Raw genomic sequence first — 57245 nt, forward strand, 5'->3', positions numbered from 1 at the left:
AAGATTCGCACCACTTCTTTCGCTTCACCTTAACTCGTTGATTCTCAAGGAGTTTTCGGTGCATTCCGCGTTGGAAGTGGTGCGCATTATAAGGACATCTGAAAGGCCGTCAACTGTTAATTTCAAATCGACCTGAAATTAATCTACTGCGCACTATATTGCGCAAAGACGTGATTGCTGCGCATCATAGCCGTCATTCTTCATATGTACTATCCAGAGCCCCTCATGACTTCACCCCGCCGCCTTGCCCCCGTTCTCTTTCCCCTGGGGTTGCTGTTGATCGCCATGGCCTCCATCCAGACCGGAGCGTCGCTGGCCAAGAGTCTTTTCCCCGCAGTAGGGGCACAAGGCACCACGACCCTGCGCCTGGTATTCGCCAGCCTCATCATGATTCTGGTCCTGCGCCCATGGCGAGCACGCTTCAACCCGCGCGCACTGAGCATGATCGTTTTCTACGGCATGGCACTGGGAGGCATGAACCTGCTCTTCTATATGTCGCTACGCAGCGTGCCCCTGGGGATTGCGGTAGCGCTCGAACTCACCGGGCCACTGACCGTCGCACTGCTGTCTTCGCGCAGGGCCATCGACTTCATCTGGATCGGCCTGGCTGCAGCAGGGCTCTTATTGCTGATCCCGAGCAGCCAGACCGGCACATCCCTCGACCCAGTGGGCGCCGCCTATGCACTGGGTGCCGGCGCCTGCTGGGCCGCCTATATCGTGTTCGGGCAGAAAGCCGGCGAGCACAATGGCGTTCAGACCGCCGCACTCGGCGTCATCGTCGCCACCTGCTTCGCTGCACCTTTTGGCATTGCGCATGCAGGCTCTTCATTACTGGATGTATCACTCATACCCGCTGCGATCGGCGTCGCAGTGCTGTCGACCGCCCTGCCCTACAGCCTGGAAATGGTAGCGCTGACCCGCATGTCGGCACGTACCTTCGGCACACTGGCAAGCCTGGAGCCCGTCTTCGCCGCACTCTCCGGCCTGCTGTTCCTGCAGGAACAGCTGAGCCTGCTGCAATGGATGGCCATCGGGGCAATCATTCTGGCCTCCATGGGCGTGACCTTTTCCAATACCCCGGAGCAACCCAAATGGGTGCCGGCCGACTGACCTGACACTGGCAGGCGCAAAAGGCGCTGGTAATTGTCATGCTTATGGGCGATGGTTGGGCAATGTCTGGGAAATGTCCCGGCCCGAACCATTTCGAGGTTCCGGTCACTGGCACATACCCAGATATTCGAGCCGATTCAAAGACGTGGCCGGTTAAGGAACGGGATGAAATACATCTTCATGCTTCTGGCGCTGATGACTGTAGCGGGGTGCACCGCAACATCCGCGCCGATCAAACAGACCAAACGCGGCATTCACATCAGTTGCTCAGGGCTCTCCTCTTCATGGGAGAAGTGTTACGAACAGGCGGTCAGCGTCTGTGAGTCCAGCCAGTACCGGGTGATCGCCAAGTCTGGCGACGTCGTCGAAGACCCTGGCGACTACCCCTTCGGGATCAACCCGGCAGGCTATACCAGCCGGAGCATGATCATCATCTGCAAGAAACCTCGCCTCTGACCCCGCGCCGCCTCACACGGCGGCGGTTCTTTCCTGCAACCAGGCCAGGGCCGCCCCCTGCAACAGCGGGCTCAGACGCTCGCTGACCTGCGCATGATAGGCATTGAGCCAGGCCTTCTCTTCTCCCGTCAGCATGCCAAGGTCCAGGCAGCGAGTATCGATCGGGCACAGGGTCAGGGTTTCGAAACGCAGGAACTCACCAAACTCGCTCTGCCCGGCTTCCTGATTGATCACCAGGTTCTCGATCCGTACGCCCCAGCGCCCAGGCCGGTAGGTTCCGGGCTCGATGGAAGTGATCATGCCCGCCTGCATTGCCGTCTGCGGTGTGGTCGGCGCCTGATAGGCGATCACCTGCGGTCCTTCATGGACGTTCAGGAAATAGCCGACTCCATGACCGGTGCCATGGCCATAGTTAACCGAATCGGCCCAGATCGGCGCCCGAGCAATGGCATCGAGCAACGGCGAAAGAATGCCCTTGGGAAACTGGGCACGCGACAAGGCAATCACGCCTTTGAGCACTCGGCTGCAATCCTGCTTCTGCTCCAGGCTAGGCTGCCCGACCGGAACCATGCGAGTGATGTCGGTGGTCCCCCCCAGGTATTGACCACCCGAGTCGATCAGCAACAGTCCATCACCTTCGATCTGCGCATGCTCGGCCTCCGTGGCACGGTAATGCGGCATGGCACCATTGGCGTTGAACCCGGCGATGGTCGCGAAGCTGGGGCAGACATAGCCAGGCCGACGCTTGCGCGCCTCGCCCAGTTGCTCATCGATAGTCAACTCGCTGACCGGCTCCCGGCCCAGAGCGCCATCGAGCCAAGCGAAAAACTCGCAAAGTGCCGCACCATCCTGCTCCATCGCACGACGGATATGTCGCGTGTCTTCCTCACTCTTGCGCGACTTGAACAAGGTGCTGGGATTCAACCCTTCCACCAGGCTGACTTCGCTGTCGAGATAATCGAGCAGGCCACAGGTTACCCGCGCCGGGTCGACCAGCATGCGTGCACTACCGGGCACTTCGCGCAGGGCTGCACCGATCTGGGTGTACTCCAGCAGTGAAACGCCATCGCGCTCCAGGCTCTCGCGGACGAAGCGGCTGACCTTGTCACCGCCCACGAACAGCGTGACGCTTTGCGGACCGATCAGCGCGAAGGCGATGAACACCGGGTTATAGGAGACATCCGAACCCCGCAGGTTGAACAGCCAGGCGATGTCGTCGAGGGTGGCGATGAAGTGCCAATCCGCACCGCGCTCGGCCATGGTTTCACGCACTCGGCGGATCTTCTCCACACGCCCGACCGATGCCTGCGGTGGCAGGTGCTCGTAAACCGGGTTGGCCGGCAAGGCAGGCCGGTCTTTCCACAATTCGAGAAGCAGGTCCACATCGGTACGCAGCCGGGCGCCCCGTTCGTAGAGCTTGCTGGCCAAGGTACGCGAGGACGCCACGGCCAGCACTGCACCGTCGACGGCGACCACGGTGTCGGCCACGGCCTGGTCGGCCAGCCATTCCAGTGGCCCCTGCTGGCCAGGCATCAGCTTGACCAGTTCGATACCGCTGCCGGCCAGCTCCTTGAGGGCCTGTTCCCAGTAACGGCTGTCGGCCCACAGGCCTGCAAAGTCCTGGGTGATGACCAGCGTCCCGACCGAACCGTTGAAGCCCGATAGCCATTGGCGTCCCTGCCAGTAGCCAGGCAGGTACTCGGAGAGGTGTGGGTCTGCGGACGGAACCAGCCAGGCATCGATAGCCTCGCGCTGCATGATCGCGCGGGCCCGCGCCAGCCGCTGCGCGACCACGCCGTTGGCATTGGTGTGTGTAGTCATTCCCTCTCCTGCTGATTCGGTTTCATTTCATTGCCCGCAGATAATGGAACACCCGCCAGGACGGGGCAACCGTCGTCGGCCTGCCGTTGCGCGCCGTTGTCAGGGACCTGAAAAAAACCGTCAGGTCCTGACAGGCATAAAGTTGTCGAGGCGGCGACATATGAATGACGCCTTTATATCGACGCTTTTTAATTCAATTACTTAGCGTTACTTCCTGATACTTATCAAAAATTTAACAGGAATTTGACGAAATAGTTTGACAGATGGCCAGACACCCTCAATATATAGGTCTGTCTGAAGATTCCCAGCTTGTATGCCAGCGCCACAGAGCACTGCATCGGAATCCTCGCCTTGACTCCCTACCGAAGTACCTCTGGACGTTAGTTGTTTCCTCCGTGCGGCCTCGCACGGCTGGATGCCTGTCGACTCGCATCGTCTTCTGACCCGGCTGGATGCCTCCGGCCTGGCGGTAGCTTTGCCCAGTTCTTTCCGACCGCCGCGCCTGCCATGGCCTTGGTCGTTCAAGCCTGCTGCCGGAGACCTGGTCTTCTGGCGGTAGCGTGCCCGAACAATCGCCCAATCCGACACGGCCGCCCGACCAGGCGGAGCCTGCCGTCATTGCGCATTGCCACGACCGACATGGAGGTTCAGATGATTAACGTGACCAAGACTTACCTGGGCGACATCGACCAATTCAAGCGCTACGTCGAAGGCATCTACAGCCGCGGCTGGCTGACCAACCACGGCCCGCTGGTCATGGAACTGGAAGCCCGCCTGCGCGACTTCCTGGGTGTCCGTCACGTGATCCTTACCAACAACGGCACACTGGCGTTGCAGATCGCCTACCGAGCCCTGGGGCTGAGCGGCAGCGCAGTGACCACACCGTTCAGCTTCGTCGCCACCAGCAGTTCGTTGCAATGGGAAGGTATCCGTCCGGTGTTCGCCGATATCGATCCGCACACCTGGAACCTCTCGCCACAGAAAATAGAAAGCGCCATCCAGAGCGACACCAGCGCCATTGTCGCCACCCATGTGTTCGGCAACCCCTGCGCGGTGGAAGCCATCGAGGCGATCGCCCGGCAACGCAACCTCAAGGTGGTCTATGACGGCGCACACGCCTTCGCCGTCCGCCATGCCGGGCGCTCCGTATATCGCTGGGGCGATATCAGCACCCTGAGCTTCCATGCCACCAAGCTGTTCCACACCATCGAAGGCGGCGCCATCGTCACCAACGACGACGAACTGGCGCAACGCGTCAAGCTGCTGTGCAACTTCGGCATCGCCGACGTCGACCGCATCGAAAGCATCGGCATCAACGCCAAGCTCAATGAGTTCTGCGCAGCGATGGGCCTGTGCATCCTCGACGACCTCGACCACATTCTCGACGCACGCGCCGAAATCGCCAGGCGCTACCGCTCGCGCCTTGGCCAGTATCTGGACCTGCAACAGCCCGCCGCCGACAGCCTTCTCAACCACAGCTACTTTCCGGTCGCCCTGCGCGATGAGCCGCAGCTGCTCAAGGCCCGGGCCGCCCTCAACGCCCAGGGCATCAACCCGCGCCGCTACTTCTACCCCTGCCTCGACACCCTGGAATACCTGCAACCGCAGCAGGGCCAGCCATTCGCCCGGGCCCTCAGCGACCGGGTGCTGTGCCTGCCGATCTACCCCGGCCTGCACCCCGAAGACCAGGATCAGGTCATCGAAACGCTGCTGCACAGCTGCAGCCCGCACACCGCCAGCTCGGCCATGGCCGAAATCGGGTAATCCGCATGTCGGTGATTCGCAATACGGCGCTCAACTATGTCGGGCAGGCCTACGTGATGCTCGTCGGCATCGCGATCATGCCGTTCTACCTCGCACACCTGGGCGCCGAAGCCTACGGCCTGATCGGCTTTTTCACCGTGCTGCAAGCCTGGTTGCTGCTGCTCGATGCCGGGTTGTCGCCCAGCCTGGTACGTGCCGTGGCGCGGCAGAGCACGGACCCCATGGCGCACCGGGCGACGGGTCGGCTGCTACGTTCGTTCGAGTGGCTGTTTCTGCCCCTGGCCGCAGGTTGTGTCATGGCCGTGGACCTGGCCAGCCCATGGATGGCCAACCAGTGGCTGAATGTACAGCAGCTTTCAGCGCAGACCGTCAGCGAATGCATCGCGCTGATGGGTGTGGTAATCGCTCTGCGCCTATACGCCACCCTCTACCGCAGCGGCCTGCAGGGCCTGGAACAGCACGCCTGGCTCAACGCTGCGAATGTGGCCATTGCCAGCCTGCGCTACTTCGGCGCCTGGTTGCTGGTCAGCGATTTTTCCCAGGATGTGCGCGACTTCTTTCTGTTCCAGGTCGCGGTCAGCCTGGTCGAAACCCTGCTGTTCGCCACCAGGGCCTGGCAGCAGCTGCCCGCACGCCTGGCCTGCTTCGACATGCCCCAGTTGCGCCAGGTCCTGCCCTTTGCCGCCGGCATGTCACTGACCGCCGTGCTCTGGGTGGTGCTTACCCAGCTGGACAAGGTGCTGCTGTCCGAGCGCCTGCCCCTCGCGGAATACGGCTATTTCTCGCTGATTGCCCTGGTCGCCAACGGCCTGCTGACCCTGACCAACCCGCTGGTGCAGACCTTGCTGCCGCGCCTCACCCGGCTGCTTGCCGAAGGTCGGGAGGCTGACATGCACGGCCTTTACCTGGCCGCCCATCGCTTTGTCTGCACCTTGCTGTTCCCGCTCGCGGGGGTGATTGCCCTGCACGGCGAAGCGCTGATCCTGGCTTGGACCGGCGATATCGCTGCAGCACGCTGGAGCCAGCCCGTGCTGGGCTGGTACGCCGTCGGCAGTGCGGTGATGGCCATCAGCGGATTCCAGTTCTATCTGCAGTACGCCCACGGGCAGATGCGCCTGCATGTGGTTTACAGCCTGGTCTCGGCGCTGATCACCGTGCCGGTGATGATCTGGGCGGTCGCTGCGCTGGGCGTGCTCGGCGCCGCCCTGGCCTGGACCGCACTGCGCCTGGTGTCACTGGCCCTGTGGCCGTTGATCGTGCACCGCCATCTGGCGCCGGGCATCCATGGCGTCTGGCTGCGCGACCTGCTGCGCATTACCGCCATGACTGCGCTGGGCCTGGCGTTGAGCGCCCCGCTGTTCGAGCTGATCGCCGGCGGCGGACGCGCCGGTCTGCTGCTGGCCCTGGCGGCCAGCGGCCTGCTCACCCTGGCACTGGTCGCCCTCAGCGACCGACCGCTGGTGCACAAGATCCTCCTGACCCTGAGCAAACCGAGTACCTGAGCCATGGATGCCTTTGCCCGCCCCGCGCGCCCCGAATCGCCGCAGCCTCCGCTGTTGAGCATCGTCTGCCCGGCCTACAACCAGGAAGCCTTCATCGCCCAGACGCTGGATGGTTTCCTGGCACAGCAGACCGATTTCGCCTTCGAGATTCTGGTCAACGACGACGCCTCCACCGACGGCACCGCGCGCATCATCGCGCGCTATGCCGAACGCTACCCGCACATCATCCGGCCCTTCTACCACGAGCAGAACCAGTTTCGGCAGGGCAAACCCTGTGTGCCGGCGCTGTTCCTCGAAGCCCGGGGGCGCTACATCGCCTTCTGCGAAGGCGATGACTACTGGACCGACCCGCGCAAATTGCAGTTGCAGGTGGACTTTCTGGAGCGCAACCCCGACTACGTGATCACCTATCACGACGCGATCGCCTTCGACGACAAGCGCCAGTACGGCGTGCAGTTGCAAGGCGAACTGCGCCGCGATGCCAGCGCCCTGGAACTGCAGAAGGCCCGCCCCATCTCGACCCTGACCACCTGCTTTCGCAACGTGCTGACACGCATGCCGCCGGAACTGCAGATCCAGGTCGCCCCGCTCAACGACCTGTGCTGGTGGTCGCTGCTGGGTGCCTACGGCAAGGGCAAGTTCATGGAGCAGATCAAGCCGGCGGCCTACCGCCTGCACCCCGGCGGGATCTTTTCCATGCGCAGCGACAAGCGCAAGTTGCACATGAGCCTGCAGACCTGCTCCAGCCTGGCCAACTACTACCACCGCCTGGGCAACCAGGCACTCTACGAGCATTTCCTGGTGCAGAACGTCTGCCTGTCACTGGCCGCGCTGTCACCTCGACACAAGTTCCAGGCGCTGCTGCAGACCGCCGTCAACGTGCTGGTCAATCTGGGGCGGCGTTTGCGCCTGCCTGGCAGGAGCGCCCATGTTCAGTGACGTACTGGTGGTCTGCGTGGGCAATATCTGCCGCAGCCCGATGGCCGAGGCCATCCTGCGCCAGCGCCTGGCGGGCAGCCGTATCAGTATTCGCTCGGCAGGCCTGCGCGCCTTGGCCGGCGCCCCCATGCACGAGCTGGCCCAGGCGGTGCTGCACGACCACGGCGTGCCGTCGCCCGGTCACCAGTCGCGACAGCTCGACCGGCCCATGCTGCGCCGGGCGCAACTGGTCCTGGCGATGGAACGTACCCACCTGGACAGGCTGCTGCACCTGGCCCCGGAAATACGCGGCAAGGCCTTCCTGATCAGCCAATGGCAACACCCCAGCGAAGTTGCCGACCCCTACCGCCAGCCCAGAGCGGCTTTCGAGCAGGCCTACCAGCTGCTGTGGCGCAGTGTCGGCGACTGGCTTCCTTACATTGAGTCGGGAGATCCGAAATAGATGAACGCCATGAATCGTCCTTCGCTGGACGCCCCTCACGACAGCCGGATCGACCTGGCCACCCTGCTGCACCTGTTGCTCGACCACAAGCGCCTGATCCTCTGGCTCACCGGCCTGAGTTTCGTGATTGGCGTGCTCTACAGCATTCTTGCCACGCCCATTTACCAGGCCTCAGCGATGATCCAGATCGAGCCGCGCAAGATCGGCATCGAAGGCATCCCCGAAGTCAACAACAAGCCGATGTCGGCCTCGCCGGCGGCCACCGAGATCGAGCTGATCAAGTCCCGCGCACTGCTGGTCAAGGTGGTCGATGACCTGCGCCTGAACATCGAAGCCAGCCCTGATCGCCTGCCGGTCATCGGCGCCTGGCTGTTCCGGCGCTTCCAGCCTGAATACCCCGGGCAACTGGCCGAGCCCTGGTTCGGCCTGGACGGCTATGCCTGGGGCGGCGAAAAGCTCGACGTGTTCCAGCTCAGCGTGCCCGAGGCGCTGCTCGGCGAACCGCTGAAGCTGGTGGCCGGCAAGACCGGCCAGTACCAGTTGCTGGACGCTGACGGCAACCTGCTGCTCAACGGCGTGGTGCGGCGTAGCAGCCAGGGGCATGGCGTGACCATCCAGGTGGCCGAACTCAACGCCCGCCCCGGCACCGAGTTCACCTTGTCACGCCAGCGCACCCTGAGCAGCGCTTTGCTCTGGCAGGACCGCCTGAAAATCACCGAAGCCGGCAAGGACTCGGGAATCATCTACCTCTCGCTGCAAGACCCCGAGCCGGAAAAGGCCAACCGCATCCTCAACGAAGTCAGCCGCCTGTACGTGCGCCAGAACGTCGAACGCAGCTCGGCAGAAGCCGCGCAGCGCCTGGAGTTCCTGCGCTCGCAACTGCCCATGGTGCGCAAGCAGCTGGAAGAGGCGGAAATGGCCCTGCAGAAATTCCAGACCAGCGCGCGCTCGGTCGACCTGTCCATCGAGACCAAGGGGGTACTCGACCAGGTGGTCGACCTGGACAACCGGCTGTCCGAACTCAAGCTCAAGCGCGTCGAGCTCGAACGCCTGTACACCCACGAACACCCGACCTACCGCAGCCTGATGAGCCAGATCGGCCAACTGGACAGCCAGAAGCAGCTGCTACTGAAGAAGATCGACAGCCTGCCGCAGTCGCAGCAGGAGCTGTTGCGCCTGACCCGCGACATGCAGGTCATCAGCCAGACCTACACGCTGATGCTCAACAAGAGCCAGGAACAGGACATCCTGCGCGCCGGCAGCATCGGCAACGTGCGGATCATCGACAACGCCGACACCAACGTCGAGAGGCCGGTCAAGCCGATGAAGAAACTGGTGGTGCTGATCGCCACCCTGGCTGGCGCGCTGCTGGCGGTGATCATCATTTTCATCCGCCAGGCCTTCTACCGCGGCATCGAGAACCCGGAGGTGATCGAGCACCTGGGCATGCCGGTGTACGCCTCGCTGCCGTTCTCGCGCCAGCAGGAACGCCTGGACAAACTCACCGCCGCGCCGGGTCTGCCCCGTGAATCACGGCTGCTCAGCACCCGGGCGCCGGAGGAACTGGCCCTGGAATCGCTGCGCAGCCTGCGTACCAGCCTGCACTTCGCGATGCTCGAAGCGCGCAACAACGTGCTGATGATCACCAGCCCGCTGCCCGGTGCCGGCAAGTCGTTCGTCTCGGCCAACCTGGCGGTGATCATCGCCCAGACCGGCAAGCGCGTGCTGCTGATCGACGCCGACATGCGCCGTGGCTATCTGCACAAGGTGCTGGGCCTGCAACCGCGCCACGGGCTGTCCGACACCCTCGCTGCGCGACTGCCCTGTACCGAGGTGATCAACCGCACCGAAGTGCGCAACCTGGACTTCATCTCCTGTGGCTTCGCTGCGCCCAACCCGTCGGAACTGCTGATGCATGACAACTTCGGCAAGGCGCTGGGCGAGCTGTCGGCGCTGTACGACCTGATCATCATCGACACCCCGCCGATCCTCGCTGTCACCGACGGCACCCTGGTCGGGCGGCAGGCCGCCACCTGTCTGCTGGTGGCGCGCTTCGGCCTGACCACCAGCCGCGAGCTGGAGGCCTGCAAGCGCCGCCTCAACCAGAACGGCATCGTCATCAAGGGCGCGATCTTCAACGCCGTGGTGCGCAAGGCGTCGACCGCCGAGTACGACTGCACCACCTATGGCTACAGCTACCACCCCGTTCGCCAGTGAACCGGAATCAGATACCCCGCGACTCGCAAAAGGAGCTTCACCATGGCCAGGACCATCGCAATGATGCAGCCGTATCTGTTCCCCTACCTGGGCTACTTCCAACTCATCGCCGCCGCCGATGTGTTCGTGCTCGGTGACGACCTGCAGTACATCCGTGCCGGCTGGGTCAACCGCAATCGCATCCTGTGCGATGGCGCGCCCCGCCTGCTGACCTTCCCGGTCAAGAAGGACCGCTTCGAACTGCCGATCCGCCAACGGCGCCTGGCAGACACCTTCTTCGAGGCCGAAGCCGACCGGCTGCTCAACCTCATCACCCAGAGCTACCGCAAGGCGCCCTGCTTCGCCCAGGTAATGCCACTGCTGGAGCGCCTGGTGCGTTTCCCGCAGCACAACCTGGCGCTGTATGCGGAAAACGCGCTGCGCGAAGTGTGTGCCTACCTGGGCATCAGCACGCCGATCCTGCGCGGCTCGGACCTGCGCCTGGAGTCCTGCACAGACAAACAGGACCGCGTCATCAACATCGCCCAGCTGTTCTCGGCCCGCACCTTCCTCAACCCCATCGGAGGCTTCGAGCTGTACGACCGAGACCGCTTCGCACGCCATGGCCTGCTGCTGCGTTTCTTCAGCATGAACCCGGTCAGCTACCAGCAGTTCGGCGCGGAGTTCGTCTCCAGCCTGTCGATCATCGATGTGCTGATGTTCAACAGCGTCGCCCAGGTCCAGGCGCTGCTCGGCAGTTTCACGGTCAGCGAAGGCGGCGCCGCCAACGACCCCTGCATGGACGTCGAGCGCGCCTCGGTTCCGAACCACCTGGCGGTGGAGTGAAGCCATGACTGCGAGCAACGCACCAGCACGCTGGTACCTGATCCAGACACGCCCCCGCCAGGACGCCCGCGCCCTGGAACACCTGCAGCGCCAGCACTTCGAATGCTACCAGCCGATCACCACCCGGGCCGGCGTGCGCGAAGCGCTGTTTCCCGGCTACCTGTTCATTCGCATGGACCAGTTGCAGGACAACTGGTACCCGATCCGCTCGACCCGTGGCGTGGCGCGGATCGTGACCTTCGGTGGTACACCCGCGCCCGTGCAGGACCTGTTGATCGAACAGATCCGCCAGCGCCTGGCCACGCCGGCCGCGCGTGAGGTATTCGCCCAGGGCGAGCCGGTGCTGGTACGCAACGGCGGGCTGCCGGAGGTGGAGGCCATCTTCCTGGCCCTGGACGGCACCGAACGCGCAGTGATCCTGCTCAACCTGCTGCAACGCCAGCACCGGGTGGTCCTGCCCCTCGCCCACCTGAGCCGGGCGTCGGCGCGGGCCTGAGCCATTCTCGACCTACGACGGAACCTTCCATGTCCAAGCAGACGACGCTGGTAACCCTCACCTACGGTAACCGCTACGACTACCTGCACACGCTGATCAGCCGCTCGCTGCAAAGCCCGCTGATCGGCCAGGTGCTGGTGGTCAGCAACGCCTCGACCGCCCCGTTGGGCAAGCTGACCGAGCAATGGCCCGAACAGGTCAGGGTCATCAGGCTCGATCGCAATACCGGCTCTGCCAACGGCTACGCGGTGGGCATCCAGGCCGCACTGGAAAGCGGTGCGCAATTCCTGTGGCTGATGGACGACGACAACGCCCCGACCGTGCATGCCGTGGCCACGCTGCACGAGCGCCTGCAACGCCTGGCCCAGGTCCATGGCCTGGACAAGACCGCCGTGCTGGGCTTTCGTCCAACTCACCAGGCCGACATTGCCGCCGGTGTGCCGCAGCGCTATGCCGTGCAACGCCGTTCGAGCTTTCTCGGCTTTCATGTCGCGCACCTGCCCTACAAGCTGTGGCGCCGCCTGCCCTGGGGCCGCCCGCAGGTGAACGGCAGCCTGCCGGCACTGGTGCAGCTGCCCTTCGCCACCTACGGTGGCCTGCTCGCCCATCACAGCCTGTACCGCAAGATCGGCCTGCCGCTGGAAGCCCTGAAGCTGTATGCCGACGACAACGAATACACCTGGCGCATCACCGCCACCGGCGGGCGCCTGTTCCTGGTGCCCGACGCCCTGCTCGACGACCTGGAGCACTCCTGGAACATCAAGGCACGCAGCGGCAACGTCTACGAGAACTACCTGCTCGGCGACTCGGACCTGCGCGCCTACTACGGGGCGCGCAACCAGGCCTGGTTCGACAAGCACATCTGGGCCGAGTCACCGCTGGTGTACCAGTTCAACCGCTGGCTGTTCCTGCGCCTGCTGCGCGTGTTCGCCCGGCGCTCCAAGGCTACCGCGCGCCTGAAACTGCTTGAGCAGGCCATCGCCGACGGCGAGTCGGGCCAGCTGGGCCTGCACAGGTCCTACCCGCTATGAAGCTTCTGTTCCTGAGCAGCCTGTACGCACCGGACATCGGTGGCGGTGCGGAAATCATCCTGCAGCGTACCGTCGAAGGCCTGCGCGCCCGCGGCCATCAGGTGGTGGTGCTAGCCACCGGCGCCAGGGCCGGCCTGCACCGTGAAGAGGTCAATCAGGTGCGCGTCTACCGCGCCGGACTGCACAACTTCTACTGGCATTTCAGCCCACGGCGACGCAGCCGCCTGGCGCGCCTGGCCTGGCACCTGCGCGACCGCGACAACCCCGGCATGCGCCGCCCGCTGCGTCGGGTCATCGAACTGGAACAACCCGACCTGGTGGTGTGCCACAACCTGACCGGCTGGTCGGTGTCGGCCTGGGACGAAATCAGCCGTTGCGACTTGCCCATCGTCCAGGTGCTGCACGACCTTTACCTGCTGTGCCCGAGCAGCACCATGTTCAAGAAAGGCCGCGACTGCCGGCAGCCTTGCGGGTTGTGCAGTCGCTTTCGCCAGGGCCATGCCGAACGTTCCATGCAGGTCGATGCGGTGGTGGGGGTCAGCCGCTTCATGCTCGAACGCCTGCTCGGCCAAGGCTACTTTCAAGGTGCGCACAGCCAGGTGATCTATAACGCCAGCCCCTATGCGCCAATGCCGGAGCCGGTCGGCCCGGCAGGCCCGCCAGCGCCGTTGCGCTTCGGCTACCTGGGCACGCTGTCCGAGCCCAAGGGGGTCGGCTGGATGATCGAGCAGTTCAAGCGCCTACCATTCGATGCCAGCCTGGCCATCGCCGGGCGCGGCCAGGAAGACGACGAGCGAGGCTTTCGCGCAATGGCCGCCGACGATCCGCGCATTCGCTTCGTTGGCTACCAGCAGCCCCGGGACTTTTATGCCGGCATCGATGTGGCGCTGGTGCCCTCGATGTGGAACGAGCCCTTCGGCATGGTCGCCGTGGAAGCCTGTGCGCATTCGCGTCCGGTGATCGCCAGCCGCATGGGCGGCCTTACCGAGATCATTCAGGACTCGCTCAACGGTCTGCTGTGCAGCCCCGACGACCCGGACTCCCTGGGCCTGGCCATGCTACGGCTGCACCAGCAACCCGACCTGCTGGCGCGCCTCGCCGCCCAGGCGCGGCGCAGCGTGGCGGGCCTGCTGGACCTGGAACTGATGCTCGACAGCTACGAACGGGTGTTCACCCACACCCTGCAGACACGCCCGGCAGCGCCCCGGCCCAACCCGGCGTGAACCCCTTCATCGCGTGCCTCGGACGGCACGCTCACTCCGACCTATGGACACCGTCATGATCGTGATCAATGCCCGCTTCCTGACCCAGGACACCAGCGGCGTGCAACGCTATGCCGAACAGCTCTGCCTGGCCTTGCGCCCGTTGCGCGACGACCTGCTGTTCGTCGCTCCTCACGGCATCCGCAACCAGGCTGCCGCCCGCGCCCTGCAGGTACAGTGCATCGGTCGCAGCAAGGGCCACCTGTGGGAACAGCTGGACCTGCCGTTGTTCCTGCGCCGCCAGGGCAGCCCGCTGCTGCTCTCGGTGGGCAGTACCGGGCCGATGTTCTACGCCAACCAGATCGCCACCCACCACGACATCACCTACGTGCACTACCCGCAAAGCTACACCTGGCGCTTTCGCGCCGCCTACCGCAGCATCATGCCGGTGCTGCTGGCGCGGGTCAGGACGCTGATCACCAGCAGCGAGTTCTCCCGGGCCGAGATCGCCGGCTTCTACGGCCTGCCCCGCGAGCGCATCCTGGTGCTGCCGGCAGCGGTCAACGAGAGCTTTCGTCCGGCCGCCGTGAACAGTGCGACACCCTACCTGCTGGCGGTGTCGTCGCCGAACCTGCACAAGAACTTCCAGCGCATGATCCAGGCCTTTCTGGCCCTGCGCGGGCATCCGCAGCTGCAATTGCACATCGTCGGCGCCGCCAGCAGCCTGTTCGCCGATCCCGACCTGCAGCGCCTGGCCTGCCGCGACCCGCGCATCCGCTTTCTCGGGCGCCTCGACGACAGCGAACTGATTGCCCAGTACCAGGGCGCCACGGCCTTCGTGTTTCCGTCGCTGTACGAAGGCTTCGGCATTCCACCACTGGAAGCCCAGGCCTGCGGCTGCCCAGTTATCGCCTCGGGCAGCGCATCGATTCCCGAGGTGCTGCAAGACAGCGCGCTGTACTTCGACCCCTTGGACGTCGCGCAGATGACTGCCGCCATGCAGCGCATGCTGGCCGAACCCGAACTGCGGCACTACCTGCGGCAGAAAGGCCTGGCCAACGTGGCGCGCTTCGACTGGCGCCATTCGGCCCAGCGCCTGGCCCGTCACCTGCAGCACCTGCCCGCCGTTGGCGCCGGGCAGGCCACTGTGCAGAACCCCTGAAACCCACTGCCACGCGCCTGGCCACCTGCCGTCCGTGCCTGATGTAGCGCACCTTTTACATCAAGGAAACCCCATGAAAATCGCCATCGTCCACGACTGGCTGGTGACCTATGCCGGCGCCGAACGCGTGCTCGCCTCGCTGCTCAAGGTCTGGCCACAGGCCGATCTGTTCGCCGTCATCGACTTTCTCACCGACCACGACCGCGCTCACCTCGGCGGCAAGGTCGCCACCACCAGCTTCATCCAGAAGTTGCCCGGCGCGCGTCGGCATTACCAGCGCTACCTGCCGTTGATGCCCCTGGCGATCGAACAACTGGACCTGTCCGACTACGACCTGGTGATCAGTAGCAGCCACGCGGTGGCCAAGGGTGTGCTGACCGGCCCGGGCCAACTCCACGTGAGCTACGTGCACTCGCCGATCCGCTATGCCTGGGACATGCAGCACCAGTACCTGCGCGAATCGGGGCTGCAAAAGGGCCTCAAGAGCCATCTGGCGCGTCTGCTGCTGCACTACATGCGCCTGTGGGACCAGCGCACCGCCGCCGGGGTCGACGAGTTCGTCGCCAACTCGGCGTTCATCGGCGCGCGTATCGAAAAGGCCTATCGCCGCAGCGCCACGGTGATCCATCCACCGGTGGACACCCGGCATTTCACGCCCCTGGGGCTGCGCCAGGACTATTACCTCACCGCCTCGCGCATGGTGCCCTACAAGCGTCTGCCGCTGATCGTCGAAGCCTTCGCGAAAATGCCCGACAAACGCCTGGTAGTGATCGGCGACGGCCCGGAGATGCCCAGGGTCAAGGCGCTCGCCACGCCCAACGTGAGCCTGCTCGGCTACCAACCGCCCGAGGTGCTGCTCGAACACCTGCGCGCGGCCAGGGCCTTTGTGTTCGCCGCCGAGGAAGACTTCGGCATCAGCCCGGTGGAAGCCCAGGCCTGCGGCACCCCGGTGATTGCCTACGGCAAGGGCGGCGCGCTGGAGACCGTGCTGGGCCTGGAACACCCGACGCCCACCGGTGTGCATTACCCGCGTCAGGACGTCGCCGCGCTGATCGCCGGCGTACAAGACTTCGAAGCCGCACGCTCGCGCATCAGCGCCTGCGCCTGTCGCTTGAATGCCGAACGGTTCTCTGCCGAGCGCTTCGAGCAGCAGATCAGCGCCTTCGTCGAAGCGCGGCTGGCCGCTGCTCGCCAGGCTCGACGCAGCGCCCTGCAATGGCAGACTGCGCTGCCTGGCGATGAGCCTGTGCCACGCGCCGTGTCCACCGAGTCGCTTTAGGAGGGCCTGCCATGGACATTCCGGTTCGCGGCATCCTCCAGGCCCATCAATCGGCCCTGTCGGTCGCCCATCGCCTGCTCGACCTGCTGGTCATCGTGCTGGTCGGCTACTGGCAGCATCAGCAGCAGGGCCTGCTCAGCACCACGGAAATCTGGCTGCAGATTCTCTTCGCGGTGCTGGTCTTTCACTGGCTGAGCGAGTTTCATCAGCTGTATGGTTCCTGGCGCGGTCAGCGCATTCGCGGTGAGCTGGTCAAGGTCTTCACCTGGTGGGCCCTGACCTTCGTCCTCCTGCTCTCGGCCGACTACCTGCTGCTGGGCCGCCGCGATCTGCCGACACCGTGCCAGATGGGCTGGTTCGCCCTGGTGCTGGCGTTGCTGTGCGGCTACCGGGTGCTGATCCGCCTGGCCCTGCATGCCTTGCGGCGGCGTGGCTTCAACACCCGCCGGGTGGCCATCGTCGGCACCGGCCCGGTCGGCGCCAGCCTGGCGCGCTCGATCAGCGCCGCACCGTGGATGGGCCTGAAACTGCTGGGCTTCTACGATGCCACGCCGCAGCAAATGGACCTCGGCGCCCGCAGCTTGCGCCCGCAGGTGCTCGGCGGCCTGGAGCAGCTTATCGAGGATGCTCGTCAGGGACGCATCGACAAGGTCTACATCACCCAGGCCGAGCCGCACCTGCGGGAACTGATCACCGGGCTGTCGGACACCACTGCCTCGGTGTACCTGATTCCCGACGTGTTCACCTTCGAGCTGCTGCACGCACGCAGCGAAAGCATCAACGGGCTGCCGACCATCAGCATCTTCGACTCGCCCATGGACGGTGCCTGGAGCCTGGTCAAGCGCGTCGAGGACGTGCTGCTGGCAAGCCTGATCCTGCTACTGATCGCCGCGCCGATGCTGCTCATCGGCCTGGCCATCAAGCTGACTTCGCCCGGTCCGGTGCTGTTTCGCCAGCGCCGCTACGGCCTGGACGGCCGGCCGATCATGGTGTGGAAATTCCGCAGCATGACCGTGCAGGAAAACGGTGCGCAGGTGCGCCAGGCCACGCGCCAGGATCCGCGCGTCACGCCGCTGGGGCGTTTCCTGCGGCGCACCTCGCTGGACGAGCTGCCGCAGTTCTTCAACGTGCTGCGCGGCGACATGTCCATCGTCGGCCCACGCCCGCACGCCGTCGCCCACAACGAGCAATACCGCCGCCAGGTGAGCGGCTACATGCTGCGCCACAAGGTCAAGCCGGGCATCACCGGCTGGGCCCAGGTCAACGGCTGGCGCGGCGAGACCGACACTCTGGACAAGATGCGCAAGCGGGTCGAGTTCGACCTGCAATACATCCAGCACTGGTCGCTGTGGCTGGACCTGAAAATCATCCTGCTGACCCTGTTCAAGGGCTTTCTCAACAAGAACGCCTTCTGACCCCGCACCGCCTCATCCCTGCGTACTCTCAGAAAGGAAACCACCCCATGTATCGAAATCCCGTCGCCTTACTGCTGTTCGTGCTGTTCCTGCAAGGCTGTGCCTTCGCCCCTGGCCAACACATGGACCTCGAAGACGTCGAGGCCAATGACCCTGACGGCCCCAAGGCCAGGCTGGTGAACATCACCCCCCAGACCCTGCAGCAACAGCAGCAGGTCGCCCAGGCCAATGGCAAGGCGCTGCCGCCCGAGCTGTTGAACTACCAGACCCCGGAGTACCGGGTCGGGCCTGGCGACACGCTGCTGGTGACGGTGTTCGAACACCCCGAGCTGACCGCGCCGGGCTCCCAGGACCAGCTCGACGCCAACACCCGCGAAGTACAGAGCGACGGCACGCTGTATTTTCCCTACGTCGGCCGTATCCAGGCCGGCGGCCGCACCGTGCGGCAGATTCGTGAACAACTGCGCATGGGCCTGGCGCCGCAGTACACCGAGGTCAAGGTGGACGTGAAGGTGCTGCGCTACAACAGTCAGCGTGTGCTGCTTTCCGGCTCGTTCCGCACCCCCGGCCAACAGGCCATCAGCAACATTCCCCTGAGCCTGGTGCAGGCGGTGAGTACCGCCGGCGTCGACCTCACCGATGCCGACCTGGCCAGCCTGACCCTGCGCCGCGATGGCCGGGATTACCTGATCGACATCGACGGGCTGAACCGCAAGGACTCGCAGCTGGGGCGGATCTTCCTCAAGGATGGCGATCACCTGCACCTGAACAGCAATTCGAAGAACCGCATCTACGTGCTCGGCGAGGTGCGCAACCCGCAGGTACTGTCGTTCGGCACCACCCAGGTCACGCTGCTTGAGGCCTTGGGCAATTCCGGGGGCCTGAGCCCCGACAGCGCCGATGGCGATGCGGTGTATGTGATCCGTGGCGCGGACAACCAGGCCAACGCACCGTCCACGGTCTACCACCTCAATGCCAAGAAGCCCACTGCCTACCTGCTGGCCCGACAGTTCGAACTCAAGGCCCAGGATGTGGTGTTCGTCGGTCCCGCCAACATCACCCGCTGGAGCCGCTTCATCAGTCAGCTGCTGGGCTCGGCCAGCGTGGTACAGACCGGCGCGGCGTTCCGCAACTGATCGGCTGACGGGCGTGGACACTCATGCCGTTTTCAGCGCATGACGATGCAGCCAGGCATGCCGCGCGCTTGAGCACGAAGTCCGCCAGGAACGCGGTCAACACGTCGAAGATAGTGGCGATGCCGAACACCGGGTACCCGCTGTCGGTGTACGGGTGCAGCCACGCCGCCGCAGGGCCGTCGAATAGCGAACCGATACCCTGCGCCACGTACAGCAAACCGTAATTCGTCGTGGCATGTTGTGTGCCGGTCGCTGAGTTTGCTGTGAACATGACGCCGCCTTCGCGAGCAAGCTTGCTCCAACGGAATCAGTGCTGGACCACCAGTGGATACAGCGACAGCACCAGCAGCAGCGCCATCACGGCATTGAATAGCCTCACCCGCTGCGGGTCGCGCAACACGTTGCGCAGCAGGCTGCCAAACCCCGCCCAGATCCCCACACCCGGCAGGTTGATCAGGGCGAATACCGCCGCGATCACCAGCACGTTGGTGAAGTAATCCTGCATCGGGGTATAGGTGGTGATCGCGCCGATGGCCATCACCCAGGCCTTGGGGTTGACCCACTGAAACAGCGCGGCGGCAAAGAACCCCAAGGGTTCTCCGCGCGACTCGCCGCTGTCGCCGGCAGGCCCCGAGGTCGCGATCTTCCAGGCCAGGTACAGCAAATACGCGCCGCCTGCGTAACGCAGCAGGGTGTAGAGCAACGGCCAGCTCTGGAACAGTTGACCCAGTCCGAAGCCCACCGCTAGCACCAGCACCATGAAGCCGCTACTGATGCCCAGCATGTGCGGCAGCGTACGACGAAAACCGAAGTTCACGCCCGAAGCCAGCAGCATCATGTTATTGGGACCCGGCGTGATGGAAGTGACCAGGGCGAACAAGGCGAAAGCCAGGAGCAGATCGAGCGACAAAGACATGCGACGGTCCAGACAGGCAGTGAGATAAGCCACTCACGTTACCGAGCCGGCGGGCGCAAACACACGGACAGTTACAGGAAAGTTCGAGCAGTACAGTTTCTAATGAAGGGCCAGATCAGAAAACTGTCAGGGCGTTTCAGCCCTGACGATCATCGGCAACGGCGTTGGCATCGACACGCACTTCGGCATTCCGGTCGAAGGCACGCACCTGCTGGAGCTGCGGATCGGCGAGCAGCTGCGCCTTGCGGGCCTGGTACTCATCGAACGACAGACCACGACGGTTGAGGTCTTCCAGGGCCAACTGGCGGCTTTCCTCGGCGGAGTAAGGGCGTTGCTCGACGGCGTGATGAGTGGAGCAGCCGCTGAGCACGGCGACGCTGAACAACAGGGCAAGCGCGGTAAAACGGTTCATGGCGACCTCCTTGGAAGGTTCGATTCGGGAATGAACAAAGGTTAATCCCGCCCCCCGGTCGCCAAAAAATCACCCCAGTCGATAGTGACTATCGGGCCATCGATGCATGGGCGATGAGCACCTCGCGCAGCGCCTGTGCGGCCACCGAGAGTTGCTGCCCGGCCAGGGTCATCAGGCCGATGCGCCGCTCGATGCGCGGCCCTTCCAGGGCGATGCAGCACGCGCCCAGCTCTTGCATCTGCTGAATGCACAGCGCCGGCACCGCACTGACGCCCAGGCCGCTGGCGACCATGCGCCCCACCGTCGCCAGCTGATGGCTCTCGAACGCTACCGCCAGGCGGCCGTGCTGCGCGGCGATCGACTGCTCCAGCAGCAGGCGCACCGCCGATGGACGCTGCAGGGCAATGAAGTCCTCGCCCAGCAGTTCGCTCCACTGCAGCACCTGGCGCCCGGCCAGTGGTGAATCGGCGGGCACCACGGCGACGAAGCGGTCGACACAGAACGGCGTGAAGTGCAGCGAGTGGCCCGGCTCAGGTTCGAAACCGATTCCCAGCTCGACGCGGCGCTGGCGAACCATCTCCAGCACCTCTTCGTTGATCACGTCGTGCACCGCCACGTTGACCCGTGGATGCAGTCGGCGAAACACCTGGAGCGCCGCCGGCAGGCGGCTGCTGGCGAACGATGGCATGGCGGCCAGCGACACCTTGCCCAGTTGCAAGGTGAAATGCTGGTGCAGCAATTCCTCGGTGTTGTCCCAGTCGGCCAGCAGTTGCCGGGCCTTGGGCAACAGCACCTCGCCTTCAGGGGTCAGGCTGACGCTGCGAGTGCTGCGCATCAGCAACTGCCCGCCCAGCGACTCCTCCAGCGACTTGATGGTCAGGCTCAGCGCCGGCTGGGACAGGTGCAGACGTTCACCGGCCTGGGCGAAGCTCAGGCACTCGGCCACGGCGACGAAAGCACGAAGCTGCTTGACGTTCATTGATTTGGATTTCTTATGAAAAGATCAGAAAAACAAAATTAACAAATCAGCTGCCGACACTGAAGATGTCTCGCATGGCAACAGACGGCTAGGCTGTCTGTAACACAAGAACAACAAGAGGCATTGACCATGGCTGGACTCGACAAGCGAGTAGCGAGCTACGAGGAGGCCCTCGCCGGGCTGAACGACGACATGACCGTGCTGTGCGGCGGCTTCGGCCTGTGCGGCATTCCCGAGAACCTCATCGCACAGATCCGCCGCATGGGCACCCGTGGCCTGACCGTGGTTTCCAACAACTGCGGAGTCGACGGTTTCGGCCTGGGGATCCTTCTGGAAGACCGGCAGATCCGCAAGATGATCTCCTCCTACGTGGGCGAGAATGCGCTGTTCGAGCAGCAACTGCTCAGTGGCGAGCTGAAAGTCGACCTCACCCCACAAGGCACCCTGGCGGAAAAACTTCGCGCAGGCGGTGCCGGCATTCCAGCCTTCTACACCGCCACCGGCTTCGGTACGCCAGTGGCCGAGGGCAAGGAAAGCCGACAATTCAATGGCCGCGACTACATCCTCGAAGAGGCCATCAGCGGCGACTTCGCCCTGGTCAAGGGCTGGAAGGCGGACTATTACGGCAACGTCATCTACCGCCATACCGCGCAGAACTTCAACCCGCTGGTCGCCATGGCCGGACGCATCACGGTGGTCGAAGTCGAGGAAATCGTCGCCCCTGGCGAGCTGGACCCGGCACACATCCACACCCCCGGCATCTACGTCGACCGACTGATCCAGGGCCGTTTCGAGAAGCGCATCGAAAAGCGCACCCTCAAAGGAGCCTGAGCATGGCACTTTCCCGCGAACAAATGGCTCAACGGGTCGCCCGCGAACTCAAGGACGGCTACTACGTGAACCTGGGCATCGGCATTCCGACCCTGGTCGCCAACTATGTCCCTGCCGGCATGCAGGTGATGCTGCAATCGGAAAACGGCTTGCTGGGCATGGGTGAATTCCCCACCGAAGCGACCCTCGATGCCGACATGATCAATGCCGGCAAGCAGACCGTCACGGCCGTGAAAGGCGCGTCGATCTTCCACTCCGCCGACTCCTTCGCGATGATCCGCGGCGGGCACGTCGACCTCACCGTGCTGGGTGCCTTCGAGGTGGACGCGCAGGGCAACATTGCCTCCTGGATGATTCCGGGCAAGTTGGTCAAGGGCATGGGCGGCGCCATGGACCTGGTGGCCGGTGCGGAAAACATCATCGTCACCATGACCCACGCTTCCAAGGACGGCGAATCCAAGCTGCTGGAGCGCTGTGAGCTACCGCTGACCGGTGCCGGTTGCATCCGCCGCGTGCTGACCGACCTGGCCTATCTGGAGATCGCCGACGGCGCGTTCATCCTGCGCGAACGCGCCCCCGGTATCAGCATCGAGGAAATCGTCGCCAAGACTGCCGGGCGCCTGGTGGTGCCCGACGACGTCATCGAGATGACCTTCTGAAACCCGAAGGCCCCTCACCAGGGGCCTTTTCACACCTATAAAAACAATAACGAGGTTCCCTCATGTCCGCTTCCCTTCAGGAAAGCCGTTCCGCCCGTTTCGCCCTGCGCTGCTCGGCCTGGGCCGAGCGCTGGTTCCCCGACGCCTGGGTGTTCGCCGCCTTGGCGGTACTGATCGTCACCCTCGCCGTGCTGGGCATGGGTGCCAGGCCGGCCGATACCGCCAAAGCCTTCGGCGATGGCTTCTGGAGCCTGATTCCCTTCACCCTGCAGATGGCCTTCGTGGTCATCAGCGGCTACGTGGTGGCCAGTTCACCGCCTGCCGTGCGCCTGATCGACCGCCTGGCACGCATCCCCGCCAATGGCCGCTCGGCGGTGGCCTGGGTAGCGATCATCTCGATGCTCGCCTCGCTGCTCAACTGGGGCCTGTCGCTGGTGTTCGGGGGCCTGCTGGTACGCGCCCTGGCGCGGCGCAGTGACCTGAAGATGGATTACCGCGCCGCCGGTGCGGCAGCCTACCTGGGGCTGGGGGCGGTATGGGCACTGGGCATTTCTTCCTCGGCGGCGCAGCTGCAGGCCAACCCGGCCAGCCTGCCGCCGTCGATCCTGGCCATCACCGGGGTGATTCCGTTCACCGAAACCATTTTCCTCTGGCAGTCCGGCGCCATTCTGCTGGTGCTGCTGGTGGTGTCGGTGATCGTCGCCTACGCCACGGCTCCGGGCCCGTCCAGTGCCCGCAGCGCCGAGGACTGCGGCGTCGACCCGGCCTTCAACCTGCCGCCACTGGCGCCACGCACCCGCCCCGGCGAATGGCTGGAATACAGCCCGTTGCTGATCATCGTGCTGGTGGTGCTGGGCGCCGGCTGGCTGCTCAACGAGTTCAGCAGCAAGCCGGCGATCACCGCGATCTCCGGGCTGAACACCTACAACTTCCTGTTCATCATGCTCGGCGCGCTGCTGCACTGGCGGCCGCGCAGCTTCCTCGACGCCGTGGCGCGGGCCGTGCCGACCACCACCGGGGTGCTGATCCAGTTCCCGCTGTACGGTTCGATCGCCGCACTGCTGACCACGGTCAAGGGGAGTGATGCACAGACCCTGGCGCATCACATCTCACTGTTCTTCACCAGCATCGCCACCCACGATACCTATGCCGTGCTGATGGGCATCTATTCCGCCGTCCTGGGCTTCTTCATCCCCTCCGGCGGCGGCAAGTGGATCATCGAGGCACCCTATGTGATGCAAGTGGCCAACGAGCTGCAGTACCACCTGGGCTGGGCGGTACAGATCTACAACGCCGCCGAGGCGCTGCCGAACCTGATCAACCCCTTCTACATGCTGCCGTTGCTTGGCGTGCTGGGCCTCAAGGCTCGCGACCTGATCGGGTTTTCCTTCGTGCAGCTGCTGGTGCATGCGCCCATCGTGCTGTTGCTGCTCTGGGCCCTGGGCACCACCCTCAGCTATACGCCGCCGGTGATGCCGTAGCCCCGGGGCGGCTTGTCATTCGGCCGCCACGGGGGTCAGCAGCGGTCGGCCAGCGAAAAACGCCAGCAGGTTGTCGCGTACCAGGCGTACGGAGTCTCCGGACGCCTCGGGCGAAAGCCCGGCTACATGGGGTGTCAGCACCACATTGGCGAGGGCCTTGAAGGCGTCAGGCACCTGGGGTTCGTCATCGAAGACGTCCAGCGCCGCACCGGCGATCTGCCCGGCCTGCAAGGCGGCCAGCAGCGCTTGGGTGTCGACCACCGAAGCACGGGCGACGTTGACCAGGTAGCCCTGCGTACCGAGCGCCTGCAACACCTCGGCATCCACCAGATGATGGGTAGCCGCGCCGCCGGGCGTGGCGAGCACCAGAAAGTCCGCCGCCTCGGCCAGTTCACGCACCGACGGCTGCCAACGATACGCCAGGTCCTGGCGCGGGCGACGATTGTGGTAGTCGATATGCATGCCGAAGGCTTCGGCGCGCCGGGCAATCTCCAGGCCCACGGCGCCCAGCCCGAGGATGCCCAGGCGCTTGCCGGCAAACGATGGGCACATGACCTTGCGCCACTCGCTACGGCGCACCGAAGCATCGGCCTGCGGAATGTCGCGCACCATCGCCAGCAACAGGGCCATGGCATGGTCGGCGACTGTCGGCGCGTTGACTCCGGCGCCATTGCTGACCAGGATGCCGCGCGCCTGGGCGGCGGCGACATCGACCTTTTCATAACCGGCGCCGCTGACGCAGATGAGCCGCAGGTTCGGCATGGCATCCATTTCCTCGGCGAACAGCCCCAGCGGGCCACGGGTGACCACCGCGTCGATCTGCCCACCCTGTTCGGCGATGACCTGCGCACGGCGCTCGGGGGTCTGCGCACGGATCAGGCTGAACCCGCCATCCTCGAGGATCGGCAGGTAGTCATTGAGGTTTTCGACCAGCACCAGCAGGGTTGTCATGATTGTCAGCTCTTGCCCGGAAAAACCCCGACCTTAACCCGAGTGACCGCCTCGCTGCATGCCTTGTCGAGTTCATGAATGCGTATGACGCTGCCTTTTGACCTGGTACATGGCCTGGTCAGCGTGCCGGAACAGCTGCGCCAGATCGCCAGCGTCGTCCGGATAGCAGGCAATACCGATACTGGCCGAGATAGTCCAGTCGTGCTCGCCAAGGCGCACCGGTGCCTGCAACGCGCGAGCGATGGCCCGCGCCGTGCGGCTGGCATCCGCCTCGCCCTGTACCCGCTCCAGCAGCACCACGAACTCATCGCCGCCGATGCGCGCTACGGTATCGCTGTCGCGCACGCAGCCACTCAGGCGCCGTGCGACTTCCTGCAGCAAGGCATCGCCCGCCGCATGTCCCAGGGTGTCGTTGACCTGCTTGAAGTGATCCAGATCCAGATACAAGGCTGCCAGCTTGTCGCCATAGCGCTCGGCCTGGCGAACCGCCAGGTTCAGACGCTCCTGCAGCAGCACCCGATTGGCCAGCCCGGTGAGCTGGTCGTAGCGGGCCATGACCTGCAGGCGCTCATAAAGTTGCTTGCGGTCGATGGCCGCCGCCACATGGCTGGAGACAATTTGCAGCAGCTCCAGGTCCTGGGCGACTTGGGCAGGCTCGTCACGGCCGCTGGAAATCAACAGCGCGCCAATGATGCCGCTGGAGGTCTGCAAGGGTACGGCCAGGCAGTCACTGCCCGCCCGCGGCTGGGCGCTGCTCAGCACCTCATCGACCAGCGACTGGGTCGCAGCACACTGCAATTCATCGCTGCGGTAGGCGAACGACAGGGTGCCACGTTCGGCGTCCTGCAAGGCGATGGACAGCCAGCGGACACTCAGCAGCTGGCTCAGCAGTTGGTGAATGCGCGTGAACAGCCCGTGCAGGTCATCGCCCATACTGGCCGCTGCCGAGATCTCCAGCAGCGTCGCGCGCACCGCGTTGGCGCGCTTGAGGGCTGTGACGTCACGGGCCACGGCGATGCGCAGGCGATCCTCTTCGGACCAGCGCGCCGACCACATGACATCCACGACATTGCCCTGCTTGTGCAGGTAACGATTCTCGAAATGCAGCTTGGGCTCACCGCCCATGATTTGCGCCGCGGCCTCCAGGGTTCTGGCGCGGTCATCGGGGTGGACCAGCTGCAGCATGGGGATACCGATCAGTTCCTGGGGGCTATAGCCGAAGATTCTCTCGAATGCAGCGTTGACGTAGACAAAGCGTCCCTCTGAGTCCACCACGCAGATCGCATCCATGAGCATATCGACGAAGCCCTCCAGATTCGTGCAGGCGATTTTTTCCATCAGCCAGTACCTGGAAAAGGGGGACGTTCACACGCTCGACGCAGTTGCCGGCCAGACTGGCGGCACATATCGTTCAGCAACGGGTCCAATAGTGCCCAAACGGATTGCTTTTCGCCATTACCCGCTGCATGCCCATCCGGCAAACCATGCGGCGACTTTCGCACAAGGAATTACGAGCATGCCCGCATTCGCCCCCCGCCTCACTCCACTCTTCGGTCGTCTGGCCCTGGCCGCCATCGCCGCGACGCTGGCCGCCGCTCCGGCACTGGCCAGTGAAGCGCCCGGCCAGGCCCTCGCTGCCAAGGCTGGCATTCCCTGGCCGGCGGTCATCGCCCACCGGGGTGCCTCATTCGATGCCCCGGAGGAGACACTGCCGGCGTTCATCCTTGCTCGGGAACTGGGTGCCGACTATCTGGAGCTGGACCTGCAACGCACCCAGGACGGCGTACTGATCGCCCTGCACGATGACAACCTGCAGCGTACCACCAACATCGACGAGGTCTTTCCGGCCCGCGCCCACGACCCGGTGAGCAGCTTCAGCCTCGCCGAACTCAAGCAGCTGGACGCCGGCTCGTGGTTCAACAAGGCTTACCCGGGCCGTGCCCGTGACCGTTACGCCGGGTTGAAGATCCTGACCCTCGAAGAAGTGATGGACATCGCCGAGGGCGGCGCCAACAAGCCCGGCCTGTATATCGAGACCAAGGTTCCTGAGCAGTTTCCCGGCATCGAGGCAGACCTGAAAGAGGTTCTGCAGCGTCGCGGCTGGCTGCGTGAACGCCCGGCGGCGGCGCCTGGACAGGTCAACGTCGCGCACATGCCAGGCCGCGTGGTGCTGCAGACCTTCGACAAGTCCAGCCTGCAACTGCTGCACAAGGAGATGCCGCAGGTGCCCAAGGTGCTGTTGCTGTGGGTCGGTGAAGGTTCGATCAAGCCAAAGTCGGCGGTGCCGTTCAAAGACTCGGGCTTCAAGGACAAGGCCAGCTACTACGCGGCCCAGGAGGTCAGTTCCAAGGCCGAGTTCGAGGCCTGGATCGACTGGGCCAAGGCCAACGGTGCCATCGGCACCGGACCTTCATCGCGATTGGCCAATGGCGGTGACCAAAGCTACATGGATCTGGTCAAGCCCTGGATGAACGAGCTGACCCATGCCAAGGGGCTGATCGTCCACCCCTACACTGTCGATGAAGCCGTGGACTTCAAGAGCATCAGTGCCGCCGGGGCCGACGGCTTCTTCACCAACCGTACCGCCGAACTGCTGAAGTTCTATCAGCGCCCTGCCCGCCAGGACATCGATAGCCTGCTCAAGAGCAACGGTTACTGACCGCGCCCGGACACGTCGGCCTACCGGCGTGTCCGATCTGGTGTAAGCTCGCCAGTCATCGCTCAACGATCGAGAGGCTTATGCAGTCCCCCTTCCGACGCTCGACCCTTGCCACGCTGCGCGGTTTCAACCTGCCCGACACCGCGATCAACCTGCTCCCTTCGGCAGCCGACTATCGGCGCTGCCTGCTGGAGCAGATCGCCCAGGCGACCCGGCGCATCTACATCATCGCCCTCTACCTGCAGGAAGACGAAGCCGGACAGGAAATCCTCGACGCCCTGTACGCCGCAAAGGCCGCGCGTCCGGAACTCGACGTGCAGGTACTGGTGGACTGGTTCCGCGCCCAGCGCGGGCTGATCGGCGCCGGGCGGCAACCAGGCAACAGCGCGTGGTATCAGAGCCAGCACCTGGAGCATGACGTCGAAGTGCCGATCCACGGTGTACCGGTACAGACTCGCGAACTGTTCGGCGTGCTGCACCTCAAGGGCAGCGTGATCGACGACAAGGTGCTGTACACCGGCGCCAGTCTCAACAACGTGTACCTGCACAAGCTCGACAAATACCGGCTCGACCGCTATCACCTGATCCACAGCGCGGAGCTGGCCGACAGCTTCGTCGGGTTGGTGCAGCGCGACATCATCGGCTCGCCAGCCGTGCATCGTCTCGACCTGCCGCAACCGCCCAGCTCACGCAACCTACGGGGTGAAATTCGTGCCTTTCGCAGCCAACTGAAACGCGCCACCTACGACACCGCCCAGGGGGTTGCCGAGAATGGCGAGCTGCGCATCATTCCCCTGCTGGGCGTCGGCCCGCGCAATGCACTGAACCGCACCATCTGTGAGCTGATCGCCAGCAGTCAGAGCCACCTGAGCATCTGTACGCCGTACTTCAACCTGCCGATGGCGGTGACCCGGGAAATCAATCGTGCGATCAAGCGCGGCGTGGTGGTCGACATCATCGTCGGAGACAAGACCGCCAACGACTTCTTCATTCCCCCCCAGGAACCGTTCAAGGTCATTTCTGCGCTGCCATACCTGTACGAAATCAGCCTGCGCCGCTTCGCCCGCAAGCATCAGGCGGCCATCGACCGCCAACGACTGAACCTGCACTTGTGGAAGCACGGCGACAATACCTACCACCTAAAGGGCATGTGGATCGATCAGCGCCATACCCTGCTGACCGGTAACAACCTCAACCCGCGAGCCTTCAACCTGGACCTGGAGAACGGCCTGCTGATCGATGACCCCAAGGGAGAGTGGCTGGAGCCCAGAGCCCGAGAGCTGGCCAGCCTGATGCAGCACACCCGGCGCGTGGGGCACTACGAAGAGCTGCAGACGCTGGCGGACTACCCGGAAGGGGTGCACAAGTTTCTGCGTCGGGTCAGCCGGGTGAAGATCGAGCGCCTGCTGTACCGGATTCTCTGAGCCACGCGGCGGTTCCACACAACGGGCAGCGCAGGCTGCCCGTAGCGAACGGCTGACTCAGTCGATCAGTTGTGCGGCGCGCAATGCCTGAACGGCCGCCAGCCAGCGCGGCTGGCTGCGGTATTCGGTGCTGGCATGCGCCTGGCCACGCATGCGCGCCAGCCGTGGCGAAGGGCTGACGTTCAGGCGCTGCGCAGCACTCAAGGCCAGTTCGGCGCTGGCGCGGTCGTTGCAAACCAGGCCCATGTCACAACCGGCTCCCAGGGCCGCCTCGATGCGGCTGGCCGCGTCGCCTGCCACGTGCGCACCCGCCATCGACAGGTCGTCACTGAAAATCACCCCGTCAAAACCCAGCTCGCCGCGCAGGATTTCCTGCAGCCAGCGCCGTGAGAAACCGGCAGGCTGGGCATCGACCTGCGGGTAGATGACATGCGCCGGCATCACCGCCGCCAGCTGACGACTCAGGCGCGCGAAAGGCACCAGGTCATGGGCACGGATGCTCTCCAGGCTGCGCTCGTCGGTGGGAATGGCCACGTGCGAATCGGCTTCGGCCCAGCCGTGCCCCGGGAAGTGCTTGCCGGTGGCGGCCATGCCCGCTTCGTTCATGCCGCAGATGAACGCGCCAGCCAGGCGTGCGGCATATTCGGGATCACCTTCGAAGGCACGGGTACCGACCACGGCACTGCGCCCGTGGTCCAGGTCCAGCACCGGCGCGAAACTCAAGTCGAGACCCACGGCCAGTACCTCGGTCGCCATCAGCCAGCCGCAGTGACGAGCCAGGGCTTCGGCATCAGGGCGTTCAGCGATCGAGCGCATGGCAGGCAGACGCACGAAGCCTTGGCGCAGGCGCTGCACCCGCCCACCTTCCTGGTCCACCGCCAGCAGCAGGTCCGGGCGAATGGCGCGGATCGATGCGCTCAGCTCGCGGACCTGACGCGGGTGCTCGATATTGCGGGCAAAGATAATCAGACCGCCCACTTCGGGCTGGCACAGTAGATGACGGTCTTCAGCGGTCAGCCAGGTACCGGCGACATCGACCATCAGGGAGCCTTGCAGGCCAGAACTCATAGAAAACACCTTGCCTTGGATCGAGCCGGCATGGTGCTTGATCCTGCGGCCCGGTGCAATGCGGCTTCAGGCCTTGGCGGCGAGCGCGGCGGGTGTCTTGTTGCGGGGTCTGAGTTGCGCGGACACCATGGAAGGCTCGGTCACACCACTCTCGGCACGCATGCCGGCGGCCAGGAACGGCACCATCAGGCGCATGACCTGCTCGATGGAGGTGTTGACCCCGAAGTCATTCTCGGAAATCGCCCGCAGGGCCTTGATACCGGACATGCTGAACGCCGCGGCGCCCAGCATGAAGTGCACGCGCCAGAACAGCTCGATGGGGGGGATTTGCGGCGCGGCCTCGTTGACCAATTGCATGTAGCGGCGGAACACCTTGCCGTACATGTCTTCCAGGTAACGACGCAAGTGCCCCTGGCTCTGGCTGAACGCCAGGCCCAACAGGCGCATGAAGATGGACAGGTCGTTGCCGCTGCGCGGCTGCACGGCCATGGCCTGCTCGACCAGGATACCCAGCAGTTCCTCAAGGCTCGGCTTGTGCTCGGGAAGACCCTGGCGACGCTCCAGCTCGCGCTCAAGGCTGGCGCAGAACGGCCCCAGGAAGCGGGAAAAGACCGCCTGGATGAGGGCTTTCTTGGAACCGAAATGGTAGTTGACCGCTGCGAGGTTCACCGACGCCTTGCTGGTGATCAGCCGCAGGGAAGTCTCGGCGAAGCCTTTTTCGGCGAACAGCTGCTCGGCAGCATCAAGGATACGTTCTACGGTTTCCGACTGGGCCATGGCTCTCTGCCTGACAAAACAATCGTTTGAAACATACGTTTCAGCCCTGTCATTTGTCAAGCGGGCGGTTCATTTTGTGGCTGAACAGTCACGCGTTCAAGTTGTCCCGACCAGCGCCCGTTCGGCACCTGCATCAAATCGGCGATTGCCAAGACGCAGCCACTGTATATAATCCCAGTCACTGTATAAAAAGACAGAGCGCACGAAATGATCAAACTGACGCCACGCCAGGCCGAAATCCTTGGCTTCATCAAACGCTGCCTCGAAGACAATGGCTATCCTCCTACCCGTGCGGAAATCGCCCAGGAACTGGGCTTCAAGTCTCCGAACGCCGCCGAGGAACACCTCAAGGCCCTGGCCCGCAAGGGCGCCATCGAGATGACCCCCGGCGCCTCGCGCGGCATTCGCATCCCTGGCTTCGAAGCCAAGCCCGACGACAGCAGCCTGCCAATCATCGGTCGGGTTGCCGCCGGAGCCCCCATCCTCGCCCAGCAGCATATCGAGGAGTCCTGCAACATCAATCCCACCTTCTTCCATCCCAGCGCCGACTACCTGCTGCGCGTGCATGGCATGAGCATGAAGGATGTCGGCATTCTTGACGGCGACCTGCTGGCCGTACACACCACGCGTGAAGCACGCAATGGCCAGATCGTCGTAGCCCGAATCGGTGACGAAGTCACGGTTAAGCGCTTCAAACGTGAAGGCAGCAAGGTCTGGCTGATTGCTGAAAACCCTGAGTTCGCCCCCATCGAGGTCGACCTCAAGGAACAGGAACTGGTCATCGAAGGCTTGAGCGTCGGCGTCATCCGCCGTTAAGGAGACAGTCATGCAGTTCCATCCGGCCCCCAATACCCAATTACCGTTGTTCGAGGCGTTCTTGGCCCAACCCATGGTCACGCCCCTTCAGGAGCTGCCGCCGGCCATGCGCGAGCCGTTGCCGGAAGTGTTCAGCGAGCTGTCGTTGCGTGGTGCGGCCGGAAACTGCCTTGGTCTGCTGGCGCCCATCCTCCGGGAACTGAGCCAGGAGCAGGACGCGCGCTGGCTGACACTCATTGCACCACCGGCCAACGTGACACAGACCTGGCTGCGTGATGCCGGGCTTAACCGGGAACGCATCCTGATCCTGCGGCCACGCAGCAACCAGACCGCGCTGGACCTGACTCGGGAAGCCTTGCGCCTGGGGCGCAGCCATACGGTCGTCAGCTGGCTCAGCCCACTCAGCGCATCGGCACGCCAGCAGCTGACTGCGGCCGCACGAGACGGCGAAGCACAAAGCCTTAACGTCAGGCTGGGTTGAGCACCATCGAACCCTGCGCGCGGGGGTACGTGGACAGCGAAAGGTGAAAGCGAAACCATCAGCGGTAACCAGCAGGCGTTACCGTTCTGATTGCAAGACACAGGCAACTCACCCGAATTGACGGGACAAGCCCCTGTCGAGAAACTGCCTGAACCAGCGCGCTGGGTTCAGTGCAGGACGCGTGGACCTTCCTCTTCCTTTTCCAGCACGCCTTCGGCAAGGCGACCCGCCATCTGCACGCCGACGCTCAGCATGGCCTTGGCCACTTCCACGTGCTGACCTTGCAGGAACACCTTGGCATCTTCAGAAAAGTTGAGCGTGACCAACGAGCCTTCATCCTCGGCGCGACGCAGTTCGATGCGCCCGTCAGGAAGCTCGACAATTTCAAGAAAAGAAGTAGACATCAGTACAAATTCTCCGCGAAAGGCGGACATTGTAACAGTCTGGCCCTCCGCATACACCCACGCTTTTCAGAACTCGTTCATGCCCTGACGAAAACGCACCGCCAGTGACTTGATCGACTGCCGCCAGCTTTCCAGCTCCGCATGACTCAAGCCCTGCTCAGGCTCCTCGTCATCCAGATTCACCGCCTGGATCATCGGCTGGGTCACATCGCCCTTGGGCTTGCTGGGTGCACGTGGCGGTCGGAACAGGTCGGCATGGGCATCGAGCAGTTGGCCCAGCCAGGTATGGCGGTTCTGCGCCAGCTCGATCAGTTCGGCCAGTTCCGGAATCGCTACGCTGTCCAGTACCTCGGGCGCCAGCAGCGTCTCGGCACGAGGCGCCCCGGCCTGAGGCAGGCGGTAGTAACCGGCGATTTCATGACACAAGCCCAGCAGCGCACCGTAGAGGTGGAACAGGACGGTTTCGCGACTGGCCTGCACCTGGGCCTGGGCATTCAGTGCCTGACCCTGCTCTGCCTTGCTCAAGGCCTCGAGGGCCAAACCGGCGAAGAAAATCTTCTGGTTGGTTCGGGTATACAACTCGTGGGCCATGCTGGCGCCTCCCTGAAACGATGAAACCGATTACCGGCCTTGGCCCCTGCCGACGCAGGGGCGTCGCCCTCAGCGCTTGTCTTCGACCTTCCAGGTTCCACCATCGTAGAACGCGCGCCAGCCGGTCGGCTTGCCGTCGACCTCGGTCTGCACATACTGCTCCTTGGTCTTGCGGCTGTAGCGCACCACCGACGGACGGCCATCCGGATCCTGGGCAGGCGCATCGCACAGGAAGTGATACTTGGGATCGATTTCCTGCTTGTGCGGCAGCAGCTCAAGCACCAGCGGCGCTCGGGTCTCGCGGTTCTTGGGGAACTGGCTGGCAGCCAGGAACAGCCCTGAAGCACCGTCACGCAACACGTAGGTGTCGTCGACCTTCTCGCACTTGAGCTCCGGCATCTTCACCGGGTCCATCTTCGGCGGCGCCGCATCGCCGTTCTTCAGCAGCTTGCGGGTGTTCTTGCATTCAGGGTTGGTGCAACCGAAGAACTTGCCGAATCGACCGGTCTTGAGCTGCATCTCGCTGCCGCACTTGTCACACTCCAGGCTCGGGCCTTCATAGCCCTTGATGCGGTAGCTGCCCTCTTCGATCTCATACCCCGAGCAGTCGGGGTTGTTGCCGCAGATGTGCAGCTTGTGTTTCTCGTCCAGCAGGTAGGCATCCATCGCAGTGCTGCAGATCGGGCAGCGATGCTTGCCGCGCAGCACCCGGGATTCGGACTCGCCCTCGTCGTCTTCGGCGATCTCGTCACCCGGCGTGAGGTTGACGGTGGCCTTGCAACGCTCCTTGGGTGGCAGGCTGTAGCCCGAGCAGCCGAGGAACACGCCGGTGGAGGCGGTACGGATCTGCATCGGGCGACCGCAGACCTTGCATGGGATGTCGGTCATCACCGGCTGGTTGGCGCGCATGCCGCCTTCCGGCGCCTCGGCGATCTGCAGCTTGGTGCGGAAATCGTCATAGAACTCGTCCAGCACGTTCTTCCAGTCACGCTCGCCCTGGGCCACGTCGTCGAGATTTTCTTCCATGCCGGCAGTGAAGCCGTAGTCCATCAGGTTGGAGAAGCTTTCAGCCAGGCGCTCGGTGACGATGTCACCCATCTTCTCGGAGTAGAAACGACGGTTGTGCAATGTCACGTAACCGCGATCCTGAATCGTCGAGATGATCGCCGCGTAGGTGGAAGGTCGGCCGATACCACGCTTTTCCATCTCCTTGACCAGGCTGGCTTCGGAATAGCGCGCCGGGGGCTTGGTGAAATGCTGGCTCGGGTCGAGGGCGAGCAGATCGAGCTTTTCGCCTTCGGCCATGTCTGGCAGCACACCATCATCACCGGGCTTGGCGATCTGCGGCAGCACCTTGGTGTAACCATCGAACTTCAGAATACGGCCCTTGGCACGCAGCTCGAAATCGCCAGCGGCCACCGCGACGGTGGTCGACAGGTACTGGGCCGGCGGCATCTGGCAAGCCACGAACTGGCGCCAGATCAACTCGTAAAGACGCTCGGCGTCCCGCTCCATGCCGGAGAGCTTGCTTGGATGGGTGTTGACATCCGACGGGCGAATCGCTTCGTGGGCCTCCTGGGCGCCTTCCTTGCTGCTGTAGAGGTTCGGGCTGTCCGGCAGGTACTTCTTGCCGAACTCGCTCTCGATGTAGCTGCGTGCCATCGCCAGGGCGTCGGCAGAGAGGTTGGTCGAATCGGTACGCATGTAGGTGATGTAACCCGCCTCATACAGACGCTGGGCCATCATCATGGTCTTCTTCACCCCGAAGCCCAGACGGTTGCTGGCAGCCTGCTGCAGGGTCGAGGTAATGAAGGGTGCCGAGGGCTTGCTGCTGGTCGGCTTGTCTTCACGACGCACGATGCTGAAGCTGGAAGCCTTCAGCTTGTTCAGCGCGGCCATGGCCTGGGCTTCGTTGAGCGGCTTGAAGGCCTCGCCCTTCTCCCGCGCCACCTCGAAACGTACCTGTGCGCCCTTGGCGGTGCCCAGGTCGGCGTGGACCTCCCAGTACTCCTCGGGGATGAACGCGCGGATCTCGCGCTCACGCTCGACCACCAGTTTCACCGCCACCGATTGCACACGGCCGGCAGACAGGCCTCGTGCGACCTTCTGCCACAGCAATGGGGACACCATGTAGCCCACCACGCGATCGAGGAAGCGGCGCGCCTGCTGGGCATTGACCCGGGCAATATCCAGCTCGCCGGGTTTGGAGAAGGCGTCCTGGATGGCCTTCTTGGTGATTTCGTTGAACACCACACGCTTGAAGCGCTCGTCTTCACCACCAATGGCCTCGCGCAGGTGCCAGGCGATCGCCTCCCCCTCGCGGTCCAAGTCCGTTGCCAGGTAGATGGTGTCGGCATCCTTGGCCAGCTTGCGCAGCTCTTCGATGACCTTTTCCTTGCCCGGCAGGATCTCGTACTTGGCTTTCCAGCCGTGCTCCGGGTCCACGCCCATGCGCGCTACCAGCTGGCGACGGGCCTTTTCCTTGGGGCTCAGGGCCGGTGCCTCGCTGGCGGTAGCCTTGCCGCGCTTGGCCGCGGGCTCCTTGCTGGCGCTGGCCGAACCGCTGGTGGGCAGGTCACGGATATGGCCGATACTCGACTTCACCACGTACTGGTTGCCCAAATACTTGTTGATGGTCTTGGCCTTAGCCGGGGATTCCACGATGACCAGCGATTTGCCCATGGATCAGAAAATTCCTGAAAACGATAAATGAAAGACAGACGCGAACCTGTAAAGGCACCGCTATATATAGTGGCTAAAAGGTGAGGTCAAGCAGTGCCAACGGCAGCGACCCGCCTCATGGCCGAGAAAAAAGACTTTCTTCGGCACGGACCAAAGCAAAGCGCGGCACACGCTCGCCGTCAACCTCGACAGTTTCCTGGAACATTGTCAGAGGCCTTACCCACATGCCGTAATCGCCATACAACGCCTGGTAGAAGACCACCCACTCCTCGGTTTCCGAGTGACGAGCGACACTGAAAACCCGGTACTCCGGCCCCTTGTAATGGCGATAAAGCCCTGGCTGCAAATCCACAGTGCAATCCTCGAAAAAAGTCAGGTCTGGTGAACCCTAACCGAAAAAACCGTAGCCGAAAAACGCAAAAGCCGGGGCATCAGGCCCCGGCCGTTGTCTGCGCAGCCGATCAGACGCGTTCGAAGACGGTGGCGATACCTTGGCCCAGACCAATGCACATGGTCGCCACACCCAGCCGCCCGCCACGCTGCTTCATGACGTTGAGCAGGGTACCCGAGATACGTGCTCCCGAGCAGCCAAAGGGGTGACCCAGGGCGATGGCGCCGCCGTGCAGGTTAACCTTCTCGTCCATCTTGTCGAGCACTTTCAGATCCTTGAGCACGGGCAGCGCCTGTGCAGCAAAGGCTTCGTTGAGTTCGAAGTAATCGATGTCGGCGATCGACAGGCCGGCACGCTTGAGTGCCTTCTGAGTGGCCGGGACCGGTCCATAGCCCATGATGGCCGGGTCTACACCTGCCACCGCCATCGAACGGATCACCGCCAGCGGCTCGAGCCCGAGGTCCTTGGCGCGTTGTGCCGACATGACGATCATGCACGACGCACCGTCAGTGATCTGCGAGCTGGTACCGGCGGTCACGGTACCCCCCTTCGGATTGAACGCCGGCTTCAGGGCAGCCAAGCCCTCCAGCGTGGTTTCCGGACGGATGGTCTCGTCATGGGCGAAAACCTTGAGGAAGCCGTCCTCGTCATAGCCCTGCATCGGGATGATCTCGTCCTTGAAGCGTCCTTCCTCGGTGGCCTTGTGGGCCAACTGGTGGGAACGCAGGCCGAAAGCATCCTGCTGCTCGCGGGTGATGCCGTGCATCTTGCCCAGCAATTCGGCGGTCAGGCCCATCATGCCCGAGGCCTTGGCCGCATACAGCGACATGTGCGGGTTGGGATCGACGCCGTGCATCATACCCACGTGCCCCATGTGCTCGACGCCACCGACCACGAACACATCGCCGTTGCCGGTCATGATCGCCTGGGCGGCGATATGCAGGGCACTCATCGACGAGCCGCACAGGCGGCTGACGGTCTGCCCGGCCGAGGTATGCGGGATCTGGGTCATCAGCGAGGCCATGCGGGCGATGTTCCAGCCCTGCTCCAGGGTCTGGTTGACGCAGCCCCAGATGACGTCCTCGACTTCGGCCGGATCGACCTTGGCATTGCGTTCCAGCAGTTTGCTGATCAGGTGCGCCGAGAGATCCTCGGCACGAGTGTTGCGATGCATGCCACCCTTGGAACGCCCCATGGGTGTGCGAGCGAAGTCGACGATGACGACATCTCTTGGATTCAGACTCATGGATGCTTACTCCTTGACTGGCGCTTGACCGAAGAAACTCTGGCCATTGCGGGCCATTTCACGCAGTTTCGCGGTCGGTTCATACAGGGCACCCAGTTCGGCATAACGATCGGCCAGGGCGACGAATTCGGCTACACCAATGGAGTCGATGTAGCGCAGCGCACCACCCCGGAACGGAGGGAAACCGATGCCGTAGATCAGACCCATGTCGGCTTCGGCCGCCGTCTCGACGATGCCATCTTCCAGGCAGCGCACGGTCTCCAGGCACAGCGGGACCATCATCCAGTTGATGATGTCTTCGTCGCTCAGCTCGCGCTGTTCGAAGATGATCGGCTTGAGCACATCGAGAACCTGCGGGTCGAAAACCTTCTTCGGCTTGCCCTTCTTGTCGGTCTCGTAGGCGTAGAAACCCTTGCCGTTCTTCTGGCCCAGACGCTTGGCCTCATACAGGGCATCGATGGCCGAGCGGCGCTCGTCCTTCATGCGATCGGGAAAGCCTTCGGCCATGACGTCGCGACCATGATGACCGGTGTCGATACCGACCACGTCCATAAGATAAGCCGGGCCCATGGGCCAACCGAACTTCTCCATGACCTTGTCGATGCGCACGAAGTCCACACCGGCGCTGACCAGCTTGGCGAAGCCGCCGAAGTAAGGGAACAGTACGCGGTTGACCAGAAAGCCCGGGCAATCGTTGACCACGATCGGGTTCTTGCCCATTTTCTTGGCGTAGGCGACGGTCGTGGCCACGGCCTCTTCACTGGACTTCTCGCCACGGATCACTTCCACCAGCGGCATCATGTGCACCGGGTTGAAGAAGTGCATGCCGACGAAGTTTTCCGGGCGCTTGAGGGCCTTGGCCAGCAGGCTGATGGAGATTGTCGAGGTGTTGGACGCCAGGATGGTGTTCTCGCCCACCTGCTCCTCGACTTCGGCAAGCACCGCCTGCTTGACCTTGGGATTTTCGACTACGGCCTCGACCACCAAGTCGACATGGCCGAAATCACCATAGGACAGGGTCGGACGGATGGCATTCAGCGCCTCGGCCATCTTCGCCGGGGTCAGGCGCCCCTTCTCGACACGATTGCCCAGCAGTTTGGACGCCTCGTTCAGGCCCAGTTGCACGGCCTCCTCGCGGATGTCCTTCATCAGGATCGGCGTACCCTTGACGGCGGACTGGTAGGCGATGCCGCCGCCCATGATGCCGGCACCCAGCACTGCGGCCTGGTGCACATCACGAGCCTGTGCGTCGTAGGCCTTGGCCTTGCGCTTGAGTTCCTGGTCGTTGAGGAACAGGCCAATGAGGCTCTGCGCCGCAGAGGTCTTGGCCATCTTGACGAAGCCGGCGGCCTCGATCTCCAGCGCCTTGTCGCGACCGAAACTGGCGGCTTTCTGGATGGTCTTGATGGCCTCGACAGGCGCCGGATAATTGGGGCCGGCCTGACCGGCGACGAAGCCCTTGGCGGTCTCGAAGGCCATCATCTGTTCGATGGCGTTGAGCTTGAGCTTCTCCAGCTTTGGCTGGCGCTTTGCCTTGAAGTCGAATTCTCCAGAGATAGCCCGCTTCACCAGGTCCAGTGCAGCGGCCTGCAGCTTGTCGGGGGCGACCACGGCATCCACAGCACCGACCTTCAACGCGTCCTCGGCCGCATTCTCCTTGCCGGAGGCGATCCACTCGATGGCGTTGTCGGCGCCGATCAGGCGCGGCAGGCGGACGGTACCGCCGAAGCCGGGGTAGATGCCCAGCTTGACTTCGGGCAGGCCGATCTTCGCGCCTGCGGCCATGACGCGGTAATCTGCCGCCAGGCACATCTCCAGGCCACCGCCAAGCGCGATGCCGTTGATCGCCGCCACGGTGGGCACGCCGAGGTCTTCGAAATCACTGAAAATGCGGTTGGCCTGCAGGTTGCCCGCTACCAGTTCGGCATCGGGCAGTTTGAAATTGTCGACGAACTCGGTGATATCGGCGCCGACGATGAAGACGTCCTTGCCACTGGTGACGATCACGCCCTTGACCGAGCTGTCGGCCTTGAGGGTGTCGACCACCTGACGCAGTTCCTCGAGGGTGAGGCGGTTGAACTTGTTGACGGACTCACCCTTGAGATCGAAATTCAATTCGACGATGCCACCTTCAAGAGCCTTAACCGTGATGGCTTTACCTTCGTAAATCATCAACTGATCTCCACGATATGGAAGCTGAACAATACACATCGGACATTACCAACATCCGACGAGACCACGACGTCGCCGTCATTGAATACGCCAAATCACAGGCCCGCCGCCGACGTGGCAGTCAGAATTCTGTCAGACTGATCTGACACCAAACGCTCAATTCATACAACCGTTTGACTTGGGTACGCACACATTCATGGAAAAGCAGGCAATTGTCAATTGACCACCCCCTCCGTTGAATAGGGTGCTTCGGCCATAGGTCAGCCTGGACCGCCTGAACCCGTTGCAGAGCGTCTGATTGGCGTACGCCCACGCACAACAGGGCGAAGTATGGGCGAAACTTCACACCCTGCCTGCGCACCATCGTGGTTCACCAGAACAATCAGTCGGAAAAAAAGCGACAAAACAGAGCAAAGCAGCTAGAGTCCTGCTCATCGTCTTCGAGCACTTCGCTCGACAGCCAGGCGGCGTTGCGCCGCCCGCCCTGCATTACCGGCCTGCCTGGCCACCCCCGGCCCGATATCGCTATCGGGCTTTTTTATGGGCACCGTTCAGCGGGCCGCCAGCGCCTGAAGCGCTTCATTAATATGCTGCAACACTTGCGCGTCACCGCGCTCCCCCCAATACAGCGAAACCATCCGCCCGTCAGCCTCGATCTTGTACACATCGGCAGGCAGGTTGCGCAGCACGGCCAGCATCGACTCGTCGTTACAAGGCTCGCGCCAGCGATTGACCCAGTTGCCCGCACCGTTCTGCCAGTATTCCCAGCCCGCCGTAAGGCCGGAGCTGCGCTGCCGGTGGTACTGCGCACAACTGGCCGGGGGCTGCGGGTCCAGCCAGTGCGGCCACTGCGCCCGCGCCAGCTGCATGCCCATTCCCAGGCGCCGCGCCTCAAGGCGCAAGGCCATCCTTCCGCTCTGCTTGCGCGATGGCAGCATCCACACCAGCGGGCTGAGCATCACACAAATGATTGACAGAATGATCCAGCCCGTCATATTCCTTGCCCCGCCCTACAACAATCATTAATGAACGGCCGTCAACAGGACCTGCCCAGACGGGCACGAAAGGGCCATACTGGCTACGACGCATTGTTCCGGAGGATACTCTCATGCCGTATCAACACATTCTGGTCGCCATAGACCTGACCGATGAATGCGATCCGGTCATCAAGCGTGCCCGCCTGCTGGCCGAGAGCAGCGGCGCGACCTTGTCGATGGTGCACATCGTCGAACCCATGGCCATGGCCTTTGGCGGCGATGTCCCCATGGACCTGTCACAACTGCAACAGCAACAGATCGACCAGGCCAAGGAAAAGCTCCAGCGCCTCAAGGAGAAGTACCCGGACATCAAGGCCGGCGAAAGCCACCTGGTCTACGGTCAGCCGCGCCAGGAGATTCACCAGCTGGCCAAGGACAAGCAATGCGACCTGATCGTGGTCGGCAGCCATGGCCGCCATGGCCTGGCGCTGCTGCTCGGCTCCACCGCCAACGACGTCCTGCACGGCGCCCCCTGCGACGTGCTGGCGGTACGCCTGAAGAAACCTGAGTAACTCACAAGCCCGCAGCGACGCTTGCCGCTGCGGGCTTGCCCATCAGTCGTCCAGTTCCGCCCAGCGCTCCAGCAGCACGTCCAGCTCGGCCTGCATTTTCTCGACCTGCGCCAACACCGCCGTGACCTCCGTGGAGGGTCGCTGGTAGAAGGCTGGCTGGGCAATTTCCTCGCTCAGCGCCGCCAGGCGGGTCTCTGCCTCTTCGATCTGCCCAGGCAAGGCTTCCAGCTCACGCTGCTCCTTGTAACTGAGCTTTTTCTTCGCCGATGCTGCGGCAGGCGCCGGCGCAGGTGCCTGCGCCGGTTTTTCCACCACCGCGCTATTGAGCTCGGCCTTACCCGATTTACTGTCGGTAACACCAAGCAGGCGCGGCGAGCCGCCCTGACGCAGCCAGTCCTGGTAGCCACCGACGTATTCGCGAACCCGGCCCTCGCCCTCGAACACCAGGGTGCTGGTCACCACGTTGTCCAGGAAGGCCCGGTCGTGGCTGACCATCAGCACCGTACCCTTGTAGTTCGACAGCACCTCTTCGAGCAGCTCGAGGGTTTCCACGTCCAGATCGTTGGTTGGCTCGTCGAGCACCAGCAGGTTGGCCGGCTTGCTGAACAGCTTGGCCAGCAACAGACGTGCCCGCTCGCCGCCAGACAGCGCCTTGACCGGCGTCCGGGCACGCTGCGGGCTGAACAGGAAATCGCCCAGGTAGCTCAACACGTGGCGGTTCTGACCATCGATCTCGATGAAATCCCGGCCCTCGGAAATGTTGTCGATGACGGTCTTTTCTACATCCAGCTGATGACGCAACTGGTCGAAATAGGCCACTTCCAGGCGCGTACCGGTCTGCACCTTGCCCTCGGTGGGCTCCAGGTCGCCCAGCATCAGCTTGAGCAGGGTGGTCTTGCCGGTGCCGTTGGCGCCCAGCAGGCCAATGCGGTCCTCGCGCTGCAGGACCATGGAGAAATCCTTGACCAGCTGCGGGCCACCAGGGTGGGCGAAACTCACGTTTTCCAGGACGATGACCTGCTTGCCGGACTTGTCGGCCGCTTCGATCTGGATGTTCGCCTTGCCGGTGCGCTCGCGGCGCTCGCTGCGCTCCACGCGCAACGCCTTGAGCGCCCGCACCCGGCCTTCGTTACGGGTCCGCCGGGCCTTGATGCCCTGGCGAATCCACACCTCTTCCTGGGCCAGGCGCTTGTCGAACAACGCGTTGGCGGTTTCTTCGGCGGCCAGCATGGCTTCCTTGTGCACCAGGAAGCTGGCGTAGTCGCCGTTCCAGTCGATCAGGCCGCCGCGATCCAGTTCCAGAATGCGCGTCGCCAGGCTCTGCAGGAATGCCCGGTCGTGGGTGATGAACAGCACCGCGCCCTGGAAATCCTTGAGCGCTTCTTCGAGCCAGGCGATGGCGCCGATGTCCAGGTGGTTGGTCGGCTCGTCGAGCAGCAGCAGGTCAGGCTCGCAGACCAGCGCCTGGGCCAGCAGCACGCGGCGGCGCCAGCCACCGGACAGCTCGGCCAGGGTCTTGTCGGCCGGCAGCTGCAGGCGGCTCAGGGTGCTCTCCACCACCTGCTGCAGGCGCCAGCCATCACGGGCTTCCAGCGCTTGCTGGACATTCATCAGTTGGGTGAGGTCGTCCTCGGTGACGCAGTTCTGCGCCAGGTGGTGATATTCGGCGAGCAGCGATCCGACACCGTCCAGCCCCTCAGCCACGACATCGAACACCGTACGTTCGTCGGCCAGCGGCAACTCTTGCGGCAGTTCGCCGATCTTCAGCCCCGGCGCACGCCAGATGCTGCCGTCGTCGGGCTTCTGCACGCCCCTGACGAGCTTCAACATGCTGGACTTGCCTGTGCCGTTACGGCCGATGATGCAGACGCGTTCGCCGCGGGCGATCTGCCAGGACACCTTGTCCAGCAACGGCATGGCGCCGAAGGCGAGGGACACATCGCTGAATTTGAGCAGGGTCATGAGCTTCTCCAAAAACCGGGCGCGCATTCTACCCGAGATGAGGCGGCGCTGTCCGGCATGGCGGTGAAACGGTCTGGCAGGCGGGGATCAATTATTTCCAGGTGAGTCGCAGAGCGCCGCAACGCTTTCAACCCAAGGTGGCAAAAGGCTAAGCTAACGGCATTTTCACGACTCAACAGCCCGGAAGTCTCATGCGCGGTCGTTTGCTCAGCCTTGTATCCTGCCTGCTCCTCTCCGTCACCGCCGCCACGCAGGTCCAGGCGGTGGACATCACCCAACAGCGCAAACTCTACGACGAAGCCAAGAGCGCCCTGGCCAAGGGCGATACCGGTCCGTACCTGCGCAACAGCGCGGCACTGGCCGACTATCCCCTGCAGCCCTACCTCGAATACGACGAACTGACCGCCCGCCTCAAGAGCGCCAGCAACGTCGAGATCGAGAAATTTCTCGCCGAGCACGGCGACCTGCCCCAGGCCAACTGGATGAAACTGCGCTGGCTGCGCTGGCTGGCCGAACGCGGCGACTGGGCGACCTTCGTCCGCTACTACGATCCGAAGATGAACTTCACCGAACTGGACTGCCTGTACGGCCAGTACCAGATCAACAACGGCCAGCGTGCCGAAGCCTACGCCAGCGCCGAAAAACTGTGGATGACCAGCAAGAGCCTGCCCGACTCCTGCGACGCCTTTTTCGCCCAGTGGGCCGCCGCCGGGCAGCTCACCGAGCAGAAGCGCTGGCAGCGCGCCAAGCTGGCCGCCCAGGCGCGCAACTACAGCCTGGCCACCAGCCTGGTCAACAGCCTCAACTCCATGGCGCCCCAAGGCAAACTGCTGCTACAGGTGGCTCAGAAGCCGGAAATGCTCAACAACCCGGCGCAATTCCGCCCGGTCGACGAAGCGATGTCCGATGTGGTCGGCCTGGGCCTGCGGCGTCTGGCCCGCCAGGATCCGCAAAAGGCGCTGTCGATGCTCGACGGCTACGCGACGACCCTGCACTTTTCCAATGAAGAAAAGGTCGAGATCGCCAAGGAAATCGGCCTGACCCTCGCACGTCGCTACGACGACCGCGCGCTGGAAATCATGACCCGCTATGACCCGCAGCTGCGCGACGACACGGTCAGTGAATGGCGCATGCGCCTGCTGCTGCGCCTGGGCCGCTGGCAGGAGGCCTACGACCTGGCGCGCCGCCTGCCACCGGACCTGGCCAAGACCAACCGCTGGCGCTACTGGGAAGCACGCGCCCTGGAACTGGCGCAGCCGGGCAACCCGCTGATCCCCAGCCTGTACAAGGACGTGGCCAAGGAGCGCGACTTCTACGGCTTCCTGGCCGCCGACCGTACCCAGAGCGCCTACCAGCTCAACAACAAGCCGCTGGTGCTGAGCCAGGCGGTCATCAACAAGGTACGCAACACGCCGGGCATTCGCCGCGCCCTGGAATTCCACGCCCGTGGCGAAATCGTCGACGGCCGCCGCGAGTGGTATCACGTCAGCCGTCACTTCAACCGCGACGAGATGGTCGCCCAGGCCAAGCTGGCCTACGACATGAAATGGTACTTTCCGGCAATCCGTACCATCAGCCAGGCGCAGTACTGGGACGACCTGGACATCCGGTTCCCCATGGCCTATCGCGACACCCTGGTCCGTGAAGCCAAGGTCCGCGGCCTGCATTCGAGTTGGGTATTCGCCATTACCCGGCAGGAAAGCGCCTTCATGGATGACGCCCGCTCTGGCGTGGGCGCCAGTGGCCTGATGCAGCTGATGCCGGCGACCGCCAAGGAAACCGCGCGCAAGTTCAGCATTCCACTGGCCTCGCCACAGCAGGTATTCAACCCGGAAACCAACATCCAGCTCGGTGCGGCCTACCTCAGCCAGGTCCACGGCCAGTTCAACGGCAACCGCGTCCTGGCCTCGGCGGCCTACAACGCTGGCGCCGGCCGCGTGCGCCAATGGCTCAAGGGCGCCAACCACCTGGGCTTCGATGTCTGGGTCGAGAGCATTCCGTTCGACGAAACCCGCCAATACGTGCAGAACGTGCTGTCCTACGCGGTGATCTACGGCCAGAAGCTCAACAATCCCCAGCCACTGGTGGATTGGCACGAGCGCTTCTTCGACGACCTCTGAGTTTCATCCGGGCGGGCGCATTGCGCACCCGCCCGGCTGGCCCGGACCTGCTACTCGAGCACTTCGACCGGCATCCCGACTTCCAGTCGCCCTTCCCCATCATTGACCAGGTTCTGGCCAAACAGGATTTCGTTGTCTTTCAGGCGGTAGCCCTTGAGCGTATTGAGCGGCTCGCGGTCGGCACTGCGCTGGCCGGTGGCTGGATCGATGGTGGTGAGGATGCAGCGCGAACAGGCCTTGAGCACGCGCAACTCCACACCGCCGATGCGGATGCGCTTCCAGCCGTCTTCGGCATAGGGTTCGGCGCCGCTGACCACCAGGTTGGGGCGAAAACGCAGCATCTCCTGGGGGCGACCGATGCGCGCCGACAGGTCATCCAGCGAGCCTTGGCCGATCAGCAACAGCGGAAAGCCATCAGCGAAGCCGACCTTGTCCTGCACCGTGCCGTAACCGTCGGGCAACCAGCGCGCCCGTGCCTCGGGCACATGCACCATGCGGGTGGGCTTGCCGATGAAGGCACTGGCCCACTCGGCGGCCGCGTCACCGGCATCCGGCACCATCAGGGTGTCGCGCCATACGGTCACGCCGCGCAGGTTGGCAGCATGGTCTTCGGGCACGGCGACGTCGAGCGGTTGGAAACCCGGAGCGGCCAGCGTGATGCCGCCACTGGCGTTCCACAGCACGGAGAGCTGCGACATGTGCGGCAGGGCACGCTGAGTGAGGAAGCGCCCTGTGACCGCATCCACCAGCATCCAGCGGCGGTCGCCGGAAAGCCCCAGCGCATCGAGCATGGCGCTTTGCAGAATTTCCGGCTTGCAGGATTTGAGCGGGTAACGGTAAAGCGCGCTGAGCTGCAACATGGCCTGTTTTCCTCGAGTGCCACAGAAAGTCAGGCCACAGCTTACACAGACGTCAGCCGAACACCATCTGCAAACGCTCGCGAACGACATCCACCAGCTTGTCTGGCTGGAACTTGGAAAGGAAATTGTCGCAACCGACCTTCTTCACCATCGACTCGTTGAAGCTGCCCGACAGCGACGTATGCAGCACCACGTAGAGCCCCTTCAGGCGCGGGTCGTTGCGGATCTCGGTGGTCAGTCGGTAGCCGTCCATTTCGGGCATTTCCGCATCGGTGAAGACCATCAGCAGTTTCTCGTTCATGTCCACGCCGGTGTCGGCCCAGGCCTTGAGCATGTTCAGGCCCTTGAGGCCATCGCTGGCGGTGTGCAGCTTGATGCCAAGCTGCGACAGGGTATCGCGCAGCTGACTGAGCGCCACCTTGGAGTCGTCGACCAGCAGGATTTCCAACCCCTTGGCGTGCTCCAGTATCGGATCCTTGAGCTTTTCCGTAGAAACCCGCGCGTTGTAAGGCACGATCTCGGCAAGCACCTTCTCGACGTCGATGATTTCCACCAACTGGTCATCGACCTTGCTGATCGCGGTCAGATAATGCTGGCGACCGGCGCTGGTCGGCGGTGGCATGATGGCGTCCCAGTTCATGTTGATGATGCGGTCCACACCGCCCACCAGGAACGCCTGCACCGAACGGTTGTACTCGGTGACGATGATGGTGCTGTTCGGCCCCGGCACCAGCGGGCGCATGCCGATGGCCTGGGACAGGTCGATCACCGGCAGGGTCTGGCCCCGCAGGTTGACCACACCACACACGAACGAGTGCCGCTGCGGCATGAGCGTCAGCTTGGGCAGTTGCAGGACTTCCTGGACCTTGAACACGTTGATCGCGAACAACTGACGACCGGCCAGGCGGAACATGAGGATTTCCAGGCGGTTCTCGCCCACCAACTGGGTACGCTGATCAACTGTGTCGAGAATGCCGGCCATTTAAGTAGAACTCCTGAAGCGTGATGACGAGATGTCTGCCTTTTGTTATATCGGCCGCCGGCGTCAAGACCTTAATCTGCGTCACGCCGGCCGCCATTGATATCACAGTAACATCATGCTTTACTGGCGACATCTTTCCAACTGTCCAGGCGAGATATAACGCTCGCCCGCAGCGCATCTCATCAGGTATCGGCAAACCGGTATTAGGGGTAGCCCTGAGCCCGTATCAGGGCCAACCTGATATTCGCACTATTCAATAGCTATTATTGTGACACCATTCGCGTTTCATGAATGGAGTCAGGCGGTTGAATCTCTCACAGGCCACGCGGCCTTCTTTCACGCTCCGGCGGCAATGCATCGCCGGAGCGGACCGTCTATCTCCGACCTTCTGTCAACTTTCCAAGCTTCGTGGGCCACTAAACAGCCTTGCCGTCAGAGCATTCAGGTCGTACCGAAAATATTCGGAAGCGACCTACAGACTTCCCCATGAAATCGACATTAACTGTCTGGCATTCGCCGAGAGCACTCTGCCTGAGCAAACCATGAGGCACGGAGATCAAGGATGCTGAACAGCCAAGACTGGCCACTGCAATACGACTCGTTCATGTTCGAGTCCCAGACCCTGCTGAACCGTTGCGAGGAATGCCTCGCCCACCTGGAAATGATCGGCGACGACGAAGACGCCGTTTTGGGCCTGCAGAACAGCCTGCAGCGTCTGGGAAACCACGCTCGACAAGCGTCGGCCCCGGCCATGGCAGCGCTTGCCGAACAACTGCATGGCTGCCTCGACGCCGCACACGGCGGCTGCCTGGGTGGCGAGGCGCGCTCGATCATCAGGTCCTGTCTCGCCCTGCTGGCCTGGCAACTGGAGCTGATCGACCCGGGCACCGGCGAGCTGCCGATGGATGACGGCGAACAGCAGGAGCTGCTCGAGCGCCTGGCTCCAGCGATCAGCCAGCACGCCACCGACCCCTGATTCCCTCGCCGGTCGGAATGCGCTGGGCGGCACCGGCCATACCCGGTCTGTGGCCCGGTCTGCCGGGCCAACGCCCAGGGTGACCTTCCTTTAGGCAAGGCGTCAGGTAAGATTGGCGACCGTAGAAATTCATGAGCAGCGCATTGAACCGACGAGCGTGCCGGCCATAGACGACCGACCCGTCGAAGTCACCTGATGATCAGCCATGGCACGTCGATGAACTCATCCACCGCATCACTGCGCAGCCTTGCACTCCAACCGTCGAACGACAACACAGGCCGTCTTTTCGGTGCAGTCTGTCTTGTCTCGATCCTTTGCAACCTGGCGTTGTTCATCAGTGCCCAGGCAGCGGCATGGGCCTTCGTGGCCGTCAACCTGCTGAGCATCGGCAGCGTCTGGCTGATTCACGAACGGAGCCGACGCGTGATCCGCTTGGCACCTCGGGAACTGGCCGAATGCATGCTGCAGGTTCAGGAAAGCGAACGCCAACGCCTGAGCCGCGAGCTGCATGACGACATCGGCCAGATGCTCACCGCCGCGCGCCTGCAGTTCGACCACCTGCAACGCCGCCTGCCGGCCGATTGCCAAGAGCCCTGTCGGCAATTGGGGGAAACCCTCGAGGAAACCTTGGACAAGGTCCGCGACCTGTCGGCCATTCTCAATCCGCGGCAACTGCACAGCCTGGGCCTGGAAGCCAGCCTGCGCATGCATCTGGTACGTCATCTCGCCGACAACAGGGTCTGCTGGACCCTGGAGTGCAACCAGTCGCTCAATGGCCTGCCCAACGACATGGCCGTGGCCGCCTTCCGCATCACCCAGGAGGCGGTGACCAACATGTTGCGCCACGCCCAGGCCAGCAACCTGCTGGTGCGCATCAAGCGCCTGGCCGCGGGGCTGAGCCTGGAAATCCACGATGACGGCAAAGGCTTCGAGCTGCAGGGCAACCCGGCGGAGCTGGGCCTGCGAGGCCTGGCCGGCATGCACGAACGCGCCACCCTGCAAGGCGGCACCTGGCAACTGGACACGGCGCCAGGCCATGGCACGCGAATCAGCGTACTGCTGCCCTGGCCACCGCGCAGCCAGCAACGTGCCTGCCCTGACAAGACCTGAACATGACCTGCACATTACTTCTGATCGACGACCACTCACTGATCCGCGCCGGCATTCGCGCCCTGGTCGCCGAGATACCAGGCTTCAGCGTGATCGGCGAGGCTGACGATGGCAAAGCCCTGAGCGACCTGGCGTTGCGGCTGCAGCCAGACATCATCCTGCTGGACATCTCCATGAAGCAGACCAACGGCCTGGACGCCCTGCGCCAACTGCTGCTGGTGCGCCCGCAGAGCAAGGTGCTGATCCTGTCGATGCACACCGACCCGGAGCTGATCATGCGCGCCCTCAAGGGCGGCGCGCACGGCTACCTGCTCAAGGACACTTCGCTCATCGAGCTGGAACAGGCACTGCGTGCCCTGGTCAATGGTGAGCGTTACATCAGCCCGGCCATCGCCCACACGGTGATCAACCAGGCCCTGGGCAGCACTCAAGCCGCCACCGCTGCAACGCAACGACCGCACAACCTGACCGCCCGCCAGCTGGAAATCCTGCGCCTGATCGTGCGCGGCAAGTCCACCCGGGAAATCGCCAATGGCCTGGACCTGTCGGTCAAGACCGTGGAAACCCATCGTGCGCAGATCATGAAACGTCTGCAGATCTACGATATCGCCGGGCTGGTGCTGTACTGCGTGCGCGAGCGGATCATCAGTCTGGACGACTGAGCCAGGGCGTTTCACTGCCACCCAGCAAGGGTGAACTGGCCGGCAGATGCAGACGCAGCGCCGCCGGCCTGGCCTCGAAACGCAGCTGCTGGCACGACAGCGGCTCACCATCGAGGTTGATATCCAGCCCCTGCGCAGACTTCAGCTCGACCCACGGCAGGCGGGCACGCACGAACATGTTCTCGATGCCCAGCCCGCCGGCCAGCAGCCCCTTCAGGGTTCCCACCAGCTCCTGTGGTGCAGGCAGGATACTGATGTCCAGCAAGCCGTCATCGGCCAGCGCACCGGGGCACAAGACATGCCCGCCGCCGGCCTGCCGGCCGTTGCCGATGCCCAACGCCAGCAGTTCGCCGCTCCAGTGAAAATCCGGTCCGCTCAACTCGCCATACGCCGAATGCAGCTCGCTGAAACGCGACAGGCCGGTAAACAGGTACGCCGCGCCACCCAGGACTTTCTTGAGGTCTTCCGACGTATTGGCGGTCACCTGGCTGCCAAACCCGCCCGTGGCCATGTTCAGGAACAAACGGCCATCGGCGGCGCCGAGATCCACGGCACGCGGGGGCACATCGAGCAGGTCAAGCGCTTCGTCGACCTCCAGGGGAACCCCGGCGGCCCGGGCGAAATCGTTGGCCGTGCCCAGCGGCAGAATGGCCAGGCTCGGCGGCTCGCCACCGACCTCGCTCATCGCCAGGGCCTCGGCGATATCCCGCAAGCTGCCGTCGCCGCCGCCGGCGACGATCTGCCGATGCCCGGCGGCCAGCGCCTCACTCACCAAGCGCTGCGCATCACCGGCTTCCCAGGTCAGGCGCACCTCCAGCTCCCAGCCCTGTTCGCGTTTGCGCAGCACCGCTTCGCGTACCTGCTCGTTGAGCGACTGCTTGCCATGAAGAATCAGAATCGCCCTGCGTTTTGCCATGACACTCCCCTATCGTCATTCGCTCGCCATCCCTTGTCGCAGGCGGCCCGGTTCAGGCTATGACCCCGCCAGAAGGAAAATCGCTCGTCGCTTGCAAACTTTTTTCGTCAAGGGTGATGCTGCGTGACGCCCGCAGACACTAGGCAAACAGCCATTACGGCGCGCCGAAGCGATCCGCGCGGTGAAAAAACCTCGCCGCCGTACTCCCGCTTTTCTGTTGCATGGGCTTTACTGACAAAAAATCCTGACATGATTGTTTCTGAATAGAATCAAGGACTCATCTGACATGCCGATAAGGCAACGATGCAGGAGGCTTCGGCAAGCCTGTGTCAAAAACCCCACGCGACGTCAATAAAACGACACCTTAGCGATAGAAAAACACAACGGTATTTTTCTGACACTTCAAGGCAGAGTCCCAGGCGAGCATGGAGCAACCCGTAAACATGGATTTGAAGCAGTGAGCGAACAGCATGCGGTTGCAGCCCGTTGACAGCCTTTCTCTGACCCGCACCAGCCTGGTGGAGTATTTTCTGCTGGGCATTCGTCTGGCTCATGGCCTGGCCTGCATCCTTCCCGGGCTGGTATTGCTGGCGTTGGACCCGGTGACCGGCATCGACGCGGTCGACCGGAGCCAGGTCGGCGTTCTCCTGCTCTATGGCGGGCTCAGCGTGCTGATTTTCCAGGCCCTGGGGGTGTACTCCGAGGCGCTGTTCAGCAATTCGCTGCGCCTGCGCATGATCCTCTTCGCCTGGATCGCCGCCTTCGGCCTGCTGATGATGCTGCAGTACTTCATGGGCGTCCTGAGATTCTTCACACCGGAACAGCTGCTGATCTGGTTCTTCGCCACCCTGGGTCTGCTGTGTGTGCTGCGCCTTGCGATGCTGCTGATGTTCAAGCGCCAGATGAAAAAGGGCGTGTTCCTGCAGACGGCGGTGATTCTCGGTGCCACCGAGAACGGTCTGCGCCTGGCCGAGTATCTGGTCGAGCACCAGGATATCCGCTCCGGGGTGATCGGTTTCATCGACGACCGGATTGGCCGCATGCCCAAGACGGTCGCCAACCTGCCGCTGCTGGGCAACACCGGCGACCTGGAGCGACTGATCCGCGAGGACAAGATCACCCAAGTGCTGGTCGCCCTGCCCTGGACGGCGGAAAACCGCATGGATTACATCATCCGCGAATTGCGCCGCCTGCCAGTCACGGTGCTGCTGGTGCCAGACATGATCGCCTTCCGGCACACCCATAACCGCATCACCGAAGTCGCCAAACTGCCGATGTTCAACGCCTCGGACGTGCCGCTCAACGGCTGGTCGCCGTTCATCAAGCGCGCCGAAGACATTGTACTGTCCTCCCTGGCGATCCTGGCCCTGTCGCCCCTGATGCTGCTGATCGCCCTGGCCATCAAGCTGGATTCGAAGGGACCTGTGCTGTTCCGGCAGAAGCGCTACGGCTACAACAATCGCCTCATCGAAGTGTTCAAGTTCCGCTCCATGCACCAGCACCAAGCCGATGCCACGGCGGAAAAACAGACCACCCGCCACGACGCCAGGGTCACGCGGGTCGGGCGCTTCATCCGCAAGACCAGCCTGGACGAGCTGCCACAGCTGTTCAACGTGGCGGTCGGCACCATGTCGATGGTTGGCCCGCGTCCGCATGCCACGGCGACCAAAGCGGCCGGCATTCTCTTCGAGCAAGCGGTGAAGGAGTACACCTCACGCCATCGCGTCAAGCCGGGTATCACGGGGCTGGCGCAGATCAAGGGCTACCGGGGTGAGACAGACACCGTGGAAAAAATCGAGAAGCGCGTCGAACTCGATCTTGAGTACATAGAAAACTGGTCCGTCTGGTTCGATCTCTACATCCTCCTGCGCACTGTTCCGGCAGTGCTACTCAACCGAGAGGTCTATTGATGAGCACCCTCATCCCCTGCATCGTCGCCGGCGGTTCCGGCACCCGACTCTGGCCAGTCTCTCGCGAAGCCATGCCCAAGCCGTTCATGCGCCTTCCCGACGGTGAAAGCCTGCTCCAGAAGACCTTCAACCGCGCCAACGGCCTGCCTGGCGTAGGCCGCCTGCTCACGGTCACCAACCGCGAAGTGTACTTCCGCACGGTGGATGACTACCGCACCCTGAACAAGAATCGTACGAAGCTGGACTTCATCCTCGAACCGATGGGGCGCAACACGGCGCCGGCGATTGCCGCTGCGGCCCTGCATGTAGCGCGGCTGTACGGCGCCGATACCCAGCTGCTGATCCTTCCGGCCGATCACCTGATCGCCGACACGGACGCGTTCCAGAACGCAGTCGCCAGCGCCCGCCAGCTCGCCGAACAGGGCTGGCTGGTGACCTTCGGCATCCTGCCGCACAAGGCTGAAACCGGTTTCGGCTACATCGAGAAGGGCCAGGCGCTGAACGGCGACGGTTACCAGGTGGCGCGCTTCGTCGAAAAACCCGATGCGGCCACCGCCCAGACCTATGTGGATGGCGGCCTGCATCTGTGGAATGCCGGCATGTTCTGCCTGCGCGCCGATGTGGTACTGGCCGAGCTGCAGGCACACGCTCCCGATGTGTTGGAAGCGGTCAGTGCTTGCCTGGACAGGAGCACCAGCAAGGAAGGCAACAACGAACTGCAGGTGGAACTGGACAACGAACTGTTCGCCCAGGTGCCGGACATCTCCATCGACTATGCCCTGATGGAACGTTCGGCCAAGGTCGCCGTCGTGCCCTGCCAGCTGGGCTGGAGCGATATCGGCTCGTGGCAGGCCCTGCGCGAACTGACCCCCGCCGACAGCAACGGCAACCAGTGCAACGGCCAGACGGTGCTGCACGACGTGCACAACTGCTACATCGACTCGCCCAAGCGTCTGGTCGGTGCAGTGGGCCTGGACAACCTGATCATCATCGACACTCCCGATGCCCTGCTGGTCGCCGATGGCGAGCGCAGCCAGGACGTCAAGCTGATCGCCCAGGAACTCAAGCGCCAGGACCACGAAGCCTACCGGCTGCACCGTACCGTGACCCGCCCGTGGGGCACCTACACGGTGCTGGAGGAAGGCAAGCGCTTCAAGATCAAGCGCATCGTCGTGCATCCCCAGGCCTCGCTGTCACTGCAGATGCACCATCACCGCAGCGAACACTGGATCGTGGTCAGCGGCATGGCGCAGGTGACCAACGGTGACCGTGAGTTCATGCTCGACACCAACGAGTCGACCTTCATCAAGCCTGGGCATACCCACCGCCTGGTCAACCCGGGAGTTATCGACCTGGTGATGATCGAGGTACAGAGCGGCGAGTACCTGGGTGAAGACGACATCGTGCGCTTCACCGACATTTACGGACGAGTGCCGGCCCAGGCCAGCAAGGCCTGACCCTGGCGGTTGGATAGCGGCTCCCGCGCCACATGGCACGGGAGCCGGGTTGCAGAAATGGAATCGGCCTTTCAGGCCGGCATGATCGTTTTTCCCCGTCAGGGAGCTGTACTCATGCAACAGAGAAGTTCAGGGCTCATCAAGAGCGTGCTGCTGGCGGCCAGCCTGCTGCTGCTGAGCGCATGCAACACCCCAGCCCGGGTCGGGCTTCCTGAAGACCAGGCCGTGGTCGACGCCGCTCGCTCCGCCGGGCGGCAGCTGGAAGGCAAACCGCTGCCGGCGCAAAAGATCCGCGCCGGCGACACCTTGCGCATCGTACGCAATACCGGCGAATCACCGAGCATCTCTGCGTTCACGGCCAACTCGATCTACGAGCTGACGCTGTTCCAGGTGCTTAACGACGGGACCTTCTCGTATCCGTACATTGGCACTGTGCAGGCCGCCGGCCTGACCGTGCCGGAGCTGACCCGACAGTTGCAGACCCGCCTGGAGGACGTGTACCGCGAGACCGCCCTGACCATCAACATCTCCCAGGCACCGGGCAACACCGTGTTCGTCGGTGGCGCGGTGCGCAATTCGGCGTCGCTGCCAGTGAGCGTGGCCACCACCCTGGACCAGGCCATCGTCGGCGCCGGCGGCGTGGCCCCGGATGCCGATGCCCGCCAGGTTGCCCTGCTGCGCCTGGAAGACAACGGTCTGTACAAGACCTACCTGTTCGACTACAGCAAGTTCCTGTGGGCGTCTGCCCAGGCCCCGCGCGGCCCGGTGTGGCTACAGCGCGGCGATGTGGTCTTCGTTCCCAAATCCTCGGTCGGTAACAAGGTCGACGGTGTCAACCTGTACTTCAACCAGCTGATCCCCTTCGCGAAGTCGATCGGCCTGGGCTTGAACTACGAGTTGCGCAACAACAATTAACCGTCAGGGAATCAGACATGATCAACATCCGTTCCTTTCGCGACCTGCTGCGCCTGTTCTTCATCTTCAAGCGCGAAGTGCAGGTCACGGTGATGGTGACCTTCGTCATCGTCGTTCTCGGCGCGTTCCTGTTGCCCAACCGTTACGAATCCACCGCCCTGCTGCTGGTCAAGCCCGGTCGGGACAGCAGCACGGTGCCGATCGAACTGTCCAACCGCCAGGCCATCGTGGTGCCCAGCGCCCTGCGCGACCCGCTGCTGGATGAAGAGCGCATGCTCACCGGTCGGCCGATCACTCGCACGGTCGCCGAGCGCTACCTGGCGAAGATGTCCGAGGCGCAACAGGAAGGCGGTTTCCTCACCAGCGTAAAGAACCTGCTCAAGAGTTCGGTGTACGCGGTGCTCGACACCGGGCATCGGTTCATGGAACTGATCGGCCTGGTGGAGCGCCGTTCGCAGGTCGAGCGCCTGGCCGAAAATCTGGAGAAGGGCTTCAAGGTCCGGCATGACCCTGGCTCTTCGGTGATGGAGCTGACCTTTACCTGGGACGACCCAGCGGTGGCCCAGGACGTACTGCGCCACTGGATCGAGGAATACCAGCTGCAACGTACCAAGACCCTGGGACGCATCAGCCTGTACACCTTCTTCGATACCGAGGTGAAGGAAACCGCAGGCAATATCCTGGCCTACAAGAAACAGATCCAGGCCTACCTCAACCAGTTGGGCGCGGTCAGCATCGCCCAGCGCCTGGCCGATACCTCGCAGGGCCTCAACGACCTGCGGACCGAGCGCAACAATACCGTGCGCGCCATCGCCTCGACCAAGGCGGGCCTGGAAACCCTCAAGAAACAGTTGGCCACCCAGCCCAAGACCGTGTCGGCAGGCCGGGAACTGGCCTTGAACCCCAACCGCCAGGACCTGCAGAACCGCATCAACGGCAAGGAAGTCGAGCGCCAGGAAATGCGTCGCTCGTTCAAGGACAGTGCGCCGCCGGTGCGTGCGATCAGCGAAGAAATCGACAACCTCAAGCGCCTGCTCAAGGAGCAGGACGCGACCATCCAGCGTTCGGAAAGCATCACCCCCAACCCGATCTACAACCGCATGCAGAACGTCTACGCCGACCAGCAGGCCAGCTTCGCCCGCTTGCAGACGCAACTGGCCGAGCAGGACGCACAACTGCTGCAACTGGAAAAGGACCGGCAACTGGCATTGAGCCTCGAGCCTGAGCTGTCGCGCCTGCAGAACGAGCTGGACGCCGCCGAGAAGAGCTATGCGCTGTACACCGACAGCCTGGAGAAAGCGCGCATCGACCGCGAGCTGGACAACAGCCAGATCAGCAACATCGCGCTGATCGAAGAAGCCACCTTCAACCCGAGCCGGGTCTTCCCGAAAAGCGTGTTGATGATCATCCTCGCTCTACCGTTGAGCCTGCTGGTGGGTCTGCTGGCGCTGTACTTCTTCTACCTGCTGGACCAGCGCATCCATGACGGCGACAAGATCGAAAGCCGCTTCGGTGTGCCGGTATGGACCAGCCTGCCGGACCTGGAACGCGCCCAGGAGCGTATGGCGGCCTTCACCTCCAACCTGCACCGCCTTTACGGCATCCTGCCGCTGGAGCAGGTGGCGCAGGAAGGGTTGGCGCTGGGCTTCACCTCGGCGCACAAGGGCGAGGGCGTGACCTTCGTGATCAGCAAATTGGCCGACATGCTCCGCGAGCATGGCCATACCGTGCGTACCGAGGGTCCTGGCCCGGCGCTGCCCGGCGAGATCGCGATGATCGATGCCTCCGGCTTGTACGCCAATGACAGAGCCTTCGTGCTGCTGCGCGAAGCCGACCTGATCGTGCTGGTGGTGCGCGCCGAACAGACCACCGTACCGATGCTCGAAGACGCCTTGGCGACCCTGACCACGGCGTTCAAGCATGTCGACGGCATCATCATCAACCGGCGCCGCTTCGAGGTCCCCGAGAAAGTACTGAAATTCTTCAAGCGTATTCGGAGTCACGGCTGATGCGTATCGCCCTGGTCGCCCCGCTACCACCGGAGCAGAACGGTATCGCCGACTACGCCGGCCACCTGCGCAACGCCCTG

General features: G+C 63.4%; 52 protein-coding genes (1 of these 52 running past the window's edge). 32 read left to right on the top strand and 20 right to left on the bottom strand.

What is annotated here, in order from left to right; genetic code table 11:
* The first annotated feature begins 225 nt into the window (after positions 1–225).
* A complete protein-coding gene (gene rhtA / locus QZ497_RS17655) occupies positions 226–1110 on the top strand; it encodes a threonine/homoserine exporter RhtA (protein ID WP_295477309.1) in 885 nt (294 codons plus the stop codon).
* A 165-nt stretch (positions 1111–1275) separates the two neighbouring features.
* A complete protein-coding gene (locus tag QZ497_RS17660; protein ID WP_295477311.1) occupies positions 1276–1566 on the top strand; it encodes a hypothetical protein in 291 nt (96 codons plus the stop codon).
* A gap of 12 nt (positions 1567–1578) precedes the next feature.
* Here the strand turns inward: QZ497_RS17660 and QZ497_RS17665 are convergent, their stop codons facing one another.
* Positions 1579–3387, bottom strand: a complete 1809-nt coding sequence (locus QZ497_RS17665) for an aminopeptidase P family protein (protein ID WP_295477313.1) — start codon at positions 3385–3387, stop codon at positions 1579–1581.
* 651 nt (positions 3388–4038) lie between these two features.
* Here QZ497_RS17665 and QZ497_RS17670 point away from each other — a divergent pair.
* The 13 genes from QZ497_RS17670 to QZ497_RS17730 all read left to right on the top strand — a co-directional run bounded on the left by QZ497_RS17670 (position 4039) and on the right by QZ497_RS17730 (position 18797).
* A complete protein-coding gene (locus QZ497_RS17670) occupies positions 4039–5151 on the top strand; it encodes a DegT/DnrJ/EryC1/StrS family aminotransferase (protein WP_295477315.1) in 1113 nt (370 codons plus the stop codon).
* Positions 5152–5156: 5 nt separating this feature from the next.
* Positions 5157–6653, top strand: coding sequence for an oligosaccharide flippase family protein (locus QZ497_RS17675; RefSeq protein ID WP_295477317.1), 1497 nt, complete (start codon positions 5157–5159; stop codon positions 6651–6653).
* A 3-nt stretch (positions 6654–6656) separates the two neighbouring features.
* A complete protein-coding gene (locus tag QZ497_RS17680) occupies positions 6657–7592 on the top strand; it encodes a glycosyltransferase (RefSeq protein ID WP_295477319.1) in 936 nt (311 codons plus the stop codon).
* Positions 7582–8034: a low molecular weight protein-tyrosine-phosphatase gene (locus QZ497_RS17685; protein ID WP_295477321.1), complete on the top strand. Its 453-nt coding sequence runs from the start codon at positions 7582–7584 to the stop codon at positions 8032–8034. Before QZ497_RS17680 ends, QZ497_RS17685 begins: the two co-directional genes overlap by 11 nt.
* A complete protein-coding gene (locus QZ497_RS17690; RefSeq protein WP_295477322.1) occupies positions 8035–10251 on the top strand; it encodes a polysaccharide biosynthesis tyrosine autokinase in 2217 nt (738 codons plus the stop codon).
* Positions 10252–10293: 42 nt separating this feature from the next.
* Complete coding sequence (locus QZ497_RS17695) at positions 10294–11076, top strand: WbqC family protein (protein ID WP_295477325.1); 783 nt, start codon at positions 10294–10296, stop codon at positions 11074–11076.
* Between the two features lie 4 nt (positions 11077–11080).
* Complete coding sequence (gene rfaH, locus QZ497_RS17700; RefSeq protein WP_295477327.1) at positions 11081–11572, top strand: transcription/translation regulatory transformer protein RfaH; 492 nt, start codon at positions 11081–11083, stop codon at positions 11570–11572.
* A gap of 29 nt (positions 11573–11601) precedes the next feature.
* Positions 11602–12603: a glycosyltransferase gene (locus QZ497_RS17705; protein WP_295477329.1), complete on the top strand. Its 1002-nt coding sequence runs from the start codon at positions 11602–11604 to the stop codon at positions 12601–12603.
* The gene (locus QZ497_RS17710; RefSeq protein ID WP_295477331.1) at positions 12600–13826 is read left to right on the top strand and encodes a glycosyltransferase family 4 protein; all 1227 of its coding nucleotides are present in this window, start codon (positions 12600–12602) and stop codon (positions 13824–13826) included. Before QZ497_RS17705 ends, QZ497_RS17710 begins: the two co-directional genes overlap by 4 nt.
* Before the next feature lie 55 nt (positions 13827–13881).
* Complete coding sequence (locus tag QZ497_RS17715; protein WP_295477333.1) at positions 13882–14967, top strand: glycosyltransferase family 1 protein; 1086 nt, start codon at positions 13882–13884, stop codon at positions 14965–14967.
* A gap of 73 nt (positions 14968–15040) precedes the next feature.
* Positions 15041–16246, top strand: coding sequence for a glycosyltransferase family 4 protein (locus QZ497_RS17720; RefSeq protein ID WP_295477335.1), 1206 nt, complete (start codon positions 15041–15043; stop codon positions 16244–16246).
* 11 nt (positions 16247–16257) lie between these two features.
* Positions 16258–17661, top strand: a complete 1404-nt coding sequence (locus QZ497_RS17725; RefSeq protein WP_295477337.1) for an undecaprenyl-phosphate glucose phosphotransferase — start codon at positions 16258–16260, stop codon at positions 17659–17661.
* A 47-nt stretch (positions 17662–17708) separates the two neighbouring features.
* On the top strand, positions 17709–18797 hold the full coding sequence (locus QZ497_RS17730; RefSeq protein ID WP_295477339.1) for a polysaccharide biosynthesis/export family protein: 1089 nt from the start codon (positions 17709–17711) through the stop codon (positions 18795–18797).
* Here QZ497_RS17730 and QZ497_RS17735 read toward each other — a convergent pair.
* The 4 genes from QZ497_RS17735 to QZ497_RS17750 all read right to left on the bottom strand — a co-directional run bounded on the left by QZ497_RS17735 (position 18739) and on the right by QZ497_RS17750 (position 21104).
* On the bottom strand, positions 18739–19068 hold the full coding sequence (locus QZ497_RS17735; RefSeq protein WP_295477342.1) for a hypothetical protein: 330 nt from the start codon (positions 19066–19068) through the stop codon (positions 18739–18741). The two genes, QZ497_RS17730 and QZ497_RS17735, sit on opposite strands and share 59 nt — an antisense overlap.
* 36 nt (positions 19069–19104) lie before the next feature.
* Positions 19105–19713, bottom strand: coding sequence for a LysE family translocator (locus tag QZ497_RS17740; RefSeq protein WP_295477344.1), 609 nt, complete (start codon positions 19711–19713; stop codon positions 19105–19107).
* A 136-nt stretch (positions 19714–19849) separates the two neighbouring features.
* On the bottom strand, positions 19850–20125 hold the full coding sequence (locus QZ497_RS17745; protein WP_295477345.1) for a hypothetical protein: 276 nt from the start codon (positions 20123–20125) through the stop codon (positions 19850–19852).
* An 88-nt stretch (positions 20126–20213) separates the two neighbouring features.
* Complete coding sequence (locus QZ497_RS17750; protein ID WP_295477347.1) at positions 20214–21104, bottom strand: LysR family transcriptional regulator; 891 nt, start codon at positions 21102–21104, stop codon at positions 20214–20216.
* A 129-nt stretch (positions 21105–21233) separates the two neighbouring features.
* Between QZ497_RS17750 and QZ497_RS17755 the strand changes: the two genes are divergently transcribed.
* From QZ497_RS17755 to QZ497_RS17765, 3 genes are all read left to right on the top strand, one after another.
* Positions 21234–21935, top strand: coding sequence for a CoA transferase subunit A (locus QZ497_RS17755; protein WP_295477349.1), 702 nt, complete (start codon positions 21234–21236; stop codon positions 21933–21935).
* Positions 21936–21937: 2 nt separating this feature from the next.
* The gene (locus tag QZ497_RS17760; RefSeq protein WP_295477351.1) at positions 21938–22594 is read left to right on the top strand and encodes a CoA transferase subunit B; all 657 of its coding nucleotides are present in this window, start codon (positions 21938–21940) and stop codon (positions 22592–22594) included.
* 62 nt (positions 22595–22656) lie between these two features.
* A complete protein-coding gene (locus QZ497_RS17765; RefSeq protein ID WP_295477353.1) occupies positions 22657–24075 on the top strand; it encodes a TIGR00366 family protein in 1419 nt (472 codons plus the stop codon).
* 15 nt (positions 24076–24090) lie between these two features.
* Here QZ497_RS17765 and QZ497_RS17770 read toward each other — a convergent pair whose 3' ends face one another.
* Positions 24091–25026 (bottom strand): 2-hydroxyacid dehydrogenase, encoded by a 936-nt coding sequence (locus QZ497_RS17770; protein WP_295477355.1) that lies wholly within the window; start codon positions 25024–25026, stop codon positions 24091–24093.
* A gap of 72 nt (positions 25027–25098) precedes the next feature.
* Positions 25099–26364, bottom strand: coding sequence for a sensor domain-containing diguanylate cyclase (locus QZ497_RS17775; RefSeq protein ID WP_295477357.1), 1266 nt, complete (start codon positions 26362–26364; stop codon positions 25099–25101).
* A gap of 178 nt (positions 26365–26542) precedes the next feature.
* On the opposite strand from QZ497_RS17775, the gene QZ497_RS17780 reads away from it, so the two are divergent.
* The gene (locus QZ497_RS17780) at positions 26543–27685 is read left to right on the top strand and encodes a glycerophosphodiester phosphodiesterase (RefSeq protein ID WP_295477359.1); all 1143 of its coding nucleotides are present in this window, start codon (positions 26543–26545) and stop codon (positions 27683–27685) included.
* A gap of 80 nt (positions 27686–27765) precedes the next feature.
* Positions 27766–29109, top strand: a complete 1344-nt coding sequence (pssA, locus tag QZ497_RS17785) for a CDP-diacylglycerol--serine O-phosphatidyltransferase (RefSeq protein WP_295477361.1) — start codon at positions 27766–27768, stop codon at positions 29107–29109.
* 57 nt (positions 29110–29166) lie between these two features.
* Here pssA and nagZ read toward each other — a convergent pair whose 3' ends face one another.
* Together nagZ and QZ497_RS17795 are read right to left on the bottom strand one after the other, a co-directional pair.
* Positions 29167–30165, bottom strand: a complete 999-nt coding sequence (nagZ, locus tag QZ497_RS17790; RefSeq protein WP_295477492.1) for a beta-N-acetylhexosaminidase — start codon at positions 30163–30165, stop codon at positions 29167–29169.
* A gap of 78 nt (positions 30166–30243) precedes the next feature.
* Complete coding sequence (locus QZ497_RS17795; RefSeq protein ID WP_295477362.1) at positions 30244–30954, bottom strand: TetR/AcrR family transcriptional regulator; 711 nt, start codon at positions 30952–30954, stop codon at positions 30244–30246.
* Positions 30955–31161: 207 nt separating this feature from the next.
* On the opposite strand from QZ497_RS17795, the gene lexA reads away from it, so the two are divergent.
* Both lexA and sulA read left to right on the top strand, forming a co-directional pair.
* Positions 31162–31770 (top strand): transcriptional repressor LexA, encoded by a 609-nt coding sequence (gene lexA, locus QZ497_RS17800; RefSeq protein ID WP_295477364.1) that lies wholly within the window; start codon positions 31162–31164, stop codon positions 31768–31770.
* Between the two features lie 10 nt (positions 31771–31780).
* A complete protein-coding gene (gene sulA / locus QZ497_RS17805) occupies positions 31781–32251 on the top strand; it encodes an SOS-induced cell division inhibitor SulA (RefSeq protein ID WP_295477366.1) in 471 nt (156 codons plus the stop codon).
* Positions 32252–32418: 167 nt separating this feature from the next.
* Here sulA and QZ497_RS17810 read toward each other — a convergent pair whose 3' ends face one another.
* The 7 genes from QZ497_RS17810 to QZ497_RS17840 form a co-directional block, all read right to left on the bottom strand.
* Positions 32419–32655 carry a hypothetical protein gene (locus QZ497_RS17810; RefSeq protein ID WP_295477368.1) on the bottom strand — a complete coding sequence of 79 codons (237 nt, stop codon included), beginning with the start codon at positions 32653–32655 and terminating at the stop codon, positions 32419–32421.
* A gap of 66 nt (positions 32656–32721) precedes the next feature.
* Positions 32722–33246, bottom strand: coding sequence for a DUF6586 family protein (locus QZ497_RS17815; RefSeq protein WP_295477370.1), 525 nt, complete (start codon positions 33244–33246; stop codon positions 32722–32724).
* A 69-nt stretch (positions 33247–33315) separates the two neighbouring features.
* Positions 33316–35928: a type I DNA topoisomerase gene (gene topA / locus QZ497_RS17820; RefSeq protein WP_295477372.1), complete on the bottom strand. Its 2613-nt coding sequence runs from the start codon at positions 35926–35928 to the stop codon at positions 33316–33318.
* 115 nt (positions 35929–36043) lie between these two features.
* Positions 36044–36280: a DUF1653 domain-containing protein gene (locus QZ497_RS17825; RefSeq protein WP_295477374.1), complete on the bottom strand. Its 237-nt coding sequence runs from the start codon at positions 36278–36280 to the stop codon at positions 36044–36046.
* Positions 36281–36389: 109 nt separating this feature from the next.
* A complete protein-coding gene (fadA, locus tag QZ497_RS17830) occupies positions 36390–37565 on the bottom strand; it encodes an acetyl-CoA C-acyltransferase FadA (RefSeq protein WP_295477376.1) in 1176 nt (391 codons plus the stop codon).
* Between the two features lie 6 nt (positions 37566–37571).
* On the bottom strand, positions 37572–39737 hold the full coding sequence (gene fadB / locus QZ497_RS17835) for a fatty acid oxidation complex subunit alpha FadB (RefSeq protein ID WP_295477378.1): 2166 nt from the start codon (positions 39735–39737) through the stop codon (positions 37572–37574).
* 551 nt (positions 39738–40288) lie between these two features.
* A complete protein-coding gene (locus QZ497_RS17840) occupies positions 40289–40732 on the bottom strand; it encodes a hypothetical protein (protein WP_295477380.1) in 444 nt (147 codons plus the stop codon).
* A gap of 113 nt (positions 40733–40845) precedes the next feature.
* Here QZ497_RS17840 and QZ497_RS17845 point away from each other — a divergent pair, with 113 nt between their 5' ends.
* Positions 40846–41286, top strand: coding sequence for a universal stress protein (locus tag QZ497_RS17845; protein WP_295477382.1), 441 nt, complete (start codon positions 40846–40848; stop codon positions 41284–41286).
* Between the two features lie 42 nt (positions 41287–41328).
* Here QZ497_RS17845 and QZ497_RS17850 read toward each other — a convergent pair whose 3' ends face one another.
* Positions 41329–43248 carry an ATP-binding cassette domain-containing protein gene (locus tag QZ497_RS17850; RefSeq protein WP_295477383.1) on the bottom strand — a complete coding sequence of 640 codons (1920 nt, stop codon included), beginning with the start codon at positions 43246–43248 and terminating at the stop codon, positions 41329–41331.
* Between the two features lie 191 nt (positions 43249–43439).
* On the opposite strand from QZ497_RS17850, the gene QZ497_RS17855 reads away from it, so the two are divergent.
* Positions 43440–45368, top strand: a complete 1929-nt coding sequence (locus QZ497_RS17855; RefSeq protein WP_295477385.1) for a transglycosylase SLT domain-containing protein — start codon at positions 43440–43442, stop codon at positions 45366–45368.
* 50 nt (positions 45369–45418) lie between these two features.
* Here QZ497_RS17855 and QZ497_RS17860 read toward each other — a convergent pair whose 3' ends face one another.
* Entirely contained in the window at positions 45419–46228 is an 810-nt protein-coding gene (locus QZ497_RS17860) for an MOSC domain-containing protein (RefSeq protein ID WP_295477387.1), read from the bottom strand.
* 52 nt (positions 46229–46280) lie between these two features.
* Entirely contained in the window at positions 46281–47210 is a 930-nt protein-coding gene (locus QZ497_RS17865) for a chemotaxis protein CheV (protein ID WP_295477389.1), read from the bottom strand.
* 562 nt (positions 47211–47772) lie between these two features.
* Between QZ497_RS17865 and QZ497_RS17870 the strand changes: the two genes are divergently transcribed.
* The 3 genes from QZ497_RS17870 (at position 47773) to QZ497_RS17880 (ending at position 49958) form a co-directional block, all read left to right on the top strand.
* Positions 47773–48186 (top strand): hypothetical protein, encoded by a 414-nt coding sequence (locus QZ497_RS17870; RefSeq protein ID WP_295477391.1) that lies wholly within the window; start codon positions 47773–47775, stop codon positions 48184–48186.
* A gap of 216 nt (positions 48187–48402) precedes the next feature.
* Entirely contained in the window at positions 48403–49296 is an 894-nt protein-coding gene (locus QZ497_RS17875; RefSeq protein WP_295477392.1) for a histidine kinase, read from the top strand.
* A 2-nt stretch (positions 49297–49298) separates the two neighbouring features.
* Positions 49299–49958, top strand: coding sequence for a response regulator transcription factor (locus tag QZ497_RS17880; protein ID WP_295477394.1), 660 nt, complete (start codon positions 49299–49301; stop codon positions 49956–49958).
* Here the strand turns inward: QZ497_RS17880 and yegS are convergent.
* Positions 49942–50874: a lipid kinase YegS gene (gene yegS, locus QZ497_RS17885; protein ID WP_295477397.1), complete on the bottom strand. Its 933-nt coding sequence runs from the start codon at positions 50872–50874 to the stop codon at positions 49942–49944. The two genes, QZ497_RS17880 and yegS, sit on opposite strands and share 17 nt — an antisense overlap.
* A gap of 470 nt (positions 50875–51344) precedes the next feature.
* Between yegS and QZ497_RS17890 the strand changes: the two genes are divergently transcribed.
* The 5 genes from QZ497_RS17890 to QZ497_RS17910 form a co-directional block, all read left to right on the top strand.
* Entirely contained in the window at positions 51345–52784 is a 1440-nt protein-coding gene (locus QZ497_RS17890) for an undecaprenyl-phosphate glucose phosphotransferase (RefSeq protein WP_295477399.1), read from the top strand.
* On the top strand, positions 52784–54241 hold the full coding sequence (locus QZ497_RS17895; RefSeq protein WP_295477401.1) for a mannose-1-phosphate guanylyltransferase/mannose-6-phosphate isomerase: 1458 nt from the start codon (positions 52784–52786) through the stop codon (positions 54239–54241). Before QZ497_RS17890 ends, QZ497_RS17895 begins: the two co-directional genes overlap by 1 nt.
* A gap of 138 nt (positions 54242–54379) precedes the next feature.
* On the top strand, positions 54380–55156 hold the full coding sequence (locus QZ497_RS17900) for a polysaccharide biosynthesis/export family protein (protein WP_295477494.1): 777 nt from the start codon (positions 54380–54382) through the stop codon (positions 55154–55156).
* 17 nt (positions 55157–55173) lie between these two features.
* Positions 55174–57165 (top strand): exopolysaccharide transport family protein, encoded by a 1992-nt coding sequence (locus tag QZ497_RS17905; RefSeq protein ID WP_295477403.1) that lies wholly within the window; start codon positions 55174–55176, stop codon positions 57163–57165.
* Positions 57165–57245 carry the 5' end (the start) of a glycosyltransferase gene (locus QZ497_RS17910; protein WP_295477405.1) on the top strand. Its footprint extends 1098 nt past the window's final position, so only the first 81 of its 1179 coding nucleotides appear in the window; it begins with the start codon at positions 57165–57167; its stop codon lies off the right edge, out of view. Before QZ497_RS17905 ends, QZ497_RS17910 begins: the two co-directional genes overlap by 1 nt.

The organism is uncultured Pseudomonas sp. (assembly GCF_913777995.1).
Taxonomy (GTDB): domain Bacteria; phylum Pseudomonadota; class Gammaproteobacteria; order Pseudomonadales; family Pseudomonadaceae; genus Aquipseudomonas.

Bases quoted from the DNA above. Each gene is read 5' to 3' on its own strand.
- rhtA (WP_295477309.1), top strand. From the start codon at position 226: ATGACTTCACCCCGCCGCCTTGCCCCCGTTCTCTTTCCCCTGGGGTTG.
- QZ497_RS17660 (WP_295477311.1), top strand. From the start codon at position 1,276: ATGAAATACATCTTCATGCTTCTGGCGCTGATGACTGTAGCGGGGTGC.
- QZ497_RS17665 (WP_295477313.1), bottom strand. From the start codon at position 3,387: ATGACTACACACACCAATGCCAACGGCGTGGTCGCGCAGCGGCTGGCG.
- QZ497_RS17670 (WP_295477315.1), top strand. From the start codon at position 4,039: ATGATTAACGTGACCAAGACTTACCTGGGCGACATCGACCAATTCAAG.
- QZ497_RS17675 (WP_295477317.1), top strand. From the start codon at position 5,157: ATGTCGGTGATTCGCAATACGGCGCTCAACTATGTCGGGCAGGCCTAC.
- QZ497_RS17680 (WP_295477319.1), top strand. From the start codon at position 6,657: ATGGATGCCTTTGCCCGCCCCGCGCGCCCCGAATCGCCGCAGCCTCCG.
- QZ497_RS17685 (WP_295477321.1), top strand. From the start codon at position 7,582: ATGTTCAGTGACGTACTGGTGGTCTGCGTGGGCAATATCTGCCGCAGC.
- QZ497_RS17690 (WP_295477322.1), top strand. From the start codon at position 8,035: ATGAACGCCATGAATCGTCCTTCGCTGGACGCCCCTCACGACAGCCGG.
- QZ497_RS17695 (WP_295477325.1), top strand. From the start codon at position 10,294: ATGGCCAGGACCATCGCAATGATGCAGCCGTATCTGTTCCCCTACCTG.
- rfaH (WP_295477327.1), top strand. From the start codon at position 11,081: ATGACTGCGAGCAACGCACCAGCACGCTGGTACCTGATCCAGACACGC.
- QZ497_RS17705 (WP_295477329.1), top strand. From the start codon at position 11,602: ATGTCCAAGCAGACGACGCTGGTAACCCTCACCTACGGTAACCGCTAC.
- QZ497_RS17710 (WP_295477331.1), top strand. From the start codon at position 12,600: ATGAAGCTTCTGTTCCTGAGCAGCCTGTACGCACCGGACATCGGTGGC.
- QZ497_RS17715 (WP_295477333.1), top strand. From the start codon at position 13,882: ATGATCGTGATCAATGCCCGCTTCCTGACCCAGGACACCAGCGGCGTG.
- QZ497_RS17720 (WP_295477335.1), top strand. From the start codon at position 15,041: ATGAAAATCGCCATCGTCCACGACTGGCTGGTGACCTATGCCGGCGCC.
- QZ497_RS17725 (WP_295477337.1), top strand. From the start codon at position 16,258: ATGGACATTCCGGTTCGCGGCATCCTCCAGGCCCATCAATCGGCCCTG.
- QZ497_RS17730 (WP_295477339.1), top strand. From the start codon at position 17,709: ATGTATCGAAATCCCGTCGCCTTACTGCTGTTCGTGCTGTTCCTGCAA.
- QZ497_RS17735 (WP_295477342.1), bottom strand. From the start codon at position 19,068: ATGTTCACAGCAAACTCAGCGACCGGCACACAACATGCCACGACGAAT.
- QZ497_RS17740 (WP_295477344.1), bottom strand. From the start codon at position 19,713: ATGTCTTTGTCGCTCGATCTGCTCCTGGCTTTCGCCTTGTTCGCCCTG.
- QZ497_RS17745 (WP_295477345.1), bottom strand. From the start codon at position 20,125: ATGAACCGTTTTACCGCGCTTGCCCTGTTGTTCAGCGTCGCCGTGCTC.
- QZ497_RS17750 (WP_295477347.1), bottom strand. From the start codon at position 21,104: ATGAACGTCAAGCAGCTTCGTGCTTTCGTCGCCGTGGCCGAGTGCCTG.
- QZ497_RS17755 (WP_295477349.1), top strand. From the start codon at position 21,234: ATGGCTGGACTCGACAAGCGAGTAGCGAGCTACGAGGAGGCCCTCGCC.
- QZ497_RS17760 (WP_295477351.1), top strand. From the start codon at position 21,938: ATGGCACTTTCCCGCGAACAAATGGCTCAACGGGTCGCCCGCGAACTC.
- QZ497_RS17765 (WP_295477353.1), top strand. From the start codon at position 22,657: ATGTCCGCTTCCCTTCAGGAAAGCCGTTCCGCCCGTTTCGCCCTGCGC.
- QZ497_RS17770 (WP_295477355.1), bottom strand. From the start codon at position 25,026: ATGACAACCCTGCTGGTGCTGGTCGAAAACCTCAATGACTACCTGCCG.
- QZ497_RS17775 (WP_295477357.1), bottom strand. From the start codon at position 26,364: ATGGAAAAAATCGCCTGCACGAATCTGGAGGGCTTCGTCGATATGCTC.
- QZ497_RS17780 (WP_295477359.1), top strand. From the start codon at position 26,543: ATGCCCGCATTCGCCCCCCGCCTCACTCCACTCTTCGGTCGTCTGGCC.
- pssA (WP_295477361.1), top strand. From the start codon at position 27,766: ATGCAGTCCCCCTTCCGACGCTCGACCCTTGCCACGCTGCGCGGTTTC.
- QZ497_RS17795 (WP_295477362.1), bottom strand. From the start codon at position 30,954: ATGGCCCAGTCGGAAACCGTAGAACGTATCCTTGATGCTGCCGAGCAG.
- lexA (WP_295477364.1), top strand. From the start codon at position 31,162: ATGATCAAACTGACGCCACGCCAGGCCGAAATCCTTGGCTTCATCAAA.
- sulA (WP_295477366.1), top strand. From the start codon at position 31,781: ATGCAGTTCCATCCGGCCCCCAATACCCAATTACCGTTGTTCGAGGCG.
- QZ497_RS17810 (WP_295477368.1), bottom strand. From the start codon at position 32,655: ATGTCTACTTCTTTTCTTGAAATTGTCGAGCTTCCTGACGGGCGCATC.
- QZ497_RS17815 (WP_295477370.1), bottom strand. From the start codon at position 33,246: ATGGCCCACGAGTTGTATACCCGAACCAACCAGAAGATTTTCTTCGCC.
- topA (WP_295477372.1), bottom strand. From the start codon at position 35,928: ATGGGCAAATCGCTGGTCATCGTGGAATCCCCGGCTAAGGCCAAGACC.
- fadA (WP_295477376.1), bottom strand. From the start codon at position 37,565: ATGAGTCTGAATCCAAGAGATGTCGTCATCGTCGACTTCGCTCGCACA.
- fadB (WP_295477378.1), bottom strand. From the start codon at position 39,737: ATGATTTACGAAGGTAAAGCCATCACGGTTAAGGCTCTTGAAGGTGGC.
- QZ497_RS17840 (WP_295477380.1), bottom strand. From the start codon at position 40,732: ATGACGGGCTGGATCATTCTGTCAATCATTTGTGTGATGCTCAGCCCG.
- QZ497_RS17845 (WP_295477382.1), top strand. From the start codon at position 40,846: ATGCCGTATCAACACATTCTGGTCGCCATAGACCTGACCGATGAATGC.
- QZ497_RS17850 (WP_295477383.1), bottom strand. From the start codon at position 43,248: ATGACCCTGCTCAAATTCAGCGATGTGTCCCTCGCCTTCGGCGCCATG.
- QZ497_RS17855 (WP_295477385.1), top strand. From the start codon at position 43,440: ATGCGCGGTCGTTTGCTCAGCCTTGTATCCTGCCTGCTCCTCTCCGTC.
- QZ497_RS17860 (WP_295477387.1), bottom strand. From the start codon at position 46,228: ATGTTGCAGCTCAGCGCGCTTTACCGTTACCCGCTCAAATCCTGCAAG.
- QZ497_RS17865 (WP_295477389.1), bottom strand. From the start codon at position 47,210: ATGGCCGGCATTCTCGACACAGTTGATCAGCGTACCCAGTTGGTGGGC.
- QZ497_RS17870 (WP_295477391.1), top strand. From the start codon at position 47,773: ATGCTGAACAGCCAAGACTGGCCACTGCAATACGACTCGTTCATGTTC.
- QZ497_RS17875 (WP_295477392.1), top strand. From the start codon at position 48,403: ATGAACTCATCCACCGCATCACTGCGCAGCCTTGCACTCCAACCGTCG.
- QZ497_RS17880 (WP_295477394.1), top strand. From the start codon at position 49,299: ATGACCTGCACATTACTTCTGATCGACGACCACTCACTGATCCGCGCC.
- yegS (WP_295477397.1), bottom strand. From the start codon at position 50,874: ATGGCAAAACGCAGGGCGATTCTGATTCTTCATGGCAAGCAGTCGCTC.
- QZ497_RS17890 (WP_295477399.1), top strand. From the start codon at position 51,345: ATGCGGTTGCAGCCCGTTGACAGCCTTTCTCTGACCCGCACCAGCCTG.
- QZ497_RS17895 (WP_295477401.1), top strand. From the start codon at position 52,784: ATGAGCACCCTCATCCCCTGCATCGTCGCCGGCGGTTCCGGCACCCGA.
- QZ497_RS17905 (WP_295477403.1), top strand. From the start codon at position 55,174: ATGATCAACATCCGTTCCTTTCGCGACCTGCTGCGCCTGTTCTTCATC.